This is a genomic window from Streptomyces sp. NPDC002386 (assembly GCF_053593175.1).
Genome location: NZ_JBSFBX010000004.1, coordinates 167521 through 223327 on the forward strand (window position 1 = coordinate 167521; position 55807 = coordinate 223327).

Consider the following 55807-nt stretch of genomic DNA (forward strand, 5'->3'; position numbering starts at 1 on the left):
CTTGAGCTCCTTCAGCCGGCCCAGCAGGCCGTTGACGAAAGAGGGCGAGTCGTCCGTGGAGAACTCCTTGGCCAGCTGCACCATCTCGTCCAGGACGACGGCGTCCGGGGTCTCGTCGACCCAGATCAGCTCGTAGGCGCCAAGACGCAGGATGTTCCGGTCCACCACCGGCATCCGGTCGAGCGTCCAGTCCACCGCGTAACTCGCGATCAGCTCGTCGATGCGCTTCGCCTTCTCGGCGTAGCCCTCGACGAGCTGCATCGTGTACTCGCTCACCGGCGGCTGCCGGGTGTCGGACCGGGAGAGCCGGATCCAGTCCGCGAGGACCGTCAGGACGTCGGCGCCGCGCTGGTCGCCCTCGAAGAGGATCTGGAAGGCGCGCTTGCGGGCCGTGTTGCGGGCGGCCACGGTTAGCTGTTCACCCGGCCGAGGTAGTCGCTGGTACGGGTGTCGACCTTGATCTTCTCACCGGTGGTGATGAAGAGCGGGACCTGGATCTGGTGGCCGGTCTCCAGGGTGGCGGGCTTGGTGCCACCGGTGGAGCGGTCACCCTGGACGCCCGGCTCGGTCTCCTGCACGACCAGCTCGACGGCGGCCGGCAGCTCGACGAAGAGCACCTCGCCCTCGTGCTGGGCGACGGTGGCGGTGAAGCCCTCGATGAGGAAGTTGGCGGCGTCGCCGACGGCCTTGCGGTCGACCATCAGCTGGTCATAGGTCTCCATGTCCATGAAGACGAAGTACTCGCCGTCCATGTACGAGAACTGCATGTCGCGCTTGTCGACAGTGGCCGTCTCGACCTTGACGCCGGCGTTGAAGGTCTTGTCGACGACCTTGCCGGAGAGCACGTTCTTGAGCTTGGTGCGCACGAATGCCGGGCCCTTGCCGGGCTTGACGTGCTGGAACTCGACGACGGACCAGAGCTGGCCGCCTTCGAGCTTGAGCACCAGGCCGTTCTTGAGGTCGTTCGTGGAAGCCACGGTTGCGGAATCTCCTGGACTGACGTACGACCCCGGGGCACGCACTCCTACAGCGCGAGCAGCTCCTTGGTCGTGATGGTGAGTAGCTCGGGTCCGCCGTCCGCCTCTGGGCGTACGACGAGCGTGTCATCGATCCGGACGCCGCCCCGGCCCGGGAGGTGGACCCCCGGTTCGACGGTGACCGGCACGCAAGCGTCCAGTTTACCCATGGCGGCGGGGGCCAGCTGCGGGTCCTCGTCGATTTCGAGTCCGACACCGTGTCCGGTCAGCGGTGGCAGTGCTTCCGCATAGCCCGCGGAGTCGAGCACCTGCCGGGCCGCGCGGTCCACCTCGCGGTACGCGGCGCCCGGCATGAGGGCCTCGCGTCCGGCCCGCTGGGCGGAGAAGACCAGGTCGTAGAGCTCGATCTGCCAGTCGGCGGGCGAGGTGCCGATGACGAAGGTGCGGCCGATCTCGCAGCGGTAGCCCCGGTAGGTGGCGCCCAGGCAGACGGAGAGGAAGTCGCCCTCCTCCACCCGCCGGTCGGTGGGCCGGTGGCCGCGCCGGCCCGAGTTGGGCCCGGTGGCGACCGAGGTGGGGAAGGCCGGCCCGTCGGCACCGTGGTCGACCAGCCGGCGCTCCAGCTCCAGGGCGAGGTGCCGTTCGGTACGGCCGACCAGGATGGACTCCAGCAGTTCCCCGAGGGCCTGGTCGGCGATCTCGGCCCCGATACGCAGGCAGGAGATCTCCTCCTCGTCCTTGACGACCCGGAGCTGCTCGACGGCTCCGCCGAGATCGGCCAGGCGCAGCCCCGGGGCGACGGAGGACACGGCCCGGTAGCGGGAAACGGTGAGATCGTGCTCCTCCACGGCCAGGGCGTCGCAGCCCTGGGCGGCGGCGAGGCCGGCCGCGGCGACCGCCGCCTCGCCCCCGGGCGAGGAGAGGACGTGCAGGCGCACCTCCTCGTCGGGCCGCCCGTCGGCGGGGCGGTCCTCCGGGGGTGCGGGGCACACCAGGAGATCCTCCTGCCCGCCCAGCAGCAGAACGGCGCCCTGGGGGGCGGCGCCCGCCAGATAACGCACGTTGGCGGGGCGGCTGACCAGGGCGGCGGGGGCGCCGGCCGCGTTGCAGCGCTCCCTCAGGCGGGATCGGCGGGTCGCGTGCACCTCTGACATGTGATGAGCGTAGGAGTTCTGGGCGGATTGTGCCGGTTGGGCGGGGCCGAGTGGGGCCCGGAGCGGGCGGTCCCGCCGGTCACCAGCTCGGCGGGCTCGCCATCGCCCTGGCGAGGACCTCGTCCAGCAGCCGGGCCGTGCCGGGGACGTCGAGCTGGGAGTTGTCGATGATCGGCAGGCCCGATCCGTACCAGCCCGCCATGCGGCCGTGGATCCTGGCCACCTCCTCGTCGGTGAGGCGGCGGTTTCCGGAACGCTCGGCGTTGCGCTCCAGGACGATGTCGAGGCCCGGGAGCAGGACGACCGGGAGCAGGCCGGGTCCGACGTGGCGCTTCCAGCCGCCGAGGCCCACGACCGGCCGGTCCGGGAAGACGGCGTCGTCGAGGATGCAGGAGATGCCGTTGGCCAGGAAGTTCCGGGCGGCGAAGCCGCAGGTCCGGCGGGCCAGACGGTACTGGGCCTCGGAATGGTCGTTCCAGCCCGACTGGGGGTCGGCGAAGCCGGAGCGGACCCATTCGCGCACGTCGTCCAGGCTGATGTGGGCGGTGGGCACCCGCCGGTGGTCCGCCCAGTACTTGGCGACGCTGGTCTTGCCGGCGCCCGCCGGGCCGATCAGCAGGACGGCCAGGGTGGTCGCCGCCGGGTCGGGCGCGGGGGCCGAGGCCGGCGGCGCGGCGGGCACACCGACGAGGCCGCCGGGCGGCAGCGGGAGGTGGCCGGTGGTCTCCGGGGGTGGCGGCGCGGGGGCGTGCCGCGGGGCGGGAGGCTGCGCGTGCGGCGGCGGCACCGGGCCCGAGGGGGGCACGGGCGCGGACGGAGGCATCGGGCCGGCCGGGGGTACGGGCGCCGACGGGGGCATCGGGCCGGACGGGGGTACGGATCCCACGCCGGTTCCCGGGTAGCCGGGTGGCGGCGGAGGCACGGGTGCGGGACCCTGCGGGGCTCCCGGGTGGTGCGCGGCCGAAGACCAGCCGTCGTGTGGTCCCCGCCCCTGCTCGTGGGGCGGTGGCAGCGGAGACCCCACTGCGTGCTGCATCCGTTGCCACTCCGTCTCGTACACACATCTGGCGCTGGCAGGCGGGTGCGGAGCCCGCTCCCCCCACAGCCTAAGGGGCACGGGAGGGACCCTCCCGAACGGTACCGCCCCCGGCCGTCGTTCGGTGCAACGACCGGGGGCGTCCCGAAGTGCCCACTGCGCGAAGGGAATCGGACGGAGCGGTACTGCGGGGTGCCTACTCGCCCACTTCTCCGTAGGCGGCGAGCAGGACCGCCGGGTCCGGGCCCTCCAGCACGGTCGGCCTGGCCAGTCCGTCGAGCACGATGAACCGCAGCAGGTCACCGCGGGACTTCTTGTCGACCTTCATCGTCTCCAGCAGCTTGGGCCACTGGTCGTAGCGGTAGTGCAGCGGCAGGCCGACCGCTTCGAGAACGGCCCGGTGACGGTCCGCCGTCGCGTCGTCCAGCCGGCCCGCCAGACGGCCGAGTTCGGCGGCGAAGTGCATGCCGACCGCGACCGCGGCACCGTGGCGCCACTTGTAGCGCTCGTTCTTCTCGATGGCGTGACCGAGCGTGTGGCCGTAGTTGAGGACCTCCCTGAGACCCGACTCCTTCAGGTCGGAGGAGACCACCTCGGCCTTGACCCGGATCGAACGCTCGATCAGCTCGGCCGTGTGCGGCCCCGCCGGGGTCCGGGCGGCCTCGGGGTCGGACTCGATGAGGTCGAGGATCACCGGGTCGGCGATGAAGCCGGCCTTGATGACCTCGGCGAGCCCGGACACGTAGTCGTTGACCGGGAGGGAGTCCAGCGCGGCGAGGTCGCAGAGCACACCGGCCGGCGGGTGGAAGGCGCCCACCAGGTTCTTGCCCTCGGCGGTGTTGATGCCGGTCTTGCCGCCGACCGCCGCGTCCACCATGGCGAGCACGGTGGTAGGGATCGCGATCCAGCGCACCCCGCGCAGCCAGGTCGCGGCCACGAATCCGGCGAGGTCCGTGGTCGCGCCGCCGCCGACACCGACGATGACGTCGGTGCGGGTGAAGCCGGACTGGCCGAGCGCCTTCCAGCAGTAGGCGGCGACCTCGGCGGTCTTGGCCTCCTCGGCGTTGGGCACCTGGACGGCGACGGCCTCGAAGCCCTGCTCGGCCAGGTCGGCGCGGAGCGCGTCGCCGGTCTCGGCCAGCGCCTCCGGATGGATCACCGCCACCCGCTTGGCCTTCGTGCCGATCAGCCCGGCCAGCTCCGCCAGGAGCTGCCGGCCGACCAGCACCTCGTAGGGGTCGGTGCCGGCGCTGCCGGCGACCTGGATCCGGGTGACTGACTCGCTCATGCTTCCTTCAACTCCAGTGCGTCCAGCGCGGCTTGGGTGACCTCTTCGGGCGTGCGGCCGTCCGTCGCCACGACGGCGGTGGCGATCTCCTCGTACAGGTGCCGCCGCGCCTCCATCAGCTCGCGCCACTGCTTGCGCGGGTTGACCGCGAGCAGCGGGCGGGCCACGTTGAGGCCGGTGCGCCTGACGGCCTCCTCCACGTCCATGGAGAGGTAGACCACCCGGTGGCCGGCGAGCAGCGCCCGGGTGTCCGCGTCGAGGACGGCTCCGCCGCCGAGCGCGAGGACACCCTCGTGCCCGGTGACGGCCTCGTGCACCGCCCGCCTCTCCAGGGCGCGGAAGGCGGGCTCGCCCTCCTCCACGAAGATGTCGGCGATGGTCCGGCCCTCGGCGGCCACGATGTCCTCGTCCGTGTCCCGGAACCCGGTTCCGAGCCGCTCGGCCAGCATCCGGCCCACGGTGGACTTGCCCACGCCCATCGGACCGACGAGCACGACGGCAGGCATCGCGCTCACCGGATCCGCAGGTTCTCGAGGTACGACCGGACGTTGCGGCTGGTCTCGGCGACCGAGTCGCCGCCGAACTTCTCCGCCACCGCGTCCGCGAGGACGAGCGCGACCATCGCCTCGGCGACGATGCCCGCGGCCGGCACGGCGGAGACGTCGGAGCGCTGGTGGTGCGCCTGGGCGGCCTCGCCGGTGGCCACGTCCACCGTCTGCAGGGCCCGCGGCACGGTCGCGATCGGCTTCATCGCGGCCCGCACGCGCAACAGCTCACCGGTGGTCAGACCGCCCTCGGTGCCGCCGGAGCGGCCGGACACGCGCCGGATGCCCTCGTCGGTCCGCACGATCTCGTCGTGCGCCTTCGAACCGGGCACCCGCGCGAGCTCGAAACCGTCGCCGATCTCGACACCCTTGATCGCCTGGATGCCCATGAGCGCGCCGGCGAGGCGCGCGTCCAGCTTGCGGTCCCAGTGCACGTGCGAGCCCAGGCCCACCGGCACGCCGTAGGCCAGGATCTCGACCACGCCGCCGAGGGTGTCGCCGTCCTTGTGGGCCTGGTCGATCTCGGCGACCATCGCCTTCGAGGCGTCGGCGTCCAGGCAGCGCACCGGGTCGGCGTCCAGCCGCTCGACGTCGGCCGGCGTCGGGTAGACACCATGCGGAGCCTTGGCGGAGGCCAGCTCGACCACGTGGGAGACGATCTCGATGCCGGCCGTCTCCTTGAGGTACGACCGGGCCACCGCGCCGAGCGCCACCCGGGCGGCGGTCTCGCGGGCGGAGGCGCGCTCCAGGATCGGGCGGGCCTCGTCGAAGCCGTACTTCTGCATGCCGGCGAGGTCGGCGTGGCCGGGGCGGGGCCGGGTCAGCGGCGCGTTGCGCGCGAGCCCGTCCAGGATCTCGGGGTCGACCGGGTCGGCCGCCATGACCTGCTCCCACTTGGGCCACTCGGTGTTGCCCACCATGATCGCGACCGGCGAGCCGAGGGTGAGGCCGTGCCGGACACCGCCGAGGAAGGTGACCTCGTCCCGCTCGAACTTCATGCGCGCACCGCGGCCATAGCCGAGCCGCCGCCGCGCCAGGTGGTCCGCCACCATCTCCGTGGTGATCGGCACGCCGGCGGGAAGCCCCTCCAGCGTCGCGACAAGTGCGGGACCGTGGGACTCCCCCGCGGTCAGCCAACGCAGCCTGCTCAACGGTGCTCCTCAGTGTTCGCGCCCGGTACTGCCCTGAGTACGCGTGTCCTCGCGTACGGCGACGACGCGACCGGGTGCGCGACCCCGGCCCGCCACCACCGATCCTCCCACGTCCGGGGCGCAGATCCGGCGGCCGGTCCAGCAGGCGGACGCGCGGTGGACGCGATACCGGGTGGTCAGCGCCCGGCGAGCGCCTTCTCACCGGCGTGCCGCATGGCCTCCAGAGGCGCCGGGGCACGGCCGGTCATCCGCTCGACCTGGAGGACGGCCTGGTGGACGAGCAGGTCGAGGCCGCCGACCACGGCGCCGCCCAACATGGACCAGCGGGCCGCCAGCTCGGTCGGCCAGGGGTCGTAGAGCACGTCGAACAGGGTGGCGGGGCGCTCCGGCACGGCGGCGGCGAGGGCGTCGGTGGTGCCGGCCGGTGTGGTGGCGATCACCAGCGGGGCGCGCAGCGCCCGCTCGGCGTCGGCCCAGTCCGCCGTGCGGACGTCCACCTCGAGCCGTTCGCCCCACTGCCGCATCTCGGCGGCGCGGGCCTCGCTGCGCACGTAGGCGACCACCTCGCCGGTGCAGATCCGCGACAGTGCGGCGAGCGCGGACGACGCGGTGGCGCCGGCGCCGAGGATCGCCGCCGACTCGACCTCCTCGATGCCGTGTTCGCGCAGCGCGGCCACCATGCCCGGGATGTCGGTGTTGTCGCCGAGACGGCGGCCGTCCTCGGTGAGGACGACCGTGTTGACCGCGTCGACGGCGGCCGCCGTGTCGCTGATCTCGTCCACCAGCGGGATGACCGCCCGCTTGAGCGGCATGGTCAGCGACAGCCCCGCCCACTCCGGTCCGAGCCCGTCGAGGAAGCCGGGCAGGGCCGCCTCGTCGATCTCGAACCGGTCGTACGACCAGCCGCCGAGCCCGAGGGCTTCGTAGGCCGCCCGGTGCAGCACCGGGGAGAGCGAGTGGGCGATGGGCGAACCGAGCACGGCGGCCCGGCGGGCGTCAGTTGCCCGAGGAGGCATTGAACTTGTCCTTGAGCTCCTGGAATTCCGCGTAGGTCTTGGCGAATTCGGTGTTGGTGGTACCGTCCGTCGCCACGAAATAGAACCAGCCGTCGTGCGTCGGATTCAGCGTCGCCCGCAGGGCGTCCTCGCCGGGATTTCCGATCGGGCCGGGCGGAAGACCCTTGTTGGTGTAGGTGTTGTAGGGACTGCGGTTGCTGTTGATCTCCTTCTCGGAGATATGGATGTTGCTCGTGCCCTTGAGGTAGTTGTAGGTCGAGTCGAACTGCAGCAACTGGTTGGTCTCGGTGTTGGTGGGCTTGAGACGGTTGTAGACGACTTCGGCCATCTTGCGGAAGTCGTCGTGCGTCTTGCCCTCGGCCTGGACCAGGCTCGCGACCGTGAGCAGTTCGAACGCGTTCTTCAGGCCCATGGCCTTCGCCTTGGCGGGCAGGTTGTACGGGGCGTACTTCTGTTTCGACTGGGCGACCATCTGCTTCAGGACCGCCTCGGGCTTCATGCCCTTCGCGGCCGGGTACGTGGCCGGCCACAGGAAGCCCTCCAGCGGGTCCTGGATGGAGCCGCTGTTCTGCGCCCAGCTCGGCAGGCCGAGCTTCTTGTACTCCGCCTTGGCCACCTTCTTCGTGGTGCCGGCGGAGACCCCGAGCTGTTTGTCGATGGCCTGGTACACCTGCGCGTTGCGCTCGCCCGGCTTGACCAGGACGTTGCTCTGGCTCCTCGGGTCCAGCATCAGCTGCACGGCACTGGCGGCGGACATCTCCTTCTTCAGGAGGTACGCGCCGGCCTGGAGGGTGTCCCCCTTGGGATTCTGTCCCTGGGCGCTCACGAACGCGTCGGCGCTCTTGACCACGCCCGCTTCCTTGAGCCGCCGCCCGATCTCCCAGCCGCCGGCGCCCTTGGGAATCTCGACGGTCACGCTCTCGCTGGTCCCCTCGCCCGCGTAGTCGGGGGCCGGGGCGAAACGATTTTGGTAGAACTTCCAGCCGAAATAGCCGGCCCCGCCGAGACCTCCGCCGAACACCAAGCAGACGACCAGGCAGGCGCAGCCGTTGCGCCGCTTCTTGCCCTTGACGGGTTTCTTGCCCTTGCCCCGGCGCTCGCGCCTGCTCTGCAGCTCGTGTTCGGCGTCGTCCTCGTCGTCCTCGCCCGAGAAGAAGGCGTGCTCCTCCTCGCCGGCCGCGGGTTCCGGTTCCGGTTCGGGACGCCGGCGGCCGGGTGGCTCCGGCGGCGGATAGGCGTCCTCGGTGCGGTAGAAGTCGTGCTGCTGAGCGCCGTAGGCGGCGGGCTGCTGGCCGTACGGGTCGCCGGGATCGGGCGGGTACGGCACCTGGCCCTGGGCACCGCTCGTGTTCCACACGTCCTGGTGCTGGTACTGCTGCGGGGTGTGCGCGGCGTACTGCTGGTCCTGGCCGGGGTACTGGTGGCCGTACTCCTGCCGGCCCTGCTCGGGGTGGTACGGGTACTGCTGCTGGTCGTGACCGGGCTGCCCGCCCTGGGTCCAGTCGCCGTGCTGCGGCTGCTGCGGGTACTGCTGCTGCGCCTGGCCGTCGTAGAGGGACTGCTGACCGGTGTGGGTCTGCTGCCCTCTCCATCCGCCGTCCCCGTACAACGGGTCCTCCGGATGCCACGGTTCGGAGCCAGGGCCCCGGCCATACTCAGTCATCGATCCCCTAGAGCCGCGAGGCGGACGGTCACGCGGCCGGTTCCCGTACCGCCTCTTGCTGTGCGGCGGCTGTTCGAACACCGCCGCATCGCGCGGAACGTTACCGTATCGCGATCAGATGACCACTTCGACGCCCTCGCCGGGTGCTTTGCCTGACACCCGTTCGGATTCCAGGGCCTGCTGCAGAATGATGACCGCGGCGGCCTGGTCGATCACCGAGCGGCCCTTCTTCGATCTCACCCCCGAGGCGCGCAGTCCCTGACTGGCCGTCACGGTCGTCATCCGCTCGTCCACCAGCCGGACCGGCACCGGCGCGATGCCCTTGGCCAGCTCCTGGACGAAGGCACGGACCTTGGCGGCGGCCGGACCCTCGCCCCCCTTGAGGGAGCGAGGGAGTCCGACGACGACCTCGATCGGCTCGTACTCCTCCACCAGCTGCCGCAGCCGGCGGTGGGCGGCGGGGACGTCCCGGCCCGGGACGGTCTCCACCGGGGTGGCGAGGATCCCGTCGGGGTCGCACGAGGCGACCCCGATCCGGGCGTCCCCGACGTCGATCGCGAGCCGGCGTCCTCTGCGCATCTCGGGCCGCTTCCTACTTCGCGGTCTCGGCGACGAGCCGCTCGACGGCGTCGACGGCCTCGCCGACCGCGGCCGGGTTCTGGCCGCCGCCCTGGGCGACGTCCGGCTTGCCGCCACCGCCGCCGCCGAGCGTCTTGGCGGCGGTCCGGACCAGTTCACCGGCCTTGAGACCGCGCTCGCGGGCGGCCTCGTTGGTGGCGATGACGGTCAGCGGCTTGCCGTTGTTGACCGTGAACAGCGCGACCACGGCGGCCCGGCCGCCCTGGATGCGGCCGCGCACGTCGAGGACCAGCTTGCGCAGGTCGTCGGGGGTCGTGCCGTCCGGGACCTGGCCGGTGACGAGCGCGACGCCGCGGACGTCCTTGGCGGACTCGGCGAGACCGGCGGCGGCCTGCAGCACCTTCTCGGCGCGGAACTTCTCGATCTCCTTCTCGGCGTCCTTCAGCTTGCCGAGCATGGCGGAGATCTTCTCCGGGAGCTCCTCCGGGCGGCCCTTGACCAGCTCCTGGAGCTGGGCGACGACCGTGTGCTCACGGGCGAGGAAGTTGTAGGCGTCGACGCCGACCAGGGCCTCGATACGCCGCACGCCCGAGCCGATCGACGACTCGCCGAGCAGCTTGACCAGGCCCAGCTGGGCGGTGTTGTGCACGTGCGTGCCGCCGCACAGCTCCTTGGAGAAGTCGCCGATGGTCACCACGCGGACGCGTTCGCCGTACTTCTCGCCGAACTCGGCGATGGCGCCCTGCTTCTTGGCGTCGTCGATGCCCATGACCTCGGCGTGCACGTCGAGGTCGCGGGCGAGCACCTCGTTGATCTTCTGCTCGACGTCGCTCATCACGGCCGTCGGGACGGCGGCCGGGGAGCCGAAGTCGAAGCGGAAGCGGCCGGGCTGGTTCTCGGAACCGGCCTGGGCGGCCGTCGGGCCGAGGGCGTCGCGCAGCGCCTGGTGGGTCAGGTGCGTGGCCGAGTGGGCGCGGGCGATGGCCTTGCGGCGCCGGGAGTCGATCGAGGCGTGGGCCTTGGCGCCGACGGTCACCTCGCCGACCTGGACGACGCCCTTGTGGACGTAGACGCCCGGGACCGGCTTCTGGCAGTCGCGGATCTCGATCACGGCACCGGAGTCGACCTTGATCCGGCCGGTGTCGCCGATCTGGCCGCCGCCCTCGGCGTAGAACGGGGTGCGGTCGAGGACGACCTCGACCTCGTCGCCCTCGGTGGCGGCCGGCGAGGAGACGCCGTCCACCAGGATGCCGACGATCGTGGTCTCGCCCTCGGTGTCGGTGTAGCCGATGAAGTCGGTGGCACCGGCGGCGTCGGCGATCTCGCGGTAGGCGCCCATGTCGGCATGGCCGGTCTTCTTGGCCTGGGCGTCGGCCTTGGCCCGCTCCCGCTGCTCCTTCATCAGGCGGCGGAAGCCGTCCTCGTCCACGGAGAGGCCCTGCTCGGCGGCCATCTCCAGGGTGAGGTCGATCGGGAAGCCCCAGGTGTCGTGGAGCAGGAACGCCTTGTCGCCGGAGAGGACGGTGCCGCCGGACTGCTTGGTCTCGGTGACGGCCGTGTCGAGGATGTTGGTGCCGGCCTTCAGCGTCTTCAGGAAGGCGTTCTCCTCGGCGAGGGCGACCTTCTCGATGCGCTCGCGGTCGGTGACCAGCTCCGGGTACTGCTGGCCCATCATGCCGATGACGACCTCGATCAGGTCCTTGACGACCGGGCCGGTGGCGCCGAGCAGGCGCATGTTGCGGATGGCGCGGCGCATGATGCGGCGCAGCACGTAGCCGCGGCCCTCGTTGCCCGGGGTGACACCGTCGCCGATGAGCATGGTGGCGGTGCGCATGTGGTCGGTGACCACGCGCAGGGAGACGTCCGAGGCGTGGGCGTCGCCGTAGGCCACGCCGGTCAGCTCGGTGGCCTTGTCGATGACGGCCATGGACGTGTCGATCTCGTACATGTTCTGCACGCCCTGCAGAATCATGGCGAGCCGCTCGAGACCGAGGCCGGTGTCGATGTTCTTGCTCGGCAGTTCGCCGAGGATCTCGAAGTTGTCCTTGCCGGTGCCCTCGCCGCGCTCGTACTGCATGAACACGAGGTTCCAGATCTCCACGTACCGCTCGTCGTTGACGGCGGGGCCGCCCTCGACGCCGAACTCGGGGCCGCGGTCGTAGTTGATCTCGGAGCAGGGGCCGCAGGGGCCGGGGACGCCCATGGACCAGTAGTTGTCCTTCATGCCCAGGCGCTGGATGCGCTCCTTGGGCACGCCGACGACCTCGTGCCAGATGCGCTCGGCCTCGTCGTCGTCCTTGTAGACGGTGATCCACAGGCGCTCGGGGTCGAGGCCGTAACCGCCCTTGTCCTGGGGCGAGGTGAGCAGCTCCCAGGCGTGCTTGATGGCGCCTTCCTTGAAGTAGTCGCCGAAGGAGAAGTTGCCGCACATCTGGAAGAACGTGCCGTGCCGGGTGGTCTTGCCGACCTCTTCGATGTCGGGCGTGCGCACGCACTTCTGCACGCTGGTGGCGCGCGCGAAGGGGGGCTTGACCTCACCCAGGAAGTAGGGCTTGAAGGGCACCATGCCGGCGGGGACGAGGAGCAGAGTCGGGTCGTCCGCGATGAGCGACGCCGAAGGGACGACGGTGTGCCCGCGCTCCTCGAAGAAGCTCAGCCAGCGGCGGCGAATCTCGGCCGACTCCATCAGTGGTCCTCATTCCGGTTGTACGAGTACGTCGTGTTCTCGACGTACTTCGGGTTGCTGCGGTCGTTCTCCAGGGCGGCGTACCGCCCGGGCGCGGGGAGTTCGGGGGCGGCGTCGATGCCCAGCGCCTCCCCCAGCTCGGCCTCCCGCTGGGCCATGTTGTGGCGGACGTCGAGCGCGAAGCCGACCGCGCCGTCCTTGAGTCTCCGGCCGGTCTCCAGGGCCTTGTTGGCCGCGGTGGCGGCGAGGCTCTCCGGAGTCAGCTGCCTCAGCTTGCGGTTGACCTTGGTGGTGGCCCACACCCCGGCGGCGACGCCCGAGGTGAACCAGAAGGTACGGCGGAACATCGCTGGGTCTCAGTCCTTCTTCCGCTTGCGGCGTGCGGCGGGAACCGTGCGGCCCACGATCACCGTGCGCCGGGGCGCCTTCGCGGGCGCGTCCTCCCGGCGGACGCCCAGGGCCCGGCGCACGCCGTAGCCGAAGGCCGCGACCTTGACCAGCGGGCCGCCGAAGGTGGAGGCGACGGTGGTGGAGAGCGCGGAGGCGTTCGACGTGACTTCCTGGACGTCGGAGGCGATCGCGTCGACCCGGTCGATCTGGGTCTGCGCGGAGCGCACGGCCGCGGAGGCGTCCGCGAGCAACGGGACGGCCTGGTCGGTCACATCCGCCACGAGCTTGGTGGTCGCCTTGAGCGTCTGGGCCACCCTCACCAGTGCGACGGCGAGGAAGGAGACCAGGATCGCCCAGAAGACGGCCACCAGGATCCCGGCCACCTCTCCACCGGACACTGTGCGCACCCGCTCCCTGATACGTGCTCTGAACATCGGAACCATGAGAAAAGCAGTGCACCGAGCCTATCGCGCCGGTGGTGGGGCTCCGTACCGGATTACCGTCGGCGGCGGGCGGAGTCGCGGGAAGCGATTGTACGGAATGAACACGGTTCAGTACGCTCCGTGTCCCATGCGAGATCCTGAGCGCCCCGGCCCCTGCGCGGACGGCGATCCGCCCCTTGAACTCACCGCCTTCGTCGGCCGTACGGCCGAACTCGGCGGGTTGGCCGAGGCGATGGCGTCGGCCCGGCTGGTGACGGTGACCGGCGCCGGCGGGGTCGGCAAGTCCCGGCTCGCGCTCCGGGCCGCGGTACGGGTGGCGGCCGGGGACGCGGTGTCGCGGGTCGAGCTGGCGCCGGTCCGGGACCCGCTGTTCGTCGAGTACGCGGTGGCGGAGGCGCTGGGGCTGACCGACCACACCACCCGGCCGCTCCGCGAGTCGCTGCTCGGCCATCTCGCGGGCCGCCGCCTCCTGCTGGTGCTGGACGGGTTCGAGCACCTGGTGGACGCCTGCGCCGAACTGGTCGCGGAGCTGCTGCGCCGGCTGCCGGAGCTGCGGGTGCTGGCCGTGGGTCGGCGTCCGCTCGGGCTGGCGGGCGAGCGGCTGTTCCCGCTGGCGCCGCTCGGCACGGACGAGGCGGTCGAACTCTTCGCCGACCGGGCCCGGCAGCACGGTGCCGCGGTGGACGACTGCCCCGCGGTTCGGGAGCTGTGCCTGCGGCTGGAGGGCATCCCACTGGCGGTGGAGCTGGCCGCGGGGCGGCTGCGGGCGCTGTCCCCGGCCCAGTTGCTCGAACGTCTCGACGACCGGTTCCGGCTGCTGACCGGTGGCGGCCGGGACACCCTGCCGCGGCACCGGACGCTGCGCACGGCGATCGGCTGGAGCCATGAGCTGTGCACTCCGGCCGAGCGGCTGCTGTGGGCGCGGCTCTCGGTGTTCGCGGGCACCTTCGACCTGGACGCGGCCGAGTACGTGTGCAGCGGGGACGGGCTGCCCGCCGAGGACGTCCTGGACGTGCTGTCGGAACTGCTCGCCCAGTCGCTGGTGACCCGCGAGGAGACGGCGACGGGCCCCCGGTACCGGATGCTGGACACCGTCCGGGCCTACGGCGCCGACTGGCTGGAGGCCGCCGGGGACACGGCCCGGCTGCGGCGGCGCCACCGCGACTGGTGCCTGGGGCTGGCCACGATGTGCGAGCTGGACTGGTTCTCGCCGCGGCAGCGGGAGGTGGCCGCGCGGGTCGAGGCGGAACTGCCGAATCTGCGCGGCGCCCTGGAGTTCTGCCTCACCGAGCCGCAGGAGGCGCACCTGGGCCAGTACCTGGCGGGCTCGCTGTGGTTCTGCTGGGCGGGCTGCGGGCGTCTGTCGGAGGGGCGGCGCTGGCTGGAGCGCAGCGTGGAGCTGGAGTCGGGGTACGAGCGGTCGAGGCTGAAGGCGCTGTGGGTGCTCGGCTACGTGGCGATCCTCCAGGGCGACACCGTGCCGGCGCTGGCGGCGCTGCGGGAGTGCCGGGAGCAGGCGGAGCGGGTGGCGGACGGCACGGCGGTGGCGTACGCGGAGCACCGCACGGGCTGTCTGGCCCTGGTGACGGACGACATGGCGCGGGCGGAGCGGCTGCTGCGCTCGGCGCTCGGGCGGTACCAGGAGATCGGCGAGCTGAACAGCAACGTGCTGATGAGCCAGGTGGAGCTGGCGATGGCGCGGGCGTTCCAGGGCGACCTGGCGGACGCGGTGCGGCTGTGCGAGGACGTGCGCCGGGTTTGCGAGGACCACGGGGAGCACTGGGCCCGTTCGTACGCGCTGTACGTGCTGGCGTACGCGTCCTGGCGGGACGGGGACCAGCGTCGTGCGCGGGAGCTGCTCGTGGACTGCCTGGGCAACGCGCACGCCTTCCGCGACCTGCTCGGCTCGGTGCTGTCGCTGGAGCTGCTGGCCCTGGTGACGGCGTCCCAGGGCGATCCGGCCGAGGCTGCGGTGCTGCAGGGTGCGGCCGGCCGGCTGTGGCCGTCGGTCGGGCTGCCGCTGTTCGGCTCGGTCCACTACAACGCCCCGCACGAGCTGTGCGAGGCGGCGGCCCGGCGGGCGCTCGGCGACGGGCGGTACGAGGAGCTGCTGGGCGAGGGGGCCCGGCTGGACCGGGACGCGGCCGTGGCCCGGGCGCTCGCCCATGACGGGGTCCGCCCGGCGCACGGGGTGCCGGGCCCGCGGGGACCGGTGCCGCACGCGCGCGGGGAGGCCGGCAAACGCGAACCCGCCGCCTCCCGCACCCGGAAGGGCGGGGAGGCGGCGGGCGGAGTGCCTACGCCGTGACCGGGATCAGCGGGCGTAGTACTCGACGACGAGCTGCTCGTCGCAGATCACCGGGATCTCCTTGCGGTTCGGCTCGCGGTCCAGGCGGAACGCCAGGGCCTTGAGGTTCACCTGCAGGTAGCGCGGGGTCTCACCGTCGGGGGCGAAGCCACCCTCGCGGGCGACCTGGAAGAGCGTCTTGTCCTTGGAGCGGTCGCGGACCTGCACGACGTCGTCCGGACGGACACGGAAGGACGGCTTGTCGACCTTCTGGCCGTTGACCTGGATGTGGCCGTGGACGACCATCTGGCGGGCCTGGTAGATCGTGCGGGCGATGCCCGAACGCAGGACCAGCGCGTCGAGACGGCGCTCGAGCTCGATGATCAGGGCCTCACCGGTCTTGCCCTGGACCTTGGAGGCACGCTCGTAGGCGCGGACGAGCTGGCGCTCGGACACGTCGTACTGCGCGCGCAGACGCTGCTTCTCGAGCAGACGGACCTTGTAGTCCGAGTTCTGCTTGCGGCCGCGGCCGTGCTCACCCGGCGGGTAGGGGCGGGCCTCGAAGTACTTGACGGCCTTCGGGGTCAGCGCGATGCCGAGGGCACGCGACTTCTTGACCTTGGGGCGGGACTGGTTCGCCACTGTCTGTTTCTCTTTCCTGGTTTTCGGCTTGTCAGGGTTGAGGGAGGTCGCATCCGCAGCCGGGGAAACCCGCCGGGTCCGCTCGGGACCCTGCCGGGCAGCCGCTCCCCTGATCTGGGCACATACGTGCAGCACGCGAGTGGCCCACCGACCGCTCCCGGCACTCCGGGTGGTGGTGGGCTGCCCGCGACACCGTTCGACGGTGCGCGACGCTCCTGGAGCCGGTCCTGAAGGACCGGGTCTCCGGCTGGCTGTCCCGCTCTGACTGCGCGGAACTCAGCACTTCGGGGCAGTCTACAGGCTGCTCAGGACCGCTTGCGACCGAGGTGCTTGCGCGTCCACTCCACCGCGTCCGCGTACCGGGCCTCCGCGCCGTGCCGGGTCGGTGTGTAGTACTCGCGGTCCTTGAGGGCCTCGGGGGCGTACTGCTGCTGGGCGATGCCCTCGGGGATGTCGTGCGGGTACACGTACCCCTGGGCGTGACCGAGCTTGGCCGCGCCCTTGTAGTGCCCGTCCCGCAGGTGCGCCGGGACGGAGCCGGCGTGCCCCTTGCGCACGTCCTCCAGCGCGGCGCCGATCGCGGTGGTGGCGGCGTTGGACTTGGGGGCGAGCGCGAGGGCGATGGTGGCGTGGCTGAGGGTGAGGGCGGCCTCCGGGAAGCCGATCATGGCGACGGCCTGGGCGGCGGCGACCGCGGTGGGCAGGGCGTTCGGGTCGGCGAGGCCGATGTCCTCGCTCGCGGAGATCATCAGGCGGCGGGCGATGAACCTGGGGTCCTCGCCGGCCTCGATCATGCGGGCCAGATAGTGCAGCGCCGCGTCGACGTCGGAGCCGCGGATGGACTTGATCAGGGCGCTGGCGACGTCGTAGTGCTGGTCGCCGTCGCGGTCGTACTTCACCGCGGCGCGGTCGACGGTCTCCTCGAGCGTCTGGAGGCTGATCTCGCTCTCGCCCTTGTCGAGGGCGGCTCCGGCGGCGGCCTCCAGGGCGGTCAGGGCGCGGCGGGCGTCACCGCCGGCGATGCGCAGGAGGTGGTCCCCGGTGTCGTCGGGCAGGGCGACGGCGCCGCCCAGTCCGCGCTCGTCGGTGAGGGCCCGCTTCAGCAGCCCCCGGACGTCGTCGTCGGTGAGCGGTTCGAGGGTGAGCAGCAGGGAGCGGGACAGCAGCGGGGAGATCACCGAGAAGTACGGGTTCTCGGTGGTCGCCGCGATCAGGGTCACCCAGCGGTTCTCGACCGCGGGGAGCAGGGAGTCCTGCTGGGCCTTGCTGAAGCGGTGGATCTCGTCGAGGAAGAGGACGGTCTCCTTGCCGAAGCCGCCGGTGGCGCGGCGGGCTCCGTCGATGACGGCGCGGACCTCCTTGACGCCGGCGGTGATGGCCGACAGCTCCACGAAGCGCTTGTCGGTGGCCTTGGACACGACGTACGCCAGGGTCGTCTTGCCCGTGCCGGGCGGGCCCCAGAGGATCACCGAGGACGGCCCGGCGGGTCCCACCCGTCTCCCCCCACCGCCCTCGCCGGAGGGGCCTGCGGCCCCTCCATTTCGGTCTGCCCCCTCGCCCACCAGGCGGCGCAGGGGCGAGCCGGGCTTCAGGAGGTGCTGCTGGCCCACCACCTCGTCGAGGGTGCGCGGGCGCATCCGCACCGCCAGGGGGCTGGCGGCCGGGTCCTTCTCCTGGCGTTCTTCTGCTGCGGCGGTGAACAGGTCGGGCTCCACGCAGAAACCCTAGAACACCGCACCGACAGTCCGGCGCGGGCGGTCAGCCGGCCGTCAGCTCGTCCAGAAGTCCCACCACCGGGTGAGTACCAGCATGCCGATGACGCCGACGTGCATGACCGGTACGACCCAGGTGAACTCGCCGAAGAAGGACTTCAGCCAGCGCGGGGCCGGCAGGAAGTCGTTGCGGACGTTGAACGAGGTCACGTACCAGAACATGACGATCGTGGCGACCCAGGCCAGTGAGCACCACAGGCACAGGGCGTTGATCCGGTACAGGGACTGGAACTGCAGCCAGGTGCAGAAGGCGACGCCGAAGAGCGTGCCGAAGTTGAAGGTCAGCCAGTACCAGCGCGGGAAGCGGGCGCGGGCCAGCAGGCTCATGCCGACGCCGACGACGATGCCGTAGCAGACCAGGCCGAGCATCGGGTTGGGGAAGCCGAAGGCGGCGGCCTGCTTGCTCTCCATCACGCTGCCGCAGGACACGACCGGGTTGAGACTGCAGCCGGGGGTGAAGGTCTTGCCCGCGACCTTGGCCTCGAGGATCTTGAACTTGTCGAGCGTGATGACCCAGGCGGCCAGCAGCCCCGCGGCGCCGGTGATCACCAGCAGGATGGCGAAGGCGCGGCTGCCGCCCGCCGTGCGCGGTGCGCCGGCGGCCTGCCCGGACCCGGGCTCGCTGGAGACGTCCTTGACTGTCGTCTTGCTCATCACGCCGATTCCGTCACTCGAGAGGTGGACCTTCTTCGGGCAAGCCTCATTCTGCCGCACGCGCGCGGGGGTTCACCGTTCGCTCCGCATAAGCATGTACGTATGACCGGGCCCGTTCGTTCGGCTCCGGACCGTGGCCGCGCCGCCCACGGCAAGGGCGCCGGACACCCCCGTCGGGGTCTCCGGCGCCCACGCGCGCGCATGCTCAGCCGAGCCGCGACTCCAGCTCCGCCACGATCTCGTTCACACCGATCGCCGTCTGCTCGCCGGACTCCATGTCCTTCAGCTGCACGACGCCCTCGGCGAGATCCCGTTCACCGGCGACGATCGCGTACCGGGCGCCGCTGCGGTTGGCGTTCTTCATGGCGCCCTTCAGGCCCTTGCCGCCGTAGGCGAAGTCCGCCGCGATGCCGGTCCTGCGCAGTTCCGTGACCTTCGCGAACAGGACGCGGCGGGCCTCCTCGCCGAGCGGGACGGCGTAGACGCTGGTCGCGGACGGCAGGTCGAGCGTGATGCCCTCGGCCTCCAGGGCGAGGACCGTGCGGTCGACGCCCAGGGCCCAGCCCACCGACGGCAGCGCGGGGCCGCCGATCATCTCGGACAGGCCGTCGTAGCGGCCGCCGCCGCCGACCGCGGACTGGGAGCCGAGGCCGTCGTGCACGAACTCGAACGTGGTCCGGGTGTAGTAGTCCAGGCCGCGGACCAGCTTCGGGTCGTTCTCGAAGGCCACGCCCGCCGCGGTGAGCAGCTCGCGGACCTCCTCGTCGTAGGCCTTGCAGGCGTCGCACAGGTAGTCGCGCAGCAGCGGCGCGCCGGTGAGCTGCTTCTGCACCGACTCGCGCTTGTCGTCGAGGACCCGGAGCGGGTTGATCTCGACGCGGCGGCGGGTGTCCTCGTCCAGGTCCAGGGCGCGCAGGAACTCCTGCAGCGCGGCCCGGTACACCGGCCGGCACTCCTTGTCGCCCAGGCTGTTCAGCAGGATGCGGAAGTCGCGCAGGCCCAGCGAGCGGTAGGCCTGGTCGGCCAGGATGATCAGCTCGGCGTCCAGCGCCGGGTCCTCCGCGCCGATCGCCTCGGCGCCGACCTGGGAGAAGTGCCGGTAGCGGCCCTTCTGCGGGCGCTCGTAGCGGTAGTACGAGCCGGAGTACCAGAGCTTGACCGGGAGGTTGCCCGCCTTGTGCAGGTTGGCCTCCAGAGCGGCGCGCAGCACGGACGCCGTGCCCTCGGGACGCAGGGCGAGCCGGTCGCCGCCCTTGGTCTCGAAGGCGTACATCTCCTTGGTGACGATGTCGGTGGACTCGCCGACACCGCGCGCGAACAGCTCGACGTTCTCGAAGCCGGGGGTCTCGACGTAGCCGTAGCCGGAGTCGCGCAGCGGGGCCGCGATCGCCTCACGGACCGCCAGGTAGACGGCGGAGTCCGGCGGGATCAGGTCGTAGGTGCCCTTGGGGGCCTGGAAGGTGCTCACGGAAGTCTCTCGTCACATTCCTCGTCGGGGAGCCCGCGGGGCTCCCTGGCCGGCCGCCACCTGCCGCAGATACGGGTTGGTGGCGCGCTCCTGGCCGATGGTCGTCTGGGGGCCGTGGCCGGACAGCACCACGGTGGAGTCCTCGAGCGGCAGGCACACGCGGGCCAGCGAGTCGAGCATGTCCTCCGTGGAGCCACCCGGCAGGTCGGTGCGTCCGACGGAGCCGGCGAACAGCAGATCCCCTGAGAAGAAGACCGGCGGGATGTCCGCGGTCTCGGGCATCCGGAAGGTCACCGACCCCTTGGTATGGCCCGGTGCGTGCGCGACGGAGAACGTGAGACCGGCCAGCTCCAGCCGCGCGCCGTCGGTCAGCTCCCGGACGTCGTCCGGCTCGCCCACGGTCAGCTCGCCCATGAGCGGCATGCCGAAGGAGCGGCCGAGCGCCTTCTCGGGGTCGCTCATCATGTACCGGTCGCTCGGGTGGATCCAGGCCGGTACGTCGTGCGCGCCGCACACGGGGACGACCGAGGCCACATGATCGATGTGGCCGTGGGTGAGGACGACGGCGACGGGCTTGAGCCGATGCTTCTTCAGCGCTTCCTCGACTCCGTCGGCGGCCTCGTGGCCCGGGTCGATGATCACGCACTCCTCACCGGCGGCGGGGGCGACGAGATAACAGTTCGTCCCCCAGGCCCCGGCGGGGAACCCGGCAATGAGCACGATCGTCCTTCGTTGTGTCGATACGGGAGGGCCTGCGAACAGGCCGCCTGTGGTCCAGAAGCCTACCGGCGCTGCCGTTTCCTCAGCGAACCCATATACGGTACGGGGCTACACGCGGCCGTCGGCTCACAGGACGCACGCGTACCGTCGGCAACACGACACGCATGAGGAGAGAACCCGGTGGTCAGCCAGGAGCAGCGGCGGCGTCAGCTCGCCCGGGAGAAGTTCTTGCGGCAGCAGCAGCGGCGCACCAGCGCGCGGCGCAAGGCACGCATGCGCAACTCCGTGATCGCGTCGGTGCTCGGCGTGGTCGTGATCGGCAGCGTCGCGCTGTACACGACCGGCGTGCTGAAGAACGACGACGACAAGAAGACCAGCGCCGGCGCGGACGCGTCTGCGAGCGCCTCGCCGAGCAGCAAGGCGCCGGACCCGTGCGGGAAGCCGGCGGCGGGCTCGGTGAAGAAGCTGAGCTGGAAGAAGGAGCCGGCGATGACGATCGACACGTCGGCGAAGTACACGATGAAGCTCGCGACGACGTGCGGTGACATCGACATGTCGCTGAAGGCGTCGGCGGCCCCGCACACGGTGAACTCGTTCGACTTCCTCGCCGGCAAGGGCTTCTTCGACCACACCAAGTGCCACCGGCTCACTCCCGAGGGCATCTTCGTGCTGCAGTGCGGCGACCCCACGGCCACCGGCAGCGGCGGACCGGGCTACACCATCCCGGACGAGAACCTCAAGGACAAGAGCCTCAAGGGCAACTCGTACCCGGCCGGCACGGTCGCGATGGCGAACACCGGGCAGAAGCACTCCGGTGGCAGCCAGTTCTTCCTGGTCTACAAGGACAGCCCGCTGCCGCCCAGCTACACGCCGTTCGGGACGATCAGCGAGTCGGGCATGAAGGTGCTCAAGAAGATCGCCGACGCCGGTGCCCAGGCGGCCGACCCGACCACCGGGAACACCGCGCCGAACGCGACGGTCGTGATCGACAAGGCGACCGTCACCAAGTCCTGACCCGGCGGGACACCGGGAGCGGCCGCCAGCGCAATTTCGCCCGCGCTGGATGCGGACAGGTCACCCGCCGGTCGCCTATGTTGGCCGTGACGAAACTGTGGACGATGCCCGGGGGTGCTGAGGCCCCTCGCAGGCATCATGTGGAGGAGGCGCTGTGAGCAGCGACCCGTGGGGCCGCGTCGACGAGACGGGGACCGTGTACGTGCGTACGGCCGACGGCGAGCAGGTCGTCGGTTCCTGGGCGGCCGGCTCCCCTGAGGAGGCGCTTGCCTACTTCGAGCGCAAGTACGAGGGCCTGGTTGTCGAGATCGGCCTCCTCGAGAAGCGAGTCAAGACCACCGACCTGTCCGCGAAGGACGCCCGGACCGCGATCGACCACCTGCGCGAGCAGGTGGACGCGCACCACGCGGTGGGTGACCTCGCCGCGCTGCGGACCCGCCTCGACAAGCTGGTGGAGACGGTCGAGGCCCGGCGCGAGGAGCGCAAGGCGCAGCGGGCCAAGCAGTCCGACGAGGCCCGCAAGGCCAAGGAGGACCTGGTCGCCGAGGCCGAGCAGCTCGCGCAGTCCGATCAGTGGCGGGCGGCCGGCGAGCGGCTGCGCGCCCTGGTGGACACCTGGAAGGGTCTGCCGCGGCTCGACCGCAAGTCGGACGACGAGCTGTGGCACCGCTTCTCGCACGCCCGGTCGGCGTTCTCCAAGCGGCGCAAGGCGCACTTCGCGCAGCTCGACGCGCAGCGCGAGGAGGCCCGCCGGACCAAGGAGCGGCTGGTCTCCGAGGCCGAGGCGCTGTCCGGTTCGACGGACTGGGGCGTGACGGCGGCCCGTTACCGCGATCTGATGACGGAGTGGAAGGCCGCGGGCCGCGCCCAGCGCGAGCACGAGGACGATCTGTGGAACCGCTTCCGCGGCGCCCAGGACGTGTTCTTCGCGGCACGCAGCTCGGTCTTCGCCGAGCGGGACGCGGAGCAGGCCGAGAACCTGAAGCTGAAGGAGGAGCTGGCCGAGGAGGCCGAGAAGCTCCTGCCGATCTCGGACCTGAAGGGCTCGCGGGCGGCCTTCCGCACGATCAACGAGCGCTGGGAGGCCATCGGCCACGTTCCGCGGGACGCGCGACCGAAGGTCGAGGGCCGGATGCACACGGTCGAGCGGGCGCTGCAGGAGGCCGAGGAGGCCGAGTGGCGCCGGACGAACCCGGAGGCTCGCGCGCGTGCCGCGGGCCTGACCGGCCAGCTCCAGGCGGCCGTGGACAAGCTGCGGGCGCAGATCGAGCAGGCCCGCGCCCAGGGCAACGGCGCCAAGGCCGACAAGCTGGAGCGGGAGCTCGAAGGCCGTCAGGCGCTTCTGGACCAGGCCCTGAAGGGTCTGCAGGAGTTCGGCGGCTGAGTTCCCCACCGCGCACGTGAGAGGGCCCCATACGCCTGTACGGGGCCCTCTTTCGCGTCCTGCTACGCCCGGCTGCGCGCCGAGGTCACGCGGTAGACGTCGTAGACGCCCTCCACGCCCCGCACGGCCTTGAGAACGTGACCGAGGTGCTTGGGGTCGCCCATCTCGAAGGTGAAGCGGGAGGTGGCCACCCGGTCGCGTGACGTCTGCACGGCCGCGGACAGGATGTTGACGTGCTGGTCGGACAGGACACGGGTGACGTCCGACAGCAGCCGGGAGCGGTCCAGCGCCTCGACCTGGATGGCGACCAGGAAGACCGAGGACTGGGTGGGGGCCCACTCGACGTCGAGGATGCGCTCCGGCTCGCGGGACAGCGACTCGACGTTCACACAGTCGCTGCGGTGAACCGATACGCCGCTGCCGCGCGTGACGAAGCCGATGATCGGGTCGCCGGGCACCGGAGTGCAGCAGCGGGCCAGCTTGACCCACACGTCGTCGACGCCCTTGACGACGACGCCCGGGTCGGCGCTGGAACGCCGCTTGCGGCCGCGGCCGCGGGCCGGCGGGACCGTCTCGTCGATCTCCTCGGTGGCGGCCTCCTCGCCGCCGAGGGCCTGCACCAGCTTCTGGACGATGTTCTGCGCGGAGACATGGCCCTCGCCGATCGCCGCGTAGAGCGCGGAGATGTCCGAGTAGCGCATCTCGTGCGCGAGGGTGACCAGCGAGTCGCCGGTGAGGATGCGCTGGATGGGCAGGTTCTGCTTGCGCATGGCCCGCACGATGGCGTCCTTGCCCTGCTCGATCGCCTCGTCGCGGCGCTCCTTGGAGAACCAGGCCCGGATCTTGTTGCGGGCACGCGGCGACTTGACGAACCCGAGCCAGTCGCGGGACGGGCCGGCGCCGGGGGCCTTGGAGGTGAAGACCTCCACCAGGTCGCCGTTGTCCAGGGTGGACTCGAGCGGTACGAGCCTGCCGTTGACCCGTGCTCCTATGGTGCGGTGGCCGACCTCGGTGTGGACGGCGTACGCGAAGTCCACCGGCGTCGCCCCGGCCGGGAGCGCGATGACGTCGCCCTTCGGGGTGAAGACGAAGACCTCGTTGCGGGAGAGGTCGAACCGCAGGGACTCCAGGAACTCGCCGGGGTCCTCGGTCTCCTTCTGCCAGTCCAGCAGCTGGCGCAGCCACGCCATGTCGTTGAGATGGTCGTCCTTGCCCTTGCCCGCCTTGGGCACGTCGGTGCGGACCTTGGAGGCGCCGGCGACGGCCTCCTGCTTGTACTTCCAGTGGGCGGCGATGCCGTACTCGGCCCGCCGGTGCATGTCGAAGGTGCGGATCTGCAGTTCGACGGGCTTGCCGTTGGGTCCGATGACCGTCGTGTGCAGCGACTGGTACATGTTGAACTTCGGCATCGCGATGTAGTCCTTGAACCGGCCGGGGACCGGGTTCCATCGCGCGTGCACGGTGCCGAGTGCGGCGTAGCAGTCCCGGACCGTGTCGACCAGTACGCGGATGCCCACCAGGTCGTAGATCTCCGCGAAGTCACGGCCGCGGACGATCATCTTCTGGTAGACGCTGTAGTAGTGCTTCGGGCGACCGGTGACGGTCGCCTTGATGCGGGCGGCGCGCAGGTCGGCCTGGACCTCGTCGGTCACTATGGCGAGGTACTCGTCGCGCTTCGGCGCCCGCTCGGCGACCAGCCGCACGATCTCGTCGTACATCTTGGGGTAGAGGATCGCGAAGGCGAGGTCCTCCAGCTCCCACTTGATGGTGTTCATGCCCAGCCGGTGCGCCAGCGGGGCGTAGATCTCCAGCGTCTCGCGCGCCTTCTTCTCCTGCTTCTCGCGCTTGAGGTAGCGCATGGTGCGCATGTTGTGCAGGCGGTCGGCGAGCTTGATGACGAGGACGCGCGGGTCCTTCGCCATCGCCACGACCATCTTGCGCACGGTCTCGGCCTGCGCGGCCTCGCCGAACTTGACCTTGTCCAGCTTGGTCACGCCGTCCACGAGCAGGGCGACCACGTCGCCGAAGTCGCGGCGCAGGTCCTCCAGGCCGTACTCGGTGTCCTCGACGGTGTCGTGCAGCAGCCCCGCCATGAGGGTGGCCGGGTCCATGCCCAGCTCGGCGAGGATGGTGGTGACGGCGAGCGGATGCGTGATGTACGGATCGCCGCTCTTGCGCTTCTGGCCCCGGTGCCAGCGCTCGGCCACCTGGTAGGCGCGCTCGATCTGCCGGAGCGTGGCGTTCTCGATCTTGGGGTCGTTGCTGCGCACTATGCGCAGCAGCGGCTCCAGGACCGGGTTGTACGGGTTCGCGCGCTGGACGCCGAGGCGGGCGAGGCGGGCGCGGACGCGGTTGGAGGAGCCGGAACGGGCGGGCTGGCCGGCGGCGGGGCGCACGGGCGGGGCCGGTTTGGGGCGGGTGACCTCGGGGGTCTTCTCGACAGGCGCGGACTGGGCGTGCTCGACCGCCCCGCGGGTGTCGTTCTTGGCGGACGACACGTTCCGCGCGGGCTTGGCCGCGGGCGCCGAGGCGGGCTCGGGCTTGGCGGCGGTCAGTGGCTGGGCCTCGTCTGGCAAGAGGACTCCTCGTGCGCGATCCGGGTCCCCCGGTCAGGCTCCGGAAACCCCATGGTAGCGATCCTGCGCCCTGGCATCGCCCGCAGGCGGCTGTGAGGACCGTCTACCCGTGCAACGCGAGGGACTCCCCCGGGATTCCGCGCCGGTGACGTGGAACGGGATCCGGGGCGTGCGGCGGGTGGCCGCACGGCGAACGGCCGCCCCCGGAGGTACCGGGGACGGCCGTCGGCGGTTCGGCGGATGTCAGATCCGCAGGAGCGCCGTGAGCGGTGCCTCGCCGAGCGCGGGCTCCAGGCGGTCGCGGCCGCCGAGGAAGCCCAGCTCCATGAGGACCGCGAGCCCCGAGACCTCGGCGCCCGCCCGCTGGATGAGCTGGATCGCGGCCTCGGCGGTGCCGCCGGTGGCCAGCACGTCGTCGACGATCAGCACGCGGTCGCCGGACACCAGGTCCTCCGCGTGCACCTCGATCTCCGCCGAGCCGTACTCCAGGTCGTACGCCTGGCGCAGCGTCGCGCCCGGCAGCTTGCCCGCCTTGCGGACCGGGATGAAGCCGAGGCCCGCCTGGACCGCGACCGGTGCGCCCAGAATGAAGCCCCGGGCCTCCAGGCCGACGACCTTGGTCGCGCCGGTCTCGGCGGCGATCCGGGCCAGCGCCCCGGTCAGCGCGGAGAACGCGGCGGGGTCCGCGAGCAGCGGGGTGATGTCCTTGAACATCACGCCCGGCTCGGGGTAGTCGGCCACGTCCCGGATGCGGCTGAGCAGCAGCGACGTGATGTCGGCGAGCTCGGTCATCGGCGCTTCCCGGAGGGTCGGCCGCGGCCCCGGTTGCGGGAGGCGGGCTGGTTGCGGGGGCCGACCACGGCGGCCGCCGCCTCCTCGTGCTGGTCGCCCTCGCCGGGCCGGCCCGCCACGACGTCCTCGCCGGCGGCGGCCTGCGCGCGCTTGGCCATGACGCGCTTGCGGAGCGCCCGCATCGCCGGCTCGCGCTCCTTGAGGTCGGCGACGAGCGGGGTGGCGATGAAGATCGAGGAGTAGGCGCCGGCCGCGAGACCGACGAACAGCGACAGCGAGATGTCGTTCAGGGTGCCGGCCCCGAGGAAACCGCCGCCGATGAACAGCAGACCCGCGACGGGCAGCAGCGCGACCACGGTGGTGTTGATGGAGCGGACCAGCGTGCCGTTGATCGACTGGTTGGCGATGTCGCTGTAGGTGAAGCGGGTCTGCTTCGTGATGTCCTTCGTCTGCTCCTTGAGGCTGTCGAAGACGACGACCGTGTCGTAGAGCGAGTAACCGAGGATCGTCAGCAGACCGATGACCGTGCCGGGCGTGACCTCGAAACCGACCAGGGCGTAGATGCCGGTGGTGATGGTGATGTCGTGGATCAGCGCGACGAGGGCCGCGACGGCCATCCGCCACTCGAAGGCGATCGCCAGGTAGACGACGACGAGCACCATGAAGATCGCCAGGCCCTGCCAGGCCTTGCTGGCGATCTGCTCGCCCCAGCTCGGGCCGACCAGGTCGGCGTTGAGCTTCTCCGGGTCGAGGCTGAGGTCCTTGGCCAGCGTCTGCCTGATCTGGCCGGACTTGTCGGTGTCGATGCCGGCGATCTGGATGCGCAGGCTGCCGTTGCCGAGCTTCTGCACGACGGCCTCGTGGCCGGAGGCCTTCGTCGCGAACTCCTCGGCCTGCGCCACCGACGTGCTCATCTTGGTCGGCGTGGTGAAGACCGCGCCGCCCTGGAACTCGATGCCCATGTTCAGCCCGCGCACCGCCAGGCCGACGATGGCCGTGATGGTGATCAGGATGGAGACGCCGTACCAGATCTTGCGCTTGCCGATGAAGTCGTAGCTGATCTCGCCGCGGTGCAGTCGAGCGCCGAGGTTGCCGAGTTTCGACATCGCTCACGCCTCCTTCGGGTCGACAGGGCCGGCGGCGGGACCGGCGGGACGGCGGGTGCGGCGCAGCGGCGGCTTGGCACCCAGGCTCTTCGGGTCGAGGCCGGACCACTTGTGGCCGTCCGCGAAGAACCTGCGGCGGGCGAGCAGGGTCATCAGCGGCTTGGTGAACAGGAAGACGACGACCACGTCGAGCACGGTGGTCAGGCCGAGCGTGAACGCGAAGCCCTGCACCTTGCCGACGGTCACGATGAACAGCACCGCGGCGGCGAGGAACGACACGAAGTCGGAGACCAGAATGGTACGCCGGGCGCGCGGCCAGGCCCGCTCGACGGCGGGGCGCAGCGAACGGCCCTCGCGGATCTCGTCCCGGATGCGTTCGAAGTACACGATGAACGAGTCCGCCGTGATGCCGATGGCGACGATGGCACCGCAGACGGCCGGCAGGTTCAGCGCGAAGCCGATGGCCGGGCCGAGCAGCGCCATGATCACGTAGGTGAGGATGGCGGAGACCAGCAGGGACGCCATGGCCACGAGCGACAGACCGCGGTAGTAGGCGATCAGGTAGATCACGACCAGGGCGAGGCCGATCGCGCCGGCGATCAGACCGGCGCGCAGCTGCTCACCGCCGAGCGCGGCGGTGACCGTGGTGACGGTGTCCTCGCTGAACGAGAGCGGGAGCGCGCCGTAGGACAGCATGTTGGCGAGGCTCTGCGCCTCGTCCTGCGTGAAGCTGCCGGAGATCTCCGCCTGGCCGCCGGTGATGGCGCTCTGGACGTACGGGCTGGAGACGACCTCGCCGTCGAGGACGATGCCGAACTCGTTCTGCGGGCTCTGGTTCTTGGCCAGTTCGCCGGTGATGTCCGCGAACTTGCTCGAACCGGTCTTGGTGAAGGTCATCTGGACCTGCCAGCCGGAGCCGCCCTGGGTGTCGAAGATCGCCTGTGCCTTCTTCACCTCTGTGCCGTCCACGCCGGCCGGGCCGAGCAGGTACTTGTACCAGGTCTTGTCCCGCTGGCCGCAGGCCACGGTGGGGTCACCGGGCTTGGCGTTGGTGCCGGCCTTGGCCCGCTCGGCGGGCTTGGCGCAGTTCAGGGCCGTGTACTGGGCCTGGAGCCTGGCGGTGTCCGGGTTGCCCGAGGCCGGGGCGGACGGGCTGGCGGAGGTCTTGGCGCCGGACGAGGACGAGGCGCTCGGGGAGGACGAGCCGGACGGCGAGGCGTCCGCCTTCAGCGCGTCGGTGACCGCGCGGCCCTGGGAGGTGGCGGAGGCCGACGGCGAGGCGGAGGAGGACGAGGACGCCTTCTCCTTGCTGGAGCCGGACGGGCTCGGCGAGGCGCCGCCGCTGGAGGACGCGCTCGGCGAGGGGCTCGCCGGGGTGGCGCCGCTGGGCTCGCTGGCGAGCACCGGGCGGAAGTACAGCTTGGCGGTGGTGCCGACCTGCTGCTGGGCCTCCTTGGAATTGGTGCCCTTGGGGATGTTCACGATGATGTGATCGCGCCCCTGGGTCTGCACCTCCGCCTCGGAGACGCCCAGGCCGTTGACACGGCGGTTCATGATGTCGACCGCGGTGTCCATGTTGGCCTGGTTGATCGCGGACCCCTGGTCGGCCTTCGCCTTGAGCGTGATGCTCGTACCACCGGCGAGGTCGATGCCGAGGCGCGGTGTCGTGTGCCCGGAGAGGAACATCCCTCCGGTGAGCGCCACGATGGCGATCAAAATGAGGGCCAGCGAGCGCCCTGGCCTGCTCTGGGCGCTCGCGCTCCGGCCCCTCTTAGGTGCTGCCACCTTCTCGTACTCCCTCTCGGGCCGCCCCGCGCCGGATCGGCGCGGTCAGCCATGACATGGTGTCGGGCTCCGTGCGGCGAACAGAAGCACCCTGGGTGCGCGGGGTGCGGCCGGGCCGCGCCGCACACCCGGGGCGTGACTACTTCGCCTCGGAGTCGCCGTCGGTCTTCTTCGGCTCTTCGTCCTTCTTGGCCTCGGCGACCTCGGCGGCGCCGGTCCCGTCCTCGGCGACGTCCTTCTTGCCGAAGTCGACGGCCTTGTCCCCGGAGGCGGCGGCAGCGGGCTCGTCGGTCTCCGTGAGGGAGGAGGCGTCGTCCGGGACGACGTCCGCGTCGGCCTTGAGGTCGTGCTCGATGCCGTGGACGATCCGGTTGTACTCGTCGTCCGTGAGGACGGCGCCGATCGCGTTCTTGGCGAAGAGGAGGTCGACGCCCGGTCCGGCGTCGAGGAGGACCGTGTCCTCACTGACCTCCTTGACCGTCGCGTACATGCCCCCGATCGTGCGGACGCCGGAGCCGGGCTGCATCTCATTGCGCATGCTCGCGGCCTGCTGCTGCTTCTTCTTGGCCGAGCGCGTCATCAGGAACATGGCCGCGATGAGCACAATGAACGGGAGAAGGGTCAAGGTATTCACGGGACGGGGTTTCCTTCGCGCGACCGCGCGGTGAGAGCGGCCTGTTGATGGGGGTGGGTCGGCGCCGCCCGCAAGGGCGGCATCGGCGGAGTCTAAGCGAGTCCGCGCGCATGGAACAACGCTCAGCATGGCACCTGGGTTCCTGCCCCCGCCAATGCCCTCGCCGTCACGCCCCGAACAGGTCCTGTTGTCCGTTTCCCCCGGTGGCCGTGCGGGGCGGGGTCAGACCGAGGTGCGCCCAGGCGGCCGGGGTACCGACCCGGCCGCGCGGGGTGCGGGCCAGCAGTCCCTCCCTGACCAGGAAGGGCTCGGCGACCTCCTCGACCGTCTCGCGCTCCTCGCCCACCGCGACGGCGAGCGTGGACAGACCGACCGGACCGCCGCCGAACAGCTTCAGCAGCGCCTCCAGCACGGCCCGGTCGAGGCGGTCAAGGCCGCGCGCGTCCACTTCGTAGACGGCGAGGGCGGCCCCGGCGATCTCGCGGGTGATCACACCGTCCGCCTTGACCTGCGCGTAGTCCCGGACGCGGCGCAGCAGACGGTTGGCGATACGGGGCGTCCCGCGGGAGCGGCCGGCGATCTCGGCGGCGCCGTCCGCCTCGATGCCGACGTCGAGCAGGCTCGCCGAGCGGTGCACCACGCGCTCCAGCTCGTGCGGCTCGTAGAACTCCATGTGCGCGGTGAAGCCGAAGCGGTCGCGCAGCGGGGGCGGCAGCAGGCCCGCGCGCGTGGTGGCGCCGACCAGGGTGAACGGGGGCAGCTCCAGGGGGATGGCGGTGGCGCCGGGGCCCTTGCCGACGATGACGTCGACGCGGAAGTCCTCCATGGCCATGTACAGCATCTCCTCGGCGGGCCGGGACATGCGGTGGATCTCGTCGAGGAAGAGGACCTCGCCCTCCTGGAGCGAGGAGAGGATCGCGGCGAGATCGCCGGCGTGCTGGATGGCGGGGCCGGAGGTGATCCGGATGGGGGCGCCCATCTCGGCCGCGATGATCATCGACAGGGTGGTCTTGCCGAGGCCGGGGGCGCCGGAGAGCAGCACGTGGTCGGCGGTGGCGCCACGCGCGCGTGCGGCACGCAGGACGAGGTCGAGCTGTTCGCGGACCTTCTCCTGGCCGATGAACTCGTCGAGGTCCTTGGGGCGCAGGGCCGCCTCGACGGCCTGGTCCTCGCCGTCGGCGGCGGAGCCCACCAGCCGCTCGGGGGCGGCGGAGTCGGTCGTGTCGTCCCAGTTCATGTGGTGTGCCTCGGGGTGGTGGAGTCGGTCAGCGGGCGCGGTTCAGGGTCTGCAGCGCTGCCTTCAGCAGCTGACCCACCTGTGGGGTGCCGCCCGCGGCCTCGGCCTGGGGGGTCACGGCGGCGACCGCCTCGTCGGCCTCGCGGGTGGCGTACCCGAGGCCGATGAGGGCCGCGTGCAGCTGGTCCCGCCAGCCCTGGGTGACGGGCGCGCCCACCACGGGGGCGCCGACCGGCGCGCCGAGGCGGTCCTTCAGCTCCAGCAGGAGTTTCTGGGCGCCCTTCTTGCCGATGCCGGGCACGGCGGTGAGCGCCTTCTCGTCGGCGGTGGCGACGGCCCGGCGCAGTGCGTCCGGCGTGTGCACCGCGAGCATGGCCTGGGCGAGCCTCGGTCCGACCCCGCTGGCGGTCTGGAGCAGCTCGAAGACCTGGCGCTCGTCGTCGTCGGCGAAGCCGTACAGCGTCAGGGAGTCCTCACGGACGACCAGGGAGGTGTGCAGCTTGGCGGGCCGGCCCTGGCGGAGGGTGGAGAGGGTGTTCGGCGTGCACTGGACTGCCATGCCGACGCCGCCCACCTCGATCACCGCCGCGTCGGGGGCGAGCGCGGCGACCGTGCCGCTGAGGAAGGCGATCATGCCGTACGGCCTTTCGTTGCGTGGGCCGAGTGCAGAGCCACGGCCTGCTGGAGTCGGTTCTGCGCGGGGGCGCGCCAGATGTGGCAGATGGCGAGCGCGAGGGCGTCGGCGGCGTCGGCCGGCTTGGGCGGCGCGGAGAGCCGGAGCAGCCGGGTGACCATGGCACCGACCTGTGCCTTGTCGGCCCGTCCGCTGCCGGTGACGGCGGCCTTGACCTCGCTGGGGGTGTGCAGGGCGACCGGGATGCCGCGGCGGGCGGCGCACAGCATGGCGACCGCGCTGGCCTGGGCGGTGCCCATCACCGTGCGCACGTTGTGCTGGCTGAACACCCGCTCCACGGCGACGAATTCGGGCCGGTGCTCGTCCAGCCAGGCCTCGATGCCCTGCTCGACGGCGACCAGGCGGTGCCCCAGCTCGGCGTCCGCGGGCGTCCGTACGACGCCGACGCCGATCATGGTGAGCGGGCGCCCCGCGACTCCCTCGACGACACCGACACCGCACCGGGTCAGGCCGGGGTCCACCCCCAGTACGCGCACCGCGCCCTCCCTCTCTGGTCATCCGCGGACGCCTGGTGATCCACGGATGCCGCCAGGCTAACGGCTGCCTCTGACAACGGCGGCGGGCCGGTGGACGTGTTCCACCGGCCCGCCGTACCGCTCAGCACACGGCGGCGCTACGCGTCGACCTTCTCCATGATCTCGTCGCTGACGTCGAAGTTGGCGAAGACGTTCTGCACGTCGTCGCTGTCCTCGAGCGCGTCGATCAGCTTGAAGATCTTCTTGGCGCCCTCCTCGTCCAGCTCGACCTGGACGGACGGCACGAAGCTGGAGTCGGCGGAGTCGTAGTCGATCCCGGCCCCCTGGAGGGCGGTGCGGACCGCGACCAGGTCGGTGGCCTCGCTGATGACCTCGAAGGTCTCACCGAGGTCGTTGACCTCCTCGGCGCCCGCGTCCAGGACGGCACCGAGGACGTCGTCCTCGGACAGCTCGCCCTTGGGGACGATGACGACGCCCTTGCGGCTGAACATGTACGACACCGAGCCCGGGTCGGCCATGCTGCCGCCGTTGCGGGTCATGGCGACGCGCACGTCGGAGGCGGCGCGATTGCGGTTGTCGGTGAGGCACTCGATGAGGACGGCGACACCGTTCGGGCCGTAACCCTCGTACATGATCGTCTCGTAGTCGGCGCCACCGGCCTCGAGACCACCGCCGCGCTTGATCGCGGAGTCGATGTTCTTGTTGGGGACCGACTGCTTCTTGGCCTTCTGGACGGCGTCGTAGAGAGTCGGGTTGCCCTCGAGGTCGACGCCGCCCATGCGCGCCGCGACCTCGATGTTCTTGATCAGCTTCGCGAAGAGCTTGCCGCGCTTGGCGTCGATCACGGCCTTCTTGTGCTTCGTCGTAGCCCATTTAGAGTGGCCGGACATCTGCCTGTCTCCTTCGCTTAACCCATCTCTGCAACGAACTCCAGAGATCCTACAAGGACTCCGGTGCCCGGTCGGCGCGCACCATGTCGACGAAAAGCGAGTGCACGCGGTGGTCGCCGGTCAGTTCGGGGTGGAACGACGTGGCGAGCACGTTGCCCTGGCGGACCGCGACGATGTGTCCTTCGTGCTCGGCGAGCACTTCGGCCCCGGCGCCCACGGACTCCACCCAGGGAGCGCGGATGAAGACGCCCTCCACAGGATCGCCCGCGATGCCCCGGACGTCGACCGCGGCCTCGAAGGACTCGTTCTGACGTCCGAAGGCGTTGCGGCGCACGATCATGTCGATGCCGCCGATGGTCTCCTGGCCCGAACGCGGGTCGAGGATCTTGTCGGCGAGCAGGATCATGCCGGCGCACGTGCCGTAGACGGGCATGCCGTCGCGCACGCGCGCGCGGAGGGGTTCCATCACTCCGAAGAGGACGGCCAGCTTGGAGATGGTGGTCGACTCGCCGCCGGGCAGCACGAGGGCGTCGACCTCGGCGAGTTCCTCGGGGCGCCGCACCGGCCTGGCCACGGCGTCGGCCGCGGCCAGGGCGATGAGGTGCTCCCGTACGTCGCCCTGGAGCGCCAGGACGCCGATGACGGGGGTGTTCATGTGCCGTGTCGCCTTACCAGCCGCGGTTGGCGTAGCGCTCGGTCTCGGGCAGGGTGTCGCAGTTGATGCCGACCATGGCCTCGCCGAGGTTGCGGGAGGCGTCCGCGATGATCTTCGGGTCGTCGTAGAAGGTGGTGGCCTTCACGATGGCGGCGGCGCGCTTGGCCGGGTCGCCGGACTTGAAGATGCCGGAGCCGACGAAGACGCCCTCGGCGCCGAGCTGGCGCATCAGCGCGGCGTCGGCCGGGGTGGCCACACCGCCGGCGGAGAAGAGGACCACCGGGAGCTTGCCCAGCTCGGCGACCTCCTTAACCAGCTCGTAGGGGGCGCGCAGCTCCTTGGCGGCGGCGTACAGCTCGTGGTTGTCGAAGCCGCGCAGGCGGGCGATCTCGTTCTTGATCTGGCGCAGGTGGCGGACGGCCTCGACGACGTTGCCGGTGCCGGCCTCGCCCTTGGAGCGGATCATCGCGGCGCCCTCGGCGATGCGGCGCAGGGCCTCGCCCAGGTTGGTGGCACCACAGACGAAGGGGGTGGTGAAGGACCACTTGTCGGAGTGGTTGACCTCGTCGGCCGGGGTGAGCACCTCGGACTCGTCGATGTAGTCGACGCCGAGGGACTGCAGGACCTGGGCCTCGACGAAGTGGCCGATGCGGGACTTGGCCATGACCGGGATCGAGACGGCGTCGATGATGCCCTCGATCATGTCCGGGTCGGACATGCGGGCCACGCCGCCGTCCTTGCGGATGTCGGCCGGGACCCGCTCCAGGGCCATGACGGCGACGGCGCCCGCGTCCTCAGCGATCTTCGCCTGCTCCGGCGTGACGACGTCCATGATCACGCCGCCCTTGAGCTGCTCGGCCATGCCGCGCTTCACACGGGCGGTGCCGGTCTCGGGAGCCTGGTTGTCGGTGGTGGACACGGGTGACCTCACTGAGTGGAGAAGGGTGACTGCACGGATGAGGAAACGCGAGGGGACCAGTCCACAGCAAGGGCCAATGCCGACCCGGTGGATCGTTTTGCGCGGTCGCGGGGCGCGGCGCCGGGTTCAGGCGGCCCGTTCCACCAGGGCCGCGGGCGGCTCGTCGTCCATCTCGAAGGCCAGCGGGAACGGCGCGTGGCCGGCCAACCGGAACCAGCGCACCTTGCGGTGCTCGCGGAGCCTGCGGGCGGCCCCCACGGCGTCGTTGTGGAAGCGGCGGGCCATGGGGACCCGGCGTACCGCCTCGGCCAGCTCACGGGCCGCCTCGTCGCCGCCCGGGGCCTCCCGGACGACCTCGACCTGCCGCGGGTCCTCGAACACCGCGCGCAGGGCCTGGCTCAGCTCGCTCTCCGCGACCTCCCGTTGCTCCTCCTCCGCCTGCCGGGCGGCGTGCGCGGCCTCGTAGAGCACTATCGAGGCGGCGGGGTCGAGGACGCCCGAGGTGGCCAGCTCCTGGGCCACGGAGGCCCGCCGCAGCAGCTGGGCGTCCAGCGCGGCCCGCGCGGCGTCCATGCGCACGTGCAGCCGGTCCAGCCGCCCGGCCGTCCAGCTCAGATAGACGCCGACGGCGACGAGGGCGAGGAGGATCCAGATGAGGGTTGCGGTCACGGGCGAAGGCTATCGGGACGCCCCGGCCGTGCCGTCGCCCCCGTCGGTTCAGTCCCGGGCCAGCCCGAACCGTGACCGCCGGCCCGGTCGCTCGTCCGCGGCCACCGCCGCCGTTCCGGTGGTGACGGTCTCGTACACCGACAGGATGTCGGCGCCGACCGTCGACCAGTCGAAGCGGCGCACGTGCGCGCTGCCCCGCTCCCGCAGTTCGGCGCGCCGCTCCGGGTCCGCCAGCAGGTCCACGGCCGCCCGGGCCAGCGCGTCGGCGTCCTCGTTGGCGAAGACCTCGCCGGCCTTGCCCTGGTCGAGGACCTGGACGAAGGCGTCCAGGTCGGAGGCGAGGACGGGGGCGCCCGCCGACATCGCCTCGACCAGGATGATGCCGAAGCTCTCGCCGCCGGTGTTGGGCGCGACGTACAGGTCGACGCTGCGCAGGAAGCGGGCCTTGTCCTCGTCGCTGATCATGCCGAGGAACTCCACGCGCGAGCGCAGCTCCGCGGGCAGCTCCTCGACGGCCGCCTCCTCGTCGCCGCGTCCCGCGACCAGCAGCCGGGTCTGCGGGCGGGCGGCGAGGATCTTCGGCAGCGCCCTCATCAGCACCGGCAGGCCCTTGCGGGGCTCGTCGATACGGCCGATGAAGCCGATCGTGTCGCCCTGCCACCCGGGCCTGGGCTCGGCGTCGGCGAAGAAGTCGACGTCGACGCCGTTGGGGATGACCACCGCGTCCCCGCCGAGGTGCTCGACCAGGGTGCGCCGGGCGTACTCGCTCACCGCGATCCGCGCGCTGATCTTCTCCAGCGCGGCCTGCAGGATCGCGTAGGCGGCGATCATCGCGCGCGAGCGCGGGTTGGAGGTGTGGAAGGTGGCCACGATGGGGCCCTGCGCAGCCCAGCAGGTCAGCAGGCCGAGCGAGGGGGACGTCGGCTCGTGGATGTGGACCACGTCGAACGCGCCCTCGTGCAGCCAGCGGCGCACGCGCGCGGCCGACAGGAAACCGAAGTTCAGCCGGGCCACCGAGCCGTTGTACGGCACCGGGACGGCGCGGCCGGCCGACACGACGTACGGCGGCAGCGGGGTGTCGTCGTCGGCGGGCGCGAGGACGGAGACCTCGTGGCCGAGCCGGATGAAGTACTCGGCGAGGTCGCGGATGTGGAACTGGACGCCGCCGGGCACGTCCCACGAGTACGGGCAGACGATCCCGATTCTCACGAGGGTCCCTTCGTGGGGTCCAGGTCGGCGAGCCACAGACGCTGGAGCATGTGCCAGTCCTCCGGGTGCTCGGCGATCCCGGTGGCGAAGGCGTCGGCGAGCGACTGTGTCATGGCGGACGTCTTCTCGGCGCGCGTACCCGTCTGCGGTACCTCGATCGGGGGATGCACGCGGCCCTTCATGACCGGGGAGTCGTCGTACCGGAGGGTGACGGGCAGCAGCAGCGCGCCCGTCTGCTGGGCCAGCAGGGCAGGTCCCGCGGGCATCCGGGCCCGGTCGCCGAAGAAGTCCACCTCGGTGCCGGACGCGGACAGGTCGCGGTCGGCGACCAGGCAGACCAGGCCGCCGTCGCGCAGCCGCCGGGCCAGGGTGCCGAAGGCCGAGCCGCCGCTGTGCGGGAGCACCTCCATGCCGAGGCCCTCGCGGTAGGCGACGAAACGGTCGTAGAGGGTCTCGGGCTTCAGCCGCTCGGCGACCGTGGTGAACGGGGTCCCCAGCTCGGTGGTGACCCAGGCGCCGGCGAGGTCCCAGTTGGCCAGGTGCGGCAGCGCAATGATCACACCGCGGCCGGAGGCGAGCCCGTCGGTCAGGTGGTGGAGGTCCTTGGGCTGGAAGCCGCCCCTGACGCGTTCGGGGCTCCAGGCCGGGAGCCGGAACGACTCCATCCAGTAGCGCAGGTAGGAACGCATGCCCGCGCGCGAGAGCTCGGCCAGCCGCTCCGGGCCGGCGTCGGGCACCACGCGCGCGTAGTTGGCCTCCAGACGCAGTACGCCCTTGCCGCGCCGCTTCCAGGCGAGGTCGGCGATGGTCCGGCCGAGGCGGACCGCGACGGGTTCGGGGAGGTTCTTGACGGTGCTCCAGCCGAGCCCGTACAGCGCGTCGGTGAGCCGGTCCGCGGTGCTCACTTGGCCGCCTCCCTCCCCTGGGAGGCGTTCTCCCCGGCCGCCGCCTCGGCCTCGGCGGACTCGCGGCGGACGGTGACGACCCGCTGGATCAGCGTCACGAGGCTGCCCACGGCGACGATCCACAGGGCGACCGGCAGCAGCCACTGGATGCCCGGCACACCGAACTTGTGCAGTCCCGCGAAACCGGCCGCGACCAGCGAGATCACCAGCCGCTCGGCGCGTTCGACGAGCCCGTTGACGGCGACCGGCAGGCCGATCGACTCGCCGCGCGCCTTGGTGTACGAGACCACCTGGCCGCTAGCCAGGCAGAAGATCGTGACGGCGCACAGGACGTTGTCGTTCCCGTTGCCCGCGTACCACAGCGCGAGGCCGCCGAAGATCGCGCCGTCGGCGACCCGGTCCAGGGTGGAGTCCAGGAAGGCGCCCCAGCGGCTGGAGCGGCCGAGCTGGCGGGCCATGTTGCCGTCGACCAGATCGGAGAAGACGAAGAGCGTGATCACGACCGTGCCCCAGAAGAACTCGCCTCGGGGATAGAAGACCAGCGCGCCCGCCATCACACCGGCGGTGCCGATGAGCGTGACCGTGTCGGGGCTGACACCCCGGCGGATCAGAAACGCGGCGAACGGCGTGAGGACACGCGTGAAGAATGCACGCGCGTACTTGTTCAGCATGGCCTTCCCGACGGTCGTTGTCGCCGTGGCCCTGGTGGCCTCCGGCTGGCCCATCGTAGTCACGCGTGCGCGTGCGTGACGGGCGGGCACCCGTGAGCCCGCACCGGCGCCTCGCGCGCACCCCGGGGCGCGGGCGGGCGTGGCGTGCCCGAGGCGCCGTGGCCGTTCGCGGCCGTTCGTATGGACGCGGCGTTACGGGAGTGGAAAGCTCGAAGGACCGCGGGCGTCGCCGGAGCCGCCAGAGCACGCGGGTCCCGCGTGTCCGCGCCCACAGTGACCTCACCGTGCACGGGAGGCAGGATCATGGGCGACAAGGCACAGACACATCCCGGAGCCGCCGGCAGGGCAAGGGCGGCCGACCACCCCGCGTCCATTAGGAATGTGGTGCTGGTCGGCCACTCCGGATCGGGCAAGACCACTTTGGTGGAGGCCCTCGCGCTGACCGCGGGGGCGGTGAACCGGGCGGGCCGCGTGGAGGACGGCGGCACCGTCTCCGACCACGACGACATCGAGCACCGGCAGCAGCGATCGGTGCAGCTCTCGCTGGTCCCGGTCGAATGGGACGGGATCAAGGTCAACGTCCTCGACACTCCCGGATACGCGGACTTCGTCGGGGAGCTGCGGGCCGGTCTGCGTGCGGCGGACGCGGCCCTCTTCGTCGTCTCGGCCTCGGACGGGGTGGACGGCTCGACCCGGATGGTCTGGGAGGAGTGCCAGGCCGTCGGTATGCCCCGGGCGATCGTGGTGACGCACCTGGAGAGCGCGCGCGCGAACTTCGAGGAGATGACCCGGGTCTGCGCGGAGGCGTTCGGCGCCGACGACCCCGACGCCGTGCTGCCCCTGTACCTGCCGCTGCGCGGCCCCGAGGGCCCCGACGGGCACGCTCCGGTGACGGGCCTCGTCGGCCTGCTGTCGCGGAAGCTGTTCGACTACTCGACCGGTGAGCGCAAGGAGTCCGAGCCCGGTGAGGACCAGCTCCCGGACATCGAGACGGCCCGCGACCGGCTGATCGAGGGGATCATCGCCGAGAGCGAGGACGAGACCCTCATGGACCGCTACCTGGGCGGCGAGCGGGTCGACGTCAAGACGCTGATCCAGGACCTGGAGCGGGCCGTGGCACGCGGCACGTTCTTCCCCGTGCTGGCCGCCGCCCCCGCCGCCGAGGGCGCCCGGCAGGGCCTCGGCACGGTGGAGCTGCTGGAGCTGATCACCGGTGGGTTCCCGACGCCGTTCGAGCACCCCCTGCCAGGGGTCACCACGATCGACGGCAGGACGCGGGAGCTGAAGGCCTGCGACACGGAGGGCCCGCTGGTCGCCGAGGTGGTGAAGACCTCCTCCGACCCGTACGTCGGCCGTATCTCCCTGGTCCGCGTCTTCTCCGGCACCCTGCGCCCCGACGAGACGGTGCACGTCTCCGGGCACGGGCTGACGGACCGCGGGCACGAGGACCACGACGTCGACGAGAAGATCGGCGCCCTGTCCACCCCGTTCGGCAAGCAGCAGCGCCCGGTGACGCACGCCGTCGCCGGCGACCTGGTGTCCGTGGCCAAGCTCGGCCGCGCGGAGACCGGTGACACCCTCTCGGCCAAGGACGACCCGCTCCTGATGGAGCCCTGGCGGATGCCCGACCCGCTGCTGCCGCTCGCCATCCAGGCGCACAGCAAGGCCGACGAGGACAAGCTCTCGCAGGGCCTGGCCCGCCTGGTCGCCGAGGACCCGACGATGCGCCTGGAGCAGAACCAGGACACCCACCAGGTGGTGCTGTGGTGCCTGGGCGAGGCGCACGCGGACGTCGCCCTGGAGCGGCTGCGCAGCAGGTACGGCGTCCAGGTCGACGTCGTCCCGCACAAGGTCTCCCTGCGGGAGACGTTCGCGGTGAAGGCCGCCGGGCGCGGCCGGCACGTGAAGCAGTCCGGCGGGCACGGGCAGTACGCCATCTGCGAGATCGAGGTGGAGCCGCTGCCCGGCGGCTCGGGCGTCGAGTTCGTCGACAAGGTGGTCGGCGGTGCCGTACCGCGCCAGTTCATCCCGTCCGTGGAGAAGGGCGTGCGGGCGCAGGCGGCCAAGGGCGTCGCGGCGGGCTATCCGCTCATCGACGTCCGGATCACGCTGCTGGACGGCAAGGCGCACTCGGTGGACTCCTCCGACGCCGCCTTCCAGACGGCGGGCGCGCTGGCGTTGCGCGAGGCCGCCGCGGGCGCGCGGATCCATCTGCTGGAGCCGGTGAGCGAGGTGGGCGTGCTGGTCCCGGACGACTACGTGGGCCCGGTGATGAGCGACCTGTCGAGCCGGCGCGGCCGGGTGCTCGGCACCGAGCAGGTGGGCTCGGGCCGGACCCTGATCCGGGCCGAGGTGCCCGAGTTCGAGATCGGGCGGTACGCGATCGACCTGCGCTCGCTGTCCCACGGCACGGCCCGCTTCGACCGCGCCTACGCGCGGCACGAGCCGATGCCGCCGCAGATCGCCGAGCGGATCCGCGAACAGGCGGGCGAGGCGCCGTGACCGACCCCGGTCGGCTCCGGGCGCCGGTGGGCGGCTTCGGCCGTCCACCGGCGCGCTGTCGGTGGCTGCGGATACGCTGATCACCTGATCACGTCGTGCCGAAGTCGTGCGGTTGTCATGCCGATTCGGCAGGTTGGCCTGTTCAACAGGTGTGCGGGGCAGTGAAGTCGGGAAGGCCGCAGGAGCGACACCGGCGGCGAGGGGGCGGGAATGTCGGTTGGTACGGAGTGGGACGGCCCGCAGGTGCCCGTCTCCGGCGACGAGGGACAGGCGGCGACGTACGCGCTGGCCTCGGCGGCCTACCGGGACAACGTGATCGAGGACATCAAGAAGACCGACAACGAATGGCACCAGTCGACCGTCAAGGCCGGCCGGATATCCCTGCTCAAGCCCAATCTCGGCGAGGCCTTCTCACGGGCCGTGGTCGACCGCATGCTCGCGCCGGGCCGCAAGCCGCTCATCCAGTCCTTCGGCGCCGAGCCCCAGGTCGTGGTGGAGCACGCGCTCGCGGCGAACAACATCCGCCGCGAGCGCGACAACCGGCTGTCCGTCGTCGTGGTGCTGTGCGGGCTGATCTTCCTGCCGGGGTTCATCGGCTGGCTGCTCGTCTTCCAGCTGCGCACGTTCGTCGCCAAGCGCGACGACCGGCGCGCCGGGACGCTCGCCACCGTCCTGCTCACCGGGGTGGGCGTGCTCGCCGCGCTCTTCCTGCTGAAGATGCCCTTCGGCGGATTCTGGGGCTGGTACGCGCGGGGCTGTGTCGTGATCCCGGTGCTCGGCTGGTTCTGGGCCAAGCGGATCTGCGAGCGCAGCGCCCGGGATCTGCGGGCGCGCTGGGAGGGCCTGCTCTCCGGCAGCAGCGTCGGCGCCAAGGTGCCAGAGGCCGTGCCGCGCGCCCCGGGCGAGACCGCGGCCGAGCAGCTGCGCCAGTCGCTGGCCCGGCTGGGGGCCGAACAGCGGTCCAACTCCGTCTTCTACGCCGGCCCCAAGGGCATACTCGGCATGGGCACCCGCTGGGGCTCCTGGCAGCTCGCCGAGGACCTGGAGCCCGCCGACGCCACCCGGGAGATCCACCCCTTCCGGAGCTGGGACGTCATACGCGCCATCCACGACCAGCTCCGCATGCTGGAGCGGGGACCGCTGAACACCGGCGGTTTCCCCCGCCCCTCGATACGGCACTGGATCGTGACGCCCATCGGGGAGAACGCCAAGGAGGTGTCCCGGCCCGAGGGCACGGACGTCGAGGCGTTCCAGATCAAGCAGCACGCGATCCAGGACATCTGCAACAAGCAGCAGTTCGGCAGCGGTGACCGGCACTACCTGGGCGTGCAGTGGACGCTGTGGGACGGGCAGCTCGTCATCACCATGATGATCACGGTGACGGTGCTCCACGAGACGCTGCGCATCGAGGTGACCGGGCACGCCCTCGGACCGGTGAACCCGCTGTTCACCACGAAGCCGACGGCGCCCACCAAGGAGGTCGCCAAGTCGCTCAAGCCCTGGGAGAACCGCACCGTCAGCCTGCCCCTGGTGCCCACCGACGAGGTGGTGCGGCTCACCGCGCGCGCCCCGCTGACCTGGTACCCGCCGATGCTCAAGTGGCTCGGCGGCTCGCTCGTCCTGCCGGAGCCCTTCGGGCTGCGGCACGCCTGGGCGGACCAGCCGTGGCGGCACCGGTTCATGGCCGACGACGCGCTGCGCGCGGCCACTCCCGTACTGCGGGTGGTGCACTCGGCCGCGATCCGGGTGCTGAAGGACAACGGCGTGGACACCGAGAAGTTCGGCAACCGCTCGTCCGTCCTCAGCGGCCTGGTGCAGGACCCGACGCCGCGGAAGGCCGACCTCTACGACGCGTGACGGTGACGGGTGCCCTCGGAACCGAGGGCACCCGCGGGCCTACGCCGACGCCGGCCAGGCCTCCGCCAGCATCTTCCTGGTGTCCGCCAGCAGCTGCGGCAGCACCTTGGTCTGGCCGACCACCGGCATGAAGTTCGTGTCGCCGCCCCAGCGCGGGACGATGTGCTGGTGCAGGTGGGCGGCGATCCCCGCGCCGGCCACCGTGCCCTGGTTCATGCCGATGTTGAAGCCGTGCGCGCCGGACGCGGTGCGCAGCGCGGTCATCGCCTGCTTGGTCAGCTCGGCCAGCTCGGCCGTCTCCGGCAGGGTCAGGTCCGTGTAGTCGGCCACGTGCCGGTACGGCACGGTCATCAGATGGCCGCCGTTGTACGGGTACAGGTTGAGGACCGCGTACACGTGCTCGCCGCGGCGGACGATGAGGCCGTCCTCGTCGGACTTGGCCGGGATCGAGCAGAAGGGGCAGCCGTCGTCGGCCCCCGGACCGGTCGGCTTGTTCTCGCCCTGGATGTAGGCCATCCGGTGGGGCGTCCACAGGCGCTGGAACGCGTCCTGCGTCCCCACTCCGATCTGCTGTTCCGGCTCACTCGTCATGCAAGGCAGCATATGGCTTCGCCCGTTCGCGGCGTGTCGCCGGGGCGGAGGGAAGGCCGTCACCGGCCAAGCTGGGCCGGTGGACGACGACAGCCCCGCGGCCCGCTGGGAGCAGCGCACCGAGATCCCGCTCTTCTTGGGGTCGCTGATCTTCATCGCCGCCTATGCCACCCGGGTCCTCGCCACCGGCGTCGAGGCCTTCTGGCGAAGCCTGTGCCTGATCGTGATGCTCGCGCTCTGGGGGCTGTTCGCCGCCGACTACCTGGTGCGCTGGCGGCTCGGCGGCCAGCGGTTCCTGCGCTTCGTCAGCACACACTTCCTGCACACGGTCGTGGTGATCCTGCCACTGCTGCGCCCGCTGCGGATCGTCCCGCTCTACGACGTGGTCCAGCGCCGGCAGGGGGAGCCCAGGCTCTCGCTGTACGCGCGCGTGATCGCCTACGCGAGCCTGTCCACGCTGCTGCTCGGCTTCTCGGGCGCTCTCGCGGTCTACCAGCAGGAGCGCGGGGCGCCCGGCGCGACCATGCTGACGTTCGGCGACGCCGTGTGGTGGGCCGCGTCGACCCTGAGCACGGTCGGCTACGGGGACATCACCCCGGTGACCCCGACCGGCCGGGTGATCGCGACCGGGATGATGGCGGGCGGTCTCGGCCTGCTCGGCGCCGTGACCGGTTCGTTCTCGTCGTGGCTGATGCAGACCTTCTCCCGCGAGGGCGACGAAAGGCCCCCGGGGAAGTGATCCCCGGGGGCCCTTCGGGTGGTGCGGATCAGATCTGGGCCCGCTCCGCCACGACCTTCGCGATCTTGGCGATGGCCTCGTCGAACGGGATGCCGTTCTCCTGCGAACCGTCGCGGTAGCGGAAGGACACCGAGCCACCCGACATGTCCTCGTCGCCCGCGATGACCATGAAGGGCACCTTCTGCTTCTGGGCGTTGCGGATCTTCTTCTGCATGCGGTCCGAGGAGGAGTCCACCTCGACGCGCAGACCCTGCTTCCGGGCCGCGGCCGCGAACTTCTCCAGGTAGTCCACGTGCGCGTCCCCGATCGGGATGCCGATCGCCTGGACGGGGGCCAGCCACGCCGGGAAGGCGCCCGCGTAGTGCTCCAGGAGCACCGCGAAGAACCGCTCGATGGAGCCGAACAGGGCGCGGTGGATCATCACCGGGCGCTGCTTGGCACCGTCGGGGCCGGTGTACTCGAGGTCGAAGCGCTCGGGCAGGTTGAAGTCGAGCTGGATGGTCGACATCTGCCAGGTCCGGCCGATGGCGTCCTTGGTCTGGACGGAGATCTTCGGGCCGTAGAAGGCGGCGCCACCCGGGTCCGGCACGAGGGGCAGGCCCTGCTTCTCGGCGACCTGGCGCAGCGTCTCGGTCGCCTCCTCCCAGACCTCGTCCGAACCGACGAACTTCTCCGGGTCCTTGGTGGAGAGCTCAAGGTAGAAGTCGGTCAGGCCGTAGTCGCGCAGCAGCCCGAGGACGAAGGTGAGCGTCTTGTCCAGTTCCTCGGACATCTGCTCACGGGTGCAGTAGATGTGCGCGTCGTCCTGGGTGAAGCCGCGGGCACGGGTCAGGCCGTGCACGACGCCCGACTTCTCGTACCGGTACACCGTCCCGAACTCGAACAGGCGCAGCGGCAGTTCGCGGTAGGAGCGGCCGCGCGCGTCGAAGATCAGGTTGTGCATCGGGCAGTTCATGGGCTTGAGGTAGTAGTCCACGCCCTCGTCGAGCTGCATGGGCGGGTACATGCCCTCGGCGTACCAGTCCAGGTGCCCGGACGTCTCGAAGAGCTTCCCCTTCGTCGCGTGCGGGGTGTAGACGAACTCGTAGCCCTCCTCCTCGTGCCGGCGGCGCGAGTAGTCCTCCATCACACGGCGGACGATGCCGCCCTTGGGGTGGAAGACGGCGAGGCCGGAACCGATCTGCTCCGGGATGGAGAACAGGTCGAGTTCGTTGCCCAGCTTGCGGTGGTCGCGCTTCTCGGCCTCGGCGAGGAAGTCGAGGTGCGCCTTCAGCTCGTCCTTCGACGGCCAGGCGGTGCCGTAGATGCGCTGGAGCATCGGGTTCTTCTCGCTGCCGCGCCAGTAGGCGGCCGCGTTGCGCATCAGCTTGAACGCGGGGATCAGGCGGGTGGTGGGCAGGTGGGGACCGCGGCAGAGGTCCTTCCAGCACAGCTCGCCGGTCTTGGCGTCCAGGTTGTCGTAGATCGTCAGCTCGCCGGCGCCGACCTCGACGTCCGCGCCGTCGTCGTGCGACGCCGAGCCCTTGAGGCCGATCAGCTCCAGCTTGTACGGCTCGTCGGCCAGTTCCTCGCGGGCGGACTCGTCGGTGACGACGCGGCGGGAGAAGCGCTGCCCGCGCTTCTGGATCTCCTGCATCTTCTTCTCGACGGCCTTGAGGTCCTCCGGCGTGAACGGCTTCTCGACGTCGAAGTCGTAGTAGAAGCCGTCCTTGACGGGCGGGCCGATGCCCAGCTTCGCCTCGGGGAAGAGCTCCTGCACGGCCTGCGCCATGACGTGCGCGGTGGAGTGGCGCAGGATGTTCAGGCCGTCCTCGGAGGAGATCTCGACGGCCTCGACCTCGTCGCCGTCGGACAGCTCGTGGCTGAGGTCCCTGAGCTCGCCGGCCACGCGCGCGGCGATGATCGAGCGCTCGCCCGCGAAGAGGTCGGCGGCCGTAGTGCCCGTCGTCACCACGCGTTCTTCCCGCTCGGAATCGCGTTGGATGATCACACGGACGTCTGACACCGGTCTCTCCTGACTGAAGGTGGGTGCGGCGCCATACCCGGAGCGCGCGCACAACGGATCGTACCGACCCGGGACCGCCGACCGCGAAACGGTTACTGTCGGTCCGCCCCCCGACACGCCCCCGCCGTGTCCCCCGGTCCGCCTCAGTCCCCGTCGCGGTACGCCTCCCCGCACGCCTCCTCGAAGAAGTCGAGGTTCTCGTGCAGCGACTTCATCAGCCGGTCCCGCTCGGCGTCGTCGACCTGCACGGGTACGACGCAGCCGGCGCCGGTGAGCCTGCGGAAACCGCCCCGGCGCTCCAGCCTGCCGTGCACCCGCACCGGGAGCCCGACGAGGTGGGCGTGACCGGCGATGCGGTAGTCCTCCTCGCCCAGGGTGACGCGGACGTGCGGGACGTCGGCGCCCGCGAGCACCCGCAGCCGTACGGCGCCCTCGCCGAAGGGTCCGGAGCGGCGCAGCCGGACGACGGCGCCGGTGATCCGGACCGGTACGGAGGGCTCGTCGCGCAGGTAGCGGGCGCCGGCCGCGCGCAGGGCGGGCAGGTCGCCGGGTGAGAACTCGACGGGTTCGGCGGGGGCCGCGCAGCCCTCGGGGACACCGGCTCCGGGTGCCCAGGCGACGGCGACGCGGGCACCCTCGGTGCCGCGTACGAGAGCGGTGAGCGCGTCGGTCAGTTCGCGGCTGGCGCCGGCCTCGACGGCGCCGTCGAACGCGTCCATGCCACCGGTGGCGCGCTGGTAGTCGATGGCCTCGCGGACCGCGTACAGCGCCTGGTGGAGACGGACGGCGAGCGGACGGCCGGTGGGCACGGGCACGAAGGCGGTGAGCCGGCGTCCCTCCGCGCCGGGGCCGACGAGCACGTTCTCCAGGAGGGCCGCGGCGGCCGAGCGGTGCCGGGCACCGTGGTAGCCGGCACGCGCGCGTGTGGCCAGCGCCGCGGCGAGGAGCAACTGGCGGGTGGCGCCGCGCAGCCGCTCGTCGGCCGTCCAGGGCGCGGCCCCGGACGGTCCGCCCGGGGTGTCCCGCCAGCAGCGGATCTCGTCGCTGGGCACGGCGAGGGAGATCAGCACCTCGCGCGCGGACGGGGTGTCGCTGCGGGCGAGCGCGTCGAGGGCCTCGCCGAGCAGGTCGTCGCTGTCGGGGAAGGCGCGGCTCTCCGGGACCAGCAGGCTGGTCCCGGCGCCACCGGGACCCGGCGGGGTCCAGCGGCCGTAGCGCCCGGCCGCTCCCCCGCGCCGCTGCCAGCCGTGCCGGCGCAGCAGGGCCCCGAGCACGGCGGGGTCGACGGCGGCGGGGTCGGGCGGCCGGTGCCAGCCGGGGTCGTCGGGGTGCGGCCGGGCCTGGCGCGGAAGTTCCTCCTGGGGACGGCTTCTCATGGCCTGCCTCCCGTTCCGACCCGCGTCATGATCTCGCACAGCGCCCGGTCGTCGAAGATGCGTGAGGTCGGTATCCGCACGGTGGTCCGGTGCCGGCCGGTGACCGGCCGGCCGGCGAGGTTGACCCAGTAGCAGCAGTGCCTGAGGTCGAGCCGGTCGTGGCCGGCGCGCAGCCACTCGTCCTGGGACCGCGGGACCAGCATGACGACCAGGATCTTGTGCACCGAGACGGGCGTGCGGGCGAGTTTGCGCAGGTGGTCGTTGTCGAGCGTGAAGGAGAAGGAGGGACCCGGGGGGTTGGGCGGGATCTGGTAGGTGCATTTGAGCTGCACCTTGATGGTGACCTCGTCGTCGACGGTGTGGCCGGGCGCGCTGTGACTGACGTGCCAGTCGATGCCGTTGTCCGGGAAGGGCTGGGACAGCGAGCAGCCGGCCGCGGCGGCGACCGCGTGCAGATAGCCGACCTGCAGTGTCTCCATGCAGGCGGTGGTGGCGAGCGTGCCGCGGAGGTGACCCGCGCGTTCGGGCAGCAGCCCGCCCCGCTCGGGCTGCGCAATGGCCATGCCCAACAGCCTTCCGAGCCAAGGGTTTCCCCGTTGCGGGCCGCTGAACTGCAAAGACCCGTACTCCTGTTGTGTCCTTCCGGCGTACGGCGCAAACGGCCCGGGTATCACCAAACAGGCAGAAGACGGGATGTCACCCGCCCTGGGTGAACGAGGAGTTGTATTGCGATGACGAGCTGGTACGAGGGGCCGCTGGCCGCCTTCGACACGGAGACGACGGGTGTGGACGTCGAGGCCGACCGGATCGTGTCGGCCGCCGTCGTGGTCCAGGACGCCCCGGGCACCCGGCCGCGGATCGTCCGCTGGCTGGTGAACCCCGGTGTGCCGGTGCCCGAGGCGGCGACCGCGGTGCACGGACTGACGGAGGAGCACCTGCAGCACAACGGCCGCTGGCCGGCGCCGGTGATGTACGAGATAGCCGATCAGCTGGCCGAGCACGCGGCGATGGGGCGGCCGCTGGTGGTGATGAACGCGCCCTTCGATCTGACCCTGCTGGACCGGGAGTTGCGCCGGCACCGGGCCTCCTCACTGGACCACTGGCTCCAGGCCGCCCCGCTGCGGGTGCTGGACCCGCGGGTGCTGGACAAGCACCTGGACCGCTACCGCAAGGGCCGCCGCACACTGACGGACCTCTGCGCGCACTACGGTGTCGATCTGGACGGCGCGCACGACGCGGCGGCGGACGCGCTGGCCGCGCTGGAGGTGGTACGAGCCGTGGGCCGCCGCTTCGCGACCCGCCTGGAACGCCTCTCCCCCTCCGAGCTGCACACCCTCCAGACCAACTGGCACGCGGCCCAGGCCCGCGGCCTGCAGGCCTGGTTCGCCCGCAGCGGCTCGGAGGAGACGGTCAGCACCGACTGGCCCCTGCGACCGGAGCTGCCGGCGGCGGCGTGACGGGGCGGGACGCCGCCACCGAGTCTCACCAGGAGCCTCCGGCAACGTCGACGCCTCCGGAGGCGGAGCCTCCACCACCCTGCCGGAGCTCCCGGACGGGTTCCTGCCCGTCCTGAACCAGTGGGCGCACGCCCACGAGGGCGATGCTGGAGCGGCCGGAGAGGATCTTGTCCAGCACCTCCTCGGACGCGTTCGGTCAGCAGGATGCCGCCCTCAAGACGTTCGCACGGCCATGAAAAAAAGCCGGTCTGCGTCCTGCAGACCGGCTTTTCCCGGTGGGCGATACTGGGTTCGAACCAGTGACCTCTTCGGTGTGAACGAAGCGCTCTCCCACTGAGCTAATCGCCCGGGAACGCACTGAACAATACAGGGCTCCGCGGGGTTGGTTCAAACCGCTTCGAGGTGGCGCAGGAGTCCGCGGCGGCCGGAGGCCATCATCAGGGCGTGGTTGGCCCGGAAGAGGGGCCGGCCGGGTACGGCGAGACGGCGGAGCAGGGGCTTGGTCACGTCGACGACCTGGTGGTAGCGGGCGAGCGTGCCCGGACCCGCGGCGGTGACGGTCCAGCGGGCCCAGCCCTCGATGTCGCCGGACACGGTGACCTCCAGGACGCCGGCGGCCGGGTCGCGGCGCGTCTCGTGGGCGACGATCGTCATGTCGTACGGCAGCAGGGAGCGGACGGTGAGGACGCCGGTGGCGGCGTCGCGGCGGGTGACCGAGCGCACCTGGGGCCACCAGCGGGGATAGTCCTCGGGCCGCTCCAGCACGGCGAACACGGCGGCCGGCGGGGCGGGCAGGGACCACAGGGCGCAAAAACGGTAGTGGTTCCAGTCCATGGCCCGAGTCTGCCCGCCGCGGCGCGTGGATCTGAGTACGCGTACTCATGCGCCGCCGAGTGACGCGCACCACACTCGGGGGACGAGCGCCGCCGCCCGTGCGACGGCGCTCCCCCGTCGCCCCCTTCGGGCGGGCATCCGGCCGCCCGAAGGGCCAGGTTCTCGATGGCCGCGAGGTCGTGGAAGCGCGCTGTCGTTGATGGGCACTCAGCTCGCCTCCGTGCCCTTCGAATCGGACCGCATCGGGCTTAGGGAGACGGTGCACGTGACGGGCTCGCCGGTTGTATCCGTCCGTCCACCACTTTGTCGGATCGGCCGCGTCGGAACCGAACCCGTCCTTGGTGGAGAAGGTCCTGCCGTTCTGCCGGAGACAGAGGTCGTAGGGGTACGTGAGGGTGAAGCAGCCGGTGTCGCCGGCGATCTTCGTCCTGTCGTGGACGGTCTTCAGGCCTCGAAGTGCTGTCCCAGGTCCAGCCCCGCTCCGGTTCGACACCCGCCTGCCGGAAGAGCTTCTCGCCGATGACGGGTGCCATGGCGTTGGAGCCGACGGGAATTCCGAGCCGCTTGCCGTCGCCCTCTCCGGCCTTCGGGACGCTCGCCCGGAAGTGACCCGGGCTCAGCTTGCCGTCCCGCACTCGGGACTTGGGGTGCGAGGAGAATTCCGCGCTTGTCGTACTTCCGAAGGAAGGTGACGGCGTTTTGGAAAACGTCCGAGGGATTTCCGTCGGCGGCCTGCGCCCGGAACTTGTCCCAGAACGATTGATACGTCTGGAAGTCGGTCTTGACCTTGATCTTGGGGTGCTTCTTTGCTCACTCCTCGGCATCCGGCCAGGAGTAACGGATCGTCACCGCGCCGTCCCCGGAACCACTGCCGTCACCGCACCCGGTCGTCGCCGCGAGCCCGGTGATCCGGACAGGAATTTCTCCGGCCGCGGGACGACGGAGGTTACGGAGGCGGCGGGGGGCCCGCGGACGACCCGGCGGACGGCCCGGCAGGTGGGGGCGGGTGCGGGCGGGGGCCGGACACGGGAGGCGGGCCCTCTGGACCTGCGCGCCTCAACGACGACGGCCCACCTGCTGTTCGCAGGTGGGCCGTCTTCCGGGTGGGCGATACTGGGTTCGAACCAGTGACCTCTTCGGTGTGAACGAAGCGCTCTCCCACTGAGCTAATCGCCCGGGCGCAGGAAGAACATTACCCCATGTCAGGGGGTGCCTCCGACCAGGTGCCGGACACACGGCCGCCGACGCCGGGCGAACCTGCGGCGGCGCGGGTCACTGCTCCTCGATCTTCCAGGGCATGACGAAGCCGAACTTCCACAGGTAGATCCCCGCCAGCACGCCGATTATCACCAGGCCGATCACCGTCAGCGTGATGTTCCGCCGGCGCACCCGGGGGTCGAGGGCACGCTGCGCCGCCTCGGTGACCTTGCGCTTGGTCCAGCGCAGCACGAGCTGGGCCCAGACGAACTCGGTCGCCCAGATCGCCATGCCCCCGAAGATCACCACCCAGCCGGGGCCGGGCAGCGGCAGCATGACGACACCGGCCGCGACCACCGCGAGGCCGATCACGAAGACCCCGACCTGCCAGCTCACGTGCAGCACTCTGCGTGACTTGACGAACTGCGGAGCCCGGGAGCCGAGTCCCCGCTCGGCCCGCTCCTCGCCTGCCTTCATCTCGTCCGCCTCGTCGATGGCCGCGGCAACGCCGCCCCGCTCGTCACTCCCCGTATTCATACAGACAAACCCTACCGTAGTGAATCAGTCACTGGAATGGTCGCAGGTCTCACAGGAGTTCTCGGCCGGAAGAGTTACGTAAAGGCACGCAAAACCCTCAGAGGGGTTTACAACGGCACCGTAGGTGGCATGTCGATTTCGCCGACGTGCGAATCCCCGAGCGCACACTGAGCGAAAGGCCCTGGCGCTTATGAACACCACGGTCAGCTGCGAGCTGCACCTGCGCCTCGTTGTGTCGAGCGAGTCCTCCCTGCCTGTCCCCGCAGGCCTGCGGTACGACACGGCCGACCCCTACGCCGTGCACGCCACCTTCCACACCGGAGCCGAGGAGACCGTCGAGTGGGTGTTCGCCCGCGACCTCCTCGCCGAGGGTCTCCACCGCCCCACCGGCACCGGAGACGTCCGCGTCTGGCCGTCCCGGAGTCATGGGCAGGGCGTGGTCTGCATCGCCCTCAGCTCCCCTGAGGGAGAGGCTCTGCTCGAGGCCCCGGCGCGGGCCCTGGAGTCCTTCCTCAAGCGAACCGACGCCGCCGTGCCGCCCGGCACGGAGCACCGGCACTTCGATCTGGATCAGGAGCTGTCGCACATCCTGGCGGAGAGCTAGGTCGCGCCCCCACCAAACCGCCCGGCGCCGTCCACTCGGGGAGACGGCTCGGGCTCAGGACAACCGCATACGGCACTGGCCCGCGCCGTCACCGTGAGCGCTCACGGTGGTGGCGCCCGCCTGCGTGTGTACCGCGCGTGTCCGGGCGTGGGAGACTCGGGACCCCCCAGGGGTACGGGGGCGCCGTGCCGGCGGTCCGCCGGCGGGCGGTACCCGGTGCGGTGGGCGCGGTTGTCGCTACTATCGGCCGGCATCGGCGGGCGCCCGCCCGACCTCCAGGCCAGGGAGCGAAACGTGCTGATCACCCACGACACCCGCTGCGCCCTAGACACCGTGGTGGATCTGGTGAACTCCGCGCCGGACGACGAGTCGGCGGCGGACGGGCTCCCGGACGTCGCGGCGCTCGCCGATTTCGTGCGCGGGCACAACGTCAGTGACGTCGGAGTGCTGTCGGAGTTCGACCTGTCGGCGGTGCGCAAGGTCCGGAGCCGTTTCGCGGGGATCTTCGCCGCGCCGGACGCCCGGGCGGCGGCGGGGCAGATCAACGAGCTGGTCGCCGCGGCCGGCACCACGCCGCGCCTCACGGACCACGACGGCTACGACTGGCATGTGCACTACTTCGCTCCCGGCGCTTCCGTGGCGGACCACCTGGCCGCCGACTGCGGCATGGCGCTCGCGTTCTTCGTGGTGGCCGGGGAGCAGGAGCGGCTGCGGCGGTGCGAGGCCCCGGACTGCCGGCGCGCCTTCGTGGATCTGTCCCGCAACCGCTCGCGGCGCTACTGCGACAGCCGGACCTGCGGTAACCGCCTGCACGTGGCCGCGTACCGGGCGCGGCGCAAGGAGGCGGCGGGCTGACGGCCGGGCCGGACGGCCGCACTCATCGGGGCGACGCCTGTCCCGGCGGGTGACGCCGGGACGGACGTGTACGGCTCACAGCAACAGCAGGTCGTGCAGCGCAGCCATGAGGATGAGACACCCGATCACCGCAAGGAAGATCATCAGCGGTGGCTGGGAAAGGGCGAAGAGGCACCCGCGCGGCTCGTCCTTCGGCGGCGCGGCCTCGCTCTCTGACGTGTCCAGCATCTCGCGGTGATGATGGACCAGACGGCACCCCGTTGGCGATCAGCACACTCACCGTGTGCGGGTGTTCACCGTTTTCCCCACTGACCGGTTCACCTTGGTTCCGGTTGTGAACGGTTTCAGGTCATATGCCGTGCTTCTTGAGGATGGCCTCGATGTCGCTGAAGTCGTCGCCGGAGGCCGTGCCGGCGGACGGGGAGGCGGGCCGGGCCGCGGGGCTCTTCCCGGCGCCCAGCGAGGGGGCCGAGGCGGCCGGCGCCACCGCGTCGGCCCGGGCGCCGCGGGCGGCGGCCCGCTCGGCCCTGCGCTCGGCACGGGTGCTGCCGCCGCGGCGGCGCTCGACGGCGCGCGTCCCGGCGAACAGCAGCCAGGCCGCGCCCAGCACACCGAAGCCGGCCCAGGCCGTAGGGCTGAGGGCGGTGTCGGAGAGCCAGCCGACGATCCCGGTCATCACCAGGCCGATCGGCACGAGGGAGTAGGCCGCTATCCGCGCGGCGGTGAGGTAGCGCTTGCGGTACGCGGTGACCACCGCGATGCCCAGGCCCGCCGCTGAGACGGCGGAGCAGACGGTCTCGGCAATCATCCGGTCCTCCTGGCGGGCTCGGTCGGTGGCGGGACGCGAGCGGCACGGGGCGTGCGCTTCGTCCGTTCCATCCTGCACCGTCCCGGTCCCGGCAGGCCATGCCCGGGCCCGACATCAGGGAGATCTCCGGGTCGCCTCCTCCGCGGGTCCGGTCCGCGCCCTTCCCGGATCCGGACCAGCCTTCGACGGATCCTGTGCGCGGGAATGACCCCGGGCCCCGCCGGCCGGGCGCGGGTGAGCTGCCCGGGGGCGGTGGCGGGATCCGGGGCAGCGCCCGATTCGGCCCCCGGGGGCCCGCCTGGAAGACTGGTGACCATGAGCGACTCCTCACCCCAGCCCACCACCGATGCCCTCGTCCTCGACGTCTGGTGCGAACTCCAGTGCCCCGACTGTCTGAGCGCCCTGGACGACGTCCGCGCCCTGCGCGCCCGCTACGGGGACCGGCTGGAACTGCGGCTGCGGCACTTCCCGCTGGAGAAGCACAAGCACGCCTTCGCCGCCGCCCAGGCCGCCGAGGAGGCGCTGGCGCAGGGCCAGGGCTGGCCGTACGTGGAAGCGGTGCTGGAGCGCGTCGCGGAGCTGGACCGCGCGGGAGAACCCCTCCTGGTCGAGGTGGCCCGCGAACTGGGACTGGACGCCGAGGAGTTCGACACCGCGCTGATCGACGGCCGGCACATCCTGATCGTCGACGCCGACCAGGCCGAGGGCAAGGCCATCGGCGTGACCGGCACACCGACGTACGTCATCGGCGGCGAACGCCTCGACGGCGGCAAGAGCCAGCAGGGGCTGCGCCGGCGGATCGAGGAGATCGCCGACCGGCTGCTGGCCGAGCGGGCGTGAGCGGCCCGGCTACAGCAGCGGCTTGGTGAAGGCGGACTCCGTCGTCTCGTAACCCAGTGACTCGTACAGCCGCTCGGCCGGCGCGTTGCCGGCGAAGACGTTGAGCCCGAGGACCGGCCGGCCGGCGTCGATCGCCTGGCGCTCCGCCAGCAGCATGAGCGTCCGGCCGTGTCCCCGGCCCCGGTGTTCCGGGTCGGTCTCGACGTCGAAGACGAACGCCTTCTCCTCCTGCAGGGCCAGCCACAGCACGCCGACCCTCGTCCCCGCGTGCTCCAGGACGCTGAAGCTCATGTCCGCGGTCGACCGCCCCCGCGGCAGCAGTGTCTCGTGGTCCCTGCGCGCCTTGGCGTACGCGGCCTCCTCGGGGACGCCCCGGTCGATCCACATCCGGGCGTAGTCCGCGGACGCGTGTTCCTGCCAGGCGGTGAACTCGGCGGAGGTCATCGGCCGCCCCCGGCTCTCCGGGGGCAGTCCGGGCGGGGTGCCGTCGAGGCGCTTCTCCATGCCCCGGTTGCGCAGGGAGTAGCCGAGGGCGCCGGCCATGCGCAGCGCGGCCTCCGCCGCCGCCGGGACCACGACGTCCATCTGGGTGCAGCCCCAGCCGCGGGCGATCTCCTCCGCGGCGAGCGCGGCCACCGTCCCCCTGCCGCGCCGCCGGTCCGGCTCCGCTATCCGCACCTCGATGATGCGTGCCACCGAGTCACCCAGGTTCGCCGAGGTGCCGAGGTGGAGCACACCGACGGGACGGCTGTTCACACACACCTGGTACCGGCGTGAGCGCGTTCCGTCGGCGTTGCGCTGAAGCGGCTCGGCCGGCCGCAGGGTCGTCGTCATCACGGGTGTTCTACCCGCTCGGCGGCCCCGGGTCAGCCGAATTTCGCGCCGGTCACGGATCCAGGTCGTGCCCGGAGCGCTCGTCGAAGATCCGCATCGCCTTGAGGGTCGCCGGACCGGGGGCGCCGGGCAGCTCCCGGTCGTCGACCCGGTGCACGGCCTGGACGTCGCGCAGGCTGGAGGTGAGGAAGACCTCATCGGCGCGCTCCAGCACGTCCAGCGGCAGATCGGTCTCCCTGGCGCCGGTCCACTCCACCACGAGGGCGCGGGTGATGCCGGGGAGGCAGCCGGAGGCGACCGGCGGGGTGTGGATCTCGCCGTCCAGGACGACGAAGACGTTCGACCCCGTGCCCTCGCAGAGCTGCCCGACCGTGTTGCCGAACAGCGCCTCCGAGGCGCCGTGTCGGTGGGCGCGGGCGAGGGCGACGACGTTCTCGGCGTACGAGGTGGTCTTCAGGCCGGTGAGCGCGCCCCGCTCGTTGCGGGTCCACGGCACCGTGATCACGGCGGTGCTCTCCGGGCGGCGGGCGGTGTCACCGAGGGCGACCACCAGGGTCGGGCCGTGCTCGCCGCGGTCGGAGCCGAGCGGTCCGTGGCCGCCGGTGTAGGTGATGCGCAGCCGGCCGAGCGGCATCGGGGTGGCCTCGAGCACGGCCGCGCAGGCGCGGCGGACCTCGTCGAGAT

General features: G+C 71.4%; 54 protein-coding genes and 2 tRNA genes (2 of these 56 running past the window's edge). 10 read left to right on the plus strand and 46 right to left on the minus strand.

What is annotated here, in order from left to right; translation table 11 throughout:
• From nusB to ACWCPN_RS10440, 13 genes are all read right to left on the minus strand, one after another.
• Positions 1 to 408, minus strand: the 5' portion of a protein-coding gene (gene nusB / locus ACWCPN_RS10380) for a transcription antitermination factor NusB (protein ID WP_199209786.1). 27 nt of this gene lie to the left of the window's left edge; only the first 408 of its 435 coding nucleotides appear in the window; it begins with the start codon at positions 406 to 408; its stop codon lies beyond the left edge, outside the window.
• A 2-nt stretch (positions 409 to 410) separates the two neighbouring features.
• Positions 411 to 977, minus strand: coding sequence for an elongation factor P (gene efp / locus ACWCPN_RS10385; protein WP_037742222.1), 567 nt, complete (start codon positions 975 to 977; stop codon positions 411 to 413).
• 47 nt (positions 978 to 1024) lie between these two features.
• Entirely contained in the window at positions 1025 to 2131 is a 1107-nt protein-coding gene (locus ACWCPN_RS10390) for an aminopeptidase P family protein (RefSeq protein ID WP_451204114.1), read from the minus strand.
• A 79-nt stretch (positions 2132 to 2210) separates the two neighbouring features.
• Complete coding sequence (locus tag ACWCPN_RS10395; RefSeq protein WP_451204116.1) at positions 2211 to 3167, minus strand: AAA family ATPase; 957 nt, start codon at positions 3165 to 3167, stop codon at positions 2211 to 2213.
• A gap of 196 nt (positions 3168 to 3363) precedes the next feature.
• On the minus strand, positions 3364 to 4455 hold the full coding sequence (aroB, locus tag ACWCPN_RS10400) for a 3-dehydroquinate synthase (protein WP_451204118.1): 1092 nt from the start codon (positions 4453 to 4455) through the stop codon (positions 3364 to 3366).
• Positions 4452 to 4970 (minus strand): shikimate kinase, encoded by a 519-nt coding sequence (locus ACWCPN_RS10405; RefSeq protein ID WP_451204120.1) that lies wholly within the window; start codon positions 4968 to 4970, stop codon positions 4452 to 4454. Before ACWCPN_RS10405 ends, aroB begins: the two co-directional genes overlap by 4 nt.
• Positions 4967 to 6151, minus strand: coding sequence for a chorismate synthase (gene aroC / locus ACWCPN_RS10410; protein ID WP_389304786.1), 1185 nt, complete (start codon positions 6149 to 6151; stop codon positions 4967 to 4969). The genes ACWCPN_RS10405 and aroC overlap by 4 nt, the downstream gene beginning before the upstream one ends.
• Before the next feature lie 176 nt (positions 6152 to 6327).
• Positions 6328 to 7167 carry a shikimate dehydrogenase gene (locus ACWCPN_RS10415; RefSeq protein ID WP_451204122.1) on the minus strand — a complete coding sequence of 280 codons (840 nt, stop codon included), beginning with the start codon at positions 7165 to 7167 and terminating at the stop codon, positions 6328 to 6330.
• The gene (gene mltG / locus ACWCPN_RS10420) at positions 7148 to 8830 is read right to left on the minus strand and encodes an endolytic transglycosylase MltG (protein WP_451204124.1); all 1683 of its coding nucleotides are present in this window, start codon (positions 8828 to 8830) and stop codon (positions 7148 to 7150) included. The genes ACWCPN_RS10415 and mltG overlap by 20 nt, the downstream gene beginning before the upstream one ends.
• 114 nt (positions 8831 to 8944) lie before the next feature.
• A complete protein-coding gene (ruvX, locus tag ACWCPN_RS10425) occupies positions 8945 to 9409 on the minus strand; it encodes a Holliday junction resolvase RuvX (protein ID WP_365122877.1) in 465 nt (154 codons plus the stop codon).
• Positions 9410 to 9422: 13 nt separating this feature from the next.
• Positions 9423 to 12095, minus strand: a complete 2673-nt coding sequence (gene alaS, locus ACWCPN_RS10430) for an alanine--tRNA ligase (RefSeq protein ID WP_199209792.1) — start codon at positions 12093 to 12095, stop codon at positions 9423 to 9425.
• The gene (locus tag ACWCPN_RS10435; protein WP_199209793.1) at positions 12095 to 12442 is read right to left on the minus strand and encodes a hypothetical protein; all 348 of its coding nucleotides are present in this window, start codon (positions 12440 to 12442) and stop codon (positions 12095 to 12097) included. The genes alaS and ACWCPN_RS10435 overlap by 1 nt, the downstream gene beginning before the upstream one ends.
• Positions 12443 to 12451: 9 nt before the next feature.
• Entirely contained in the window at positions 12452 to 12919 is a 468-nt protein-coding gene (locus ACWCPN_RS10440) for a DUF948 domain-containing protein (RefSeq protein WP_365122872.1), read from the minus strand.
• Between the two features lie 136 nt (positions 12920 to 13055).
• On the opposite strand from ACWCPN_RS10440, the gene ACWCPN_RS10445 reads away from it, so the two are divergent.
• Positions 13056 to 15236, plus strand: coding sequence for an ATP-binding protein (locus tag ACWCPN_RS10445; protein WP_451204127.1), 2181 nt, complete (start codon positions 13056 to 13058; stop codon positions 15234 to 15236).
• Between the two features lie 6 nt (positions 15237 to 15242).
• On the opposite strand, the gene rpsD is transcribed toward ACWCPN_RS10445, so the two are convergent.
• From rpsD to ACWCPN_RS10470, 5 genes are all read right to left on the minus strand, one after another.
• Positions 15243 to 15857 carry a 30S ribosomal protein S4 gene (rpsD, locus tag ACWCPN_RS10450; RefSeq protein ID WP_108957064.1) on the minus strand — a complete coding sequence of 205 codons (615 nt, stop codon included), beginning with the start codon at positions 15855 to 15857 and terminating at the stop codon, positions 15243 to 15245.
• Positions 15858 to 16162: 305 nt separating this feature from the next.
• Positions 16163 to 17572 carry a replication-associated recombination protein A gene (locus ACWCPN_RS10455; protein WP_451204129.1) on the minus strand — a complete coding sequence of 470 codons (1410 nt, stop codon included), beginning with the start codon at positions 17570 to 17572 and terminating at the stop codon, positions 16163 to 16165.
• 54 nt (positions 17573 to 17626) lie between these two features.
• The gene (locus ACWCPN_RS10460) at positions 17627 to 18283 is read right to left on the minus strand and encodes a vitamin K epoxide reductase family protein (protein ID WP_199209794.1); all 657 of its coding nucleotides are present in this window, start codon (positions 18281 to 18283) and stop codon (positions 17627 to 17629) included.
• A 205-nt stretch (positions 18284 to 18488) separates the two neighbouring features.
• The gene (gene hisS / locus ACWCPN_RS10465; protein WP_365122862.1) at positions 18489 to 19751 is read right to left on the minus strand and encodes a histidine--tRNA ligase; all 1263 of its coding nucleotides are present in this window, start codon (positions 19749 to 19751) and stop codon (positions 18489 to 18491) included.
• A gap of 12 nt (positions 19752 to 19763) precedes the next feature.
• Positions 19764 to 20471: an MBL fold metallo-hydrolase gene (locus ACWCPN_RS10470; RefSeq protein WP_451204132.1), complete on the minus strand. Its 708-nt coding sequence runs from the start codon at positions 20469 to 20471 to the stop codon at positions 19764 to 19766.
• A 180-nt stretch (positions 20472 to 20651) separates the two neighbouring features.
• Between ACWCPN_RS10470 and ACWCPN_RS10475 the strand changes: the two genes are divergently transcribed.
• Both ACWCPN_RS10475 and ACWCPN_RS10480 read left to right on the plus strand, forming a co-directional pair.
• Positions 20652 to 21485 carry a peptidylprolyl isomerase gene (locus ACWCPN_RS10475; RefSeq protein ID WP_451204134.1) on the plus strand — a complete coding sequence of 278 codons (834 nt, stop codon included), beginning with the start codon at positions 20652 to 20654 and terminating at the stop codon, positions 21483 to 21485.
• A gap of 154 nt (positions 21486 to 21639) precedes the next feature.
• On the plus strand, positions 21640 to 22869 hold the full coding sequence (locus ACWCPN_RS10480; protein WP_451204136.1) for a DUF349 domain-containing protein: 1230 nt from the start codon (positions 21640 to 21642) through the stop codon (positions 22867 to 22869).
• Positions 22870 to 22931: 62 nt separating this feature from the next.
• Here the strand turns inward: ACWCPN_RS10480 and relA are convergent, their stop codons facing one another.
• The 15 genes from relA to pgsA form a co-directional block, all read right to left on the minus strand.
• Positions 22932 to 25445 (minus strand): GTP pyrophosphokinase, encoded by a 2514-nt coding sequence (gene relA, locus ACWCPN_RS10485; protein ID WP_451204138.1) that lies wholly within the window; start codon positions 25443 to 25445, stop codon positions 22932 to 22934.
• Between the two features lie 243 nt (positions 25446 to 25688).
• On the minus strand, positions 25689 to 26237 hold the full coding sequence (locus ACWCPN_RS10490; protein ID WP_365122855.1) for an adenine phosphoribosyltransferase: 549 nt from the start codon (positions 26235 to 26237) through the stop codon (positions 25689 to 25691).
• On the minus strand, positions 26234 to 27343 hold the full coding sequence (secF, locus tag ACWCPN_RS10495; RefSeq protein WP_451204140.1) for a protein translocase subunit SecF: 1110 nt from the start codon (positions 27341 to 27343) through the stop codon (positions 26234 to 26236). The genes ACWCPN_RS10490 and secF overlap by 4 nt, the downstream gene beginning before the upstream one ends.
• Positions 27344 to 27346: 3 nt before the next feature.
• Positions 27347 to 29128: a protein translocase subunit SecD gene (gene secD, locus ACWCPN_RS10500; RefSeq protein ID WP_451204142.1), complete on the minus strand. Its 1782-nt coding sequence runs from the start codon at positions 29126 to 29128 to the stop codon at positions 27347 to 27349.
• Positions 29129 to 29267: 139 nt separating this feature from the next.
• Positions 29268 to 29762 carry a preprotein translocase subunit YajC gene (gene yajC, locus ACWCPN_RS10505; RefSeq protein ID WP_451204144.1) on the minus strand — a complete coding sequence of 165 codons (495 nt, stop codon included), beginning with the start codon at positions 29760 to 29762 and terminating at the stop codon, positions 29268 to 29270.
• A gap of 166 nt (positions 29763 to 29928) precedes the next feature.
• Positions 29929 to 30999 (minus strand): Holliday junction branch migration DNA helicase RuvB, encoded by a 1071-nt coding sequence (ruvB, locus tag ACWCPN_RS10510; protein ID WP_199209802.1) that lies wholly within the window; start codon positions 30997 to 30999, stop codon positions 29929 to 29931.
• A 28-nt stretch (positions 31000 to 31027) separates the two neighbouring features.
• Entirely contained in the window at positions 31028 to 31633 is a 606-nt protein-coding gene (gene ruvA / locus ACWCPN_RS10515; RefSeq protein ID WP_392401981.1) for a Holliday junction branch migration protein RuvA, read from the minus strand.
• Positions 31630 to 32169, minus strand: a complete 540-nt coding sequence (gene ruvC, locus ACWCPN_RS10520; RefSeq protein ID WP_451204147.1) for a crossover junction endodeoxyribonuclease RuvC — start codon at positions 32167 to 32169, stop codon at positions 31630 to 31632. The genes ruvA and ruvC overlap by 4 nt, the downstream gene beginning before the upstream one ends.
• 137 nt (positions 32170 to 32306) lie before the next feature.
• Complete coding sequence (locus tag ACWCPN_RS10525) at positions 32307 to 33059, minus strand: YebC/PmpR family DNA-binding transcriptional regulator (protein WP_199209805.1); 753 nt, start codon at positions 33057 to 33059, stop codon at positions 32307 to 32309.
• 49 nt (positions 33060 to 33108) lie between these two features.
• Complete coding sequence (gene pdxT, locus ACWCPN_RS10530) at positions 33109 to 33714, minus strand: pyridoxal 5'-phosphate synthase glutaminase subunit PdxT (protein ID WP_401135643.1); 606 nt, start codon at positions 33712 to 33714, stop codon at positions 33109 to 33111.
• Between the two features lie 13 nt (positions 33715 to 33727).
• Complete coding sequence (gene pdxS / locus ACWCPN_RS10535) at positions 33728 to 34633, minus strand: pyridoxal 5'-phosphate synthase lyase subunit PdxS (protein ID WP_199209807.1); 906 nt, start codon at positions 34631 to 34633, stop codon at positions 33728 to 33730.
• A gap of 126 nt (positions 34634 to 34759) precedes the next feature.
• Complete coding sequence (locus ACWCPN_RS10540; RefSeq protein ID WP_451204149.1) at positions 34760 to 35302, minus strand: hypothetical protein; 543 nt, start codon at positions 35300 to 35302, stop codon at positions 34760 to 34762.
• A 48-nt stretch (positions 35303 to 35350) separates the two neighbouring features.
• Complete coding sequence (locus ACWCPN_RS10545) at positions 35351 to 36511, minus strand: glycosyltransferase family 4 protein (protein ID WP_451204151.1); 1161 nt, start codon at positions 36509 to 36511, stop codon at positions 35351 to 35353.
• Complete coding sequence (locus tag ACWCPN_RS10550; RefSeq protein WP_451204152.1) at positions 36508 to 37416, minus strand: phosphatidylinositol mannoside acyltransferase; 909 nt, start codon at positions 37414 to 37416, stop codon at positions 36508 to 36510. The genes ACWCPN_RS10545 and ACWCPN_RS10550 overlap by 4 nt, the downstream gene beginning before the upstream one ends.
• The gene (gene pgsA, locus ACWCPN_RS10555) at positions 37413 to 38141 is read right to left on the minus strand and encodes a phosphatidylinositol phosphate synthase (RefSeq protein WP_451204533.1); all 729 of its coding nucleotides are present in this window, start codon (positions 38139 to 38141) and stop codon (positions 37413 to 37415) included. Before pgsA ends, ACWCPN_RS10550 begins: the two co-directional genes overlap by 4 nt.
• Before the next feature lie 249 nt (positions 38142 to 38390).
• On the opposite strand from pgsA, the gene ACWCPN_RS10560 reads away from it, so the two are divergent.
• Positions 38391 to 40589: an elongation factor G-like protein EF-G2 gene (locus tag ACWCPN_RS10560; protein WP_451204154.1), complete on the plus strand. Its 2199-nt coding sequence runs from the start codon at positions 38391 to 38393 to the stop codon at positions 40587 to 40589.
• A 210-nt stretch (positions 40590 to 40799) separates the two neighbouring features.
• The gene (locus tag ACWCPN_RS10565) at positions 40800 to 42446 is read left to right on the plus strand and encodes a hypothetical protein (protein WP_451204156.1); all 1647 of its coding nucleotides are present in this window, start codon (positions 40800 to 40802) and stop codon (positions 42444 to 42446) included.
• A gap of 39 nt (positions 42447 to 42485) precedes the next feature.
• Here the strand turns inward: ACWCPN_RS10565 and ACWCPN_RS10570 are convergent, their stop codons facing one another.
• Positions 42486 to 43049: an HIT family protein gene (locus ACWCPN_RS10570; RefSeq protein WP_451204157.1), complete on the minus strand. Its 564-nt coding sequence runs from the start codon at positions 43047 to 43049 to the stop codon at positions 42486 to 42488.
• 67 nt (positions 43050 to 43116) lie between these two features.
• On the opposite strand from ACWCPN_RS10570, the gene ACWCPN_RS10575 reads away from it, so the two are divergent.
• Positions 43117 to 43776 (plus strand): potassium channel family protein, encoded by a 660-nt coding sequence (locus ACWCPN_RS10575; RefSeq protein WP_451204159.1) that lies wholly within the window; start codon positions 43117 to 43119, stop codon positions 43774 to 43776.
• A 28-nt stretch (positions 43777 to 43804) separates the two neighbouring features.
• Here ACWCPN_RS10575 and thrS read toward each other — a convergent pair whose 3' ends face one another.
• The 3 genes from thrS to ACWCPN_RS10590 form a co-directional block, all read right to left on the minus strand.
• On the minus strand, positions 43805 to 45781 hold the full coding sequence (gene thrS, locus ACWCPN_RS10580) for a threonine--tRNA ligase (RefSeq protein ID WP_451204161.1): 1977 nt from the start codon (positions 45779 to 45781) through the stop codon (positions 43805 to 43807).
• Between the two features lie 143 nt (positions 45782 to 45924).
• Entirely contained in the window at positions 45925 to 47157 is a 1233-nt protein-coding gene (locus tag ACWCPN_RS10585) for a hypothetical protein (RefSeq protein WP_451204163.1), read from the minus strand.
• Positions 47154 to 47720 carry a DUF4365 domain-containing protein gene (locus ACWCPN_RS10590; RefSeq protein ID WP_365122824.1) on the minus strand — a complete coding sequence of 189 codons (567 nt, stop codon included), beginning with the start codon at positions 47718 to 47720 and terminating at the stop codon, positions 47154 to 47156. The genes ACWCPN_RS10585 and ACWCPN_RS10590 overlap by 4 nt, the downstream gene beginning before the upstream one ends.
• A 168-nt stretch (positions 47721 to 47888) precedes the next feature.
• Here ACWCPN_RS10590 and ACWCPN_RS10595 point away from each other — a divergent pair, with 168 nt between their 5' ends.
• Entirely contained in the window at positions 47889 to 48614 is a 726-nt protein-coding gene (locus tag ACWCPN_RS10595) for a 3'-5' exonuclease (RefSeq protein ID WP_365122821.1), read from the plus strand.
• A gap of 276 nt (positions 48615 to 48890) precedes the next feature.
• Here ACWCPN_RS10595 and ACWCPN_RS10600 read toward each other — a convergent pair.
• From ACWCPN_RS10600 to ACWCPN_RS10620, 5 genes are all read right to left on the minus strand, one after another.
• Positions 48891 to 48962 (minus strand) — tRNA-Val (locus ACWCPN_RS10600).
• 39 nt (positions 48963 to 49001) lie between these two features.
• A complete protein-coding gene (locus ACWCPN_RS10605; protein ID WP_451204165.1) occupies positions 49002 to 49448 on the minus strand; it encodes an SRPBCC family protein in 447 nt (148 codons plus the stop codon).
• A gap of 444 nt (positions 49449 to 49892) precedes the next feature.
• Positions 49893 to 50240: a hypothetical protein gene (locus tag ACWCPN_RS10610; RefSeq protein WP_451204535.1), complete on the minus strand. Its 348-nt coding sequence runs from the start codon at positions 50238 to 50240 to the stop codon at positions 49893 to 49895.
• Positions 50241 to 50552: 312 nt separating this feature from the next.
• Positions 50553 to 50624: transfer RNA gene (locus ACWCPN_RS10615), tRNA-Val, on the minus strand.
• A gap of 96 nt (positions 50625 to 50720) precedes the next feature.
• Entirely contained in the window at positions 50721 to 51182 is a 462-nt protein-coding gene (locus ACWCPN_RS10620) for a TIGR02611 family protein (protein WP_451204167.1), read from the minus strand.
• Positions 51183 to 51372: 190 nt separating this feature from the next.
• On the opposite strand from ACWCPN_RS10620, the gene ACWCPN_RS10625 reads away from it, so the two are divergent.
• On the plus strand, positions 51373 to 51786 hold the full coding sequence (locus tag ACWCPN_RS10625) for an SsgA family sporulation/cell division regulator (protein ID WP_004002642.1): 414 nt from the start codon (positions 51373 to 51375) through the stop codon (positions 51784 to 51786).
• A gap of 294 nt (positions 51787 to 52080) precedes the next feature.
• On the plus strand, positions 52081 to 52641 hold the full coding sequence (locus ACWCPN_RS10630) for a CGNR zinc finger domain-containing protein (protein WP_451204170.1): 561 nt from the start codon (positions 52081 to 52083) through the stop codon (positions 52639 to 52641).
• Between the two features lie 75 nt (positions 52642 to 52716).
• Here ACWCPN_RS10630 and ACWCPN_RS10635 read toward each other — a convergent pair whose 3' ends face one another.
• Complete coding sequence (locus ACWCPN_RS10635; protein ID WP_174266498.1) at positions 52717 to 52869, minus strand: hypothetical protein; 153 nt, start codon at positions 52867 to 52869, stop codon at positions 52717 to 52719.
• Positions 52870 to 52990: 121 nt separating this feature from the next.
• On the minus strand, positions 52991 to 53449 hold the full coding sequence (locus tag ACWCPN_RS10640) for a hypothetical protein (RefSeq protein WP_451204172.1): 459 nt from the start codon (positions 53447 to 53449) through the stop codon (positions 52991 to 52993).
• 315 nt (positions 53450 to 53764) lie between these two features.
• Here ACWCPN_RS10640 and ACWCPN_RS10645 point away from each other — a divergent pair, with 315 nt between their 5' ends.
• Positions 53765 to 54289: a DsbA family protein gene (locus ACWCPN_RS10645; RefSeq protein ID WP_451204174.1), complete on the plus strand. Its 525-nt coding sequence runs from the start codon at positions 53765 to 53767 to the stop codon at positions 54287 to 54289.
• Positions 54290 to 54298: 9 nt separating this feature from the next.
• Here ACWCPN_RS10645 and ACWCPN_RS10650 read toward each other — a convergent pair whose 3' ends face one another.
• A complete protein-coding gene (locus ACWCPN_RS10650) occupies positions 54299 to 55123 on the minus strand; it encodes a GNAT family N-acetyltransferase (protein WP_451204176.1) in 825 nt (274 codons plus the stop codon).
• 52 nt (positions 55124 to 55175) lie between these two features.
• Positions 55176 to 55807: the 3' portion of an aminotransferase class IV gene (locus ACWCPN_RS10655; RefSeq protein ID WP_451204178.1), read on the minus strand. Its footprint extends 190 nt past the window's final position; the window shows 632 of its 822 coding nt (coding positions 191–822); its start codon lies off the right edge, out of view; it ends in the stop codon at positions 55176 to 55178.

Coding starts and splice junctions, on each gene's coding strand:
- ACWCPN_RS10645 (WP_451204174.1), top strand. CDS start 53,765: ATGAGCGACTCCTCACCCCAGCCCACCACCGATGCCCTCGTCCTCGAC.
- ACWCPN_RS10590 (WP_365122824.1), bottom strand. CDS start 47,720: ATGGCCATTGCGCAGCCCGAGCGGGGCGGGCTGCTGCCCGAACGCGCG.
- ACWCPN_RS10595 (WP_365122821.1), top strand. CDS start 47,889: ATGACGAGCTGGTACGAGGGGCCGCTGGCCGCCTTCGACACGGAGACG.
- ACWCPN_RS10570 (WP_451204157.1), bottom strand. CDS start 43,049: ATGCTGCCTTGCATGACGAGTGAGCCGGAACAGCAGATCGGAGTGGGG.
- alaS (WP_199209792.1), bottom strand. CDS start 12,095: ATGGAGTCGGCCGAGATTCGCCGCCGCTGGCTGAGCTTCTTCGAGGAG.
- ruvB (WP_199209802.1), bottom strand. CDS start 30,999: ATGAACTGGGACGACACGACCGACTCCGCCGCCCCCGAGCGGCTGGTG.
- ACWCPN_RS10560 (WP_451204154.1), top strand. CDS start 38,391: ATGGGCGACAAGGCACAGACACATCCCGGAGCCGCCGGCAGGGCAAGG.
- ACWCPN_RS10390 (WP_451204114.1), bottom strand. CDS start 2,131: ATGTCAGAGGTGCACGCGACCCGCCGATCCCGCCTGAGGGAGCGCTGC.
- pdxT (WP_401135643.1), bottom strand. CDS start 33,714: ATGAACACCCCCGTCATCGGCGTCCTGGCGCTCCAGGGCGACGTACGG.
- ACWCPN_RS10415 (WP_451204122.1), bottom strand. CDS start 7,167: ATGCCTCCTCGGGCAACTGACGCCCGCCGGGCCGCCGTGCTCGGTTCG.
- ACWCPN_RS10635 (WP_174266498.1), bottom strand. CDS start 52,869: ATGCTGGACACGTCAGAGAGCGAGGCCGCGCCGCCGAAGGACGAGCCG.
- pgsA (WP_451204533.1), bottom strand. CDS start 38,141: ATGGGCCAGCCGGAGGCCACCAGGGCCACGGCGACAACGACCGTCGGG.
- mltG (WP_451204124.1), bottom strand. CDS start 8,830: ATGACTGAGTATGGCCGGGGCCCTGGCTCCGAACCGTGGCATCCGGAG.
- ACWCPN_RS10460 (WP_199209794.1), bottom strand. CDS start 18,283: ATGAGCAAGACGACAGTCAAGGACGTCTCCAGCGAGCCCGGGTCCGGG.
- ACWCPN_RS10650 (WP_451204176.1), bottom strand. CDS start 55,123: ATGACGACGACCCTGCGGCCGGCCGAGCCGCTTCAGCGCAACGCCGAC.
- ruvA (WP_392401981.1), bottom strand. CDS start 31,633: ATGATCGCCTTCCTCAGCGGCACGGTCGCCGCGCTCGCCCCCGACGCG.
- ACWCPN_RS10565 (WP_451204156.1), top strand. CDS start 40,800: ATGTCGGTTGGTACGGAGTGGGACGGCCCGCAGGTGCCCGTCTCCGGC.
- ACWCPN_RS10490 (WP_365122855.1), bottom strand. CDS start 26,237: ATGACCGAGCTCGCCGACATCACGTCGCTGCTGCTCAGCCGCATCCGG.
- aroB (WP_451204118.1), bottom strand. CDS start 4,455: ATGAGCGAGTCAGTCACCCGGATCCAGGTCGCCGGCAGCGCCGGCACC.
- ACWCPN_RS10640 (WP_451204172.1), bottom strand. CDS start 53,449: ATGATTGCCGAGACCGTCTGCTCCGCCGTCTCAGCGGCGGGCCTGGGC.
- ACWCPN_RS10605 (WP_451204165.1), bottom strand. CDS start 49,448: ATGGACTGGAACCACTACCGTTTTTGCGCCCTGTGGTCCCTGCCCGCC.
- ACWCPN_RS10620 (WP_451204167.1), bottom strand. CDS start 51,182: ATGAATACGGGGAGTGACGAGCGGGGCGGCGTTGCCGCGGCCATCGAC.
- secF (WP_451204140.1), bottom strand. CDS start 27,343: ATGTCGAAACTCGGCAACCTCGGCGCTCGACTGCACCGCGGCGAGATC.
- ACWCPN_RS10435 (WP_199209793.1), bottom strand. CDS start 12,442: ATGTTCCGCCGTACCTTCTGGTTCACCTCGGGCGTCGCCGCCGGGGTG.
- ACWCPN_RS10585 (WP_451204163.1), bottom strand. CDS start 47,157: ATGAGAAGCCGTCCCCAGGAGGAACTTCCGCGCCAGGCCCGGCCGCAC.
- ACWCPN_RS10440 (WP_365122872.1), bottom strand. CDS start 12,919: ATGTTCAGAGCACGTATCAGGGAGCGGGTGCGCACAGTGTCCGGTGGA.
- ACWCPN_RS10445 (WP_451204127.1), top strand. CDS start 13,056: ATGCGAGATCCTGAGCGCCCCGGCCCCTGCGCGGACGGCGATCCGCCC.
- ACWCPN_RS10625 (WP_004002642.1), top strand. CDS start 51,373: ATGAACACCACGGTCAGCTGCGAGCTGCACCTGCGCCTCGTTGTGTCG.
- ACWCPN_RS10525 (WP_199209805.1), bottom strand. CDS start 33,059: ATGTCCGGCCACTCTAAATGGGCTACGACGAAGCACAAGAAGGCCGTG.
- ruvX (WP_365122877.1), bottom strand. CDS start 9,409: ATGCGCAGAGGACGCCGGCTCGCGATCGACGTCGGGGACGCCCGGATC.
- ACWCPN_RS10395 (WP_451204116.1), bottom strand. CDS start 3,167: ATGCAGCACGCAGTGGGGTCTCCGCTGCCACCGCCCCACGAGCAGGGG.